Annotated in this window: 53 protein-coding genes and 1 pseudogene (2 of these 54 running past the window's edge); 30 read left to right on the top strand and 24 right to left on the bottom strand. The window is 73.8% G+C overall.

The features are described 5' to 3' along the window. The 5 genes in view from L3X23_RS07670 to L3X23_RS07650 are tightly spaced (each overlapping or abutting the next) and all read left to right on the top strand, a layout consistent with a single transcriptional unit that may run on beyond the window. Positions 1–279: the 3' portion of a hypothetical protein gene (locus tag L3X23_RS07670; protein ID WP_237191406.1), read on the top strand. It extends 39 nt beyond the left edge of the window; the window shows 279 of its 318 coding nt (coding positions 40–318); its start codon lies off the left edge, out of view; its stop codon occupies positions 277–279. Further along, a complete protein-coding gene (locus L3X23_RS07665) occupies positions 276–1,151 on the top strand; it encodes an FAD:protein FMN transferase (RefSeq protein WP_237191405.1) in 876 nt (291 codons plus the stop codon). Before L3X23_RS07670 ends, L3X23_RS07665 begins: the two co-directional genes overlap by 4 nt. Beyond that, complete coding sequence (locus L3X23_RS07660; protein ID WP_237191404.1) at positions 1,151–1,675, top strand: ferric reductase-like transmembrane domain-containing protein; 525 nt, start codon at positions 1,151–1,153, stop codon at positions 1,673–1,675. The genes L3X23_RS07665 and L3X23_RS07660 overlap by 1 nt, the downstream gene beginning before the upstream one ends. Continuing rightward, positions 1,672–2,880, top strand: a complete 1,209-nt coding sequence (locus L3X23_RS07655; protein ID WP_237191403.1) for an NADH-ubiquinone oxidoreductase-F iron-sulfur binding region domain-containing protein — start codon at positions 1,672–1,674, stop codon at positions 2,878–2,880. The genes L3X23_RS07660 and L3X23_RS07655 overlap by 4 nt, the downstream gene beginning before the upstream one ends. Continuing rightward, positions 2,877–3,134, top strand: a complete 258-nt coding sequence (locus tag L3X23_RS07650; protein WP_237191402.1) for a ferredoxin — start codon at positions 2,877–2,879, stop codon at positions 3,132–3,134. The genes L3X23_RS07655 and L3X23_RS07650 overlap by 4 nt, the downstream gene beginning before the upstream one ends. 46 nt (positions 3,135–3,180) lie before the next feature. On the opposite strand, the gene L3X23_RS07645 is transcribed toward L3X23_RS07650, so the two are convergent. The 3 genes and pseudogenes from L3X23_RS07645 to L3X23_RS07635 all read right to left on the bottom strand — a co-directional run bounded on the left by L3X23_RS07645 (position 3,181) and on the right by L3X23_RS07635 (position 6,769). Next, positions 3,181–4,224 carry an acetate/propionate family kinase gene (locus L3X23_RS07645; RefSeq protein ID WP_237191401.1) on the bottom strand — a complete coding sequence of 348 codons (1,044 nt, stop codon included), beginning with the start codon at positions 4,222–4,224 and terminating at the stop codon, positions 3,181–3,183. A 10-nt stretch (positions 4,225–4,234) separates the two neighbouring features. After that, positions 4,235–6,564, bottom strand: a pseudogene (locus L3X23_RS07640) (phosphoketolase). A gap of 4 nt (positions 6,565–6,568) precedes the next feature. Then, the gene (locus L3X23_RS07635) at positions 6,569–6,769 is read right to left on the bottom strand and encodes a hypothetical protein (RefSeq protein ID WP_237191400.1); all 201 of its coding nucleotides are present in this window, start codon (positions 6,767–6,769) and stop codon (positions 6,569–6,571) included. A 241-nt stretch (positions 6,770–7,010) separates the two neighbouring features. Here L3X23_RS07635 and L3X23_RS07630 point away from each other — a divergent pair, with 241 nt between their 5' ends. The 4 genes from L3X23_RS07630 to L3X23_RS07615 all read left to right on the top strand — a co-directional run bounded on the left by L3X23_RS07630 (position 7,011) and on the right by L3X23_RS07615 (position 11,018). Then, positions 7,011–7,964, top strand: a complete 954-nt coding sequence (locus L3X23_RS07630; protein WP_237191399.1) for a nitroreductase family protein — start codon at positions 7,011–7,013, stop codon at positions 7,962–7,964. Between the two features lie 53 nt (positions 7,965–8,017). After that, positions 8,018–9,472: an AAA family ATPase gene (locus tag L3X23_RS07625; protein ID WP_237191398.1), complete on the top strand. Its 1,455-nt coding sequence runs from the start codon at positions 8,018–8,020 to the stop codon at positions 9,470–9,472. After that, entirely contained in the window at positions 9,472–10,455 is a 984-nt protein-coding gene (locus tag L3X23_RS07620; RefSeq protein ID WP_237191397.1) for a glyceraldehyde 3-phosphate dehydrogenase NAD-binding domain-containing protein, read from the top strand. The genes L3X23_RS07625 and L3X23_RS07620 overlap by 1 nt, the downstream gene beginning before the upstream one ends. Before the next feature lie 128 nt (positions 10,456–10,583). After that, complete coding sequence (locus L3X23_RS07615) at positions 10,584–11,018, top strand: HPP family protein (RefSeq protein WP_237191396.1); 435 nt, start codon at positions 10,584–10,586, stop codon at positions 11,016–11,018. Between the two features lie 155 nt (positions 11,019–11,173). Here L3X23_RS07615 and L3X23_RS07610 read toward each other — a convergent pair whose 3' ends face one another. The 6 genes from L3X23_RS07610 to L3X23_RS07585 all read right to left on the bottom strand — a co-directional run bounded on the left by L3X23_RS07610 (position 11,174) and on the right by L3X23_RS07585 (position 17,330). Continuing rightward, positions 11,174–12,052 carry a universal stress protein gene (locus L3X23_RS07610; protein ID WP_237191395.1) on the bottom strand — a complete coding sequence of 293 codons (879 nt, stop codon included), beginning with the start codon at positions 12,050–12,052 and terminating at the stop codon, positions 11,174–11,176. Positions 12,053–12,264: 212 nt separating this feature from the next. Further along, on the bottom strand, positions 12,265–12,804 hold the full coding sequence (locus L3X23_RS07605) for a universal stress protein (protein WP_237191394.1): 540 nt from the start codon (positions 12,802–12,804) through the stop codon (positions 12,265–12,267). Between the two features lie 413 nt (positions 12,805–13,217). After that, positions 13,218–14,090 carry a universal stress protein gene (locus L3X23_RS07600; protein WP_237191393.1) on the bottom strand — a complete coding sequence of 291 codons (873 nt, stop codon included), beginning with the start codon at positions 14,088–14,090 and terminating at the stop codon, positions 13,218–13,220. 246 nt (positions 14,091–14,336) lie between these two features. After that, positions 14,337–15,734, bottom strand: a complete 1,398-nt coding sequence (locus tag L3X23_RS07595; RefSeq protein ID WP_237191392.1) for a wax ester/triacylglycerol synthase domain-containing protein — start codon at positions 15,732–15,734, stop codon at positions 14,337–14,339. Continuing rightward, positions 15,731–15,865, bottom strand: a complete 135-nt coding sequence (locus tag L3X23_RS07590) for an alcohol dehydrogenase catalytic domain-containing protein (protein WP_237191391.1) — start codon at positions 15,863–15,865, stop codon at positions 15,731–15,733. The genes L3X23_RS07595 and L3X23_RS07590 overlap by 4 nt, the downstream gene beginning before the upstream one ends. 145 nt (positions 15,866–16,010) lie before the next feature. Continuing rightward, positions 16,011–17,330 (bottom strand): FAD-dependent oxidoreductase, encoded by a 1,320-nt coding sequence (locus L3X23_RS07585; RefSeq protein ID WP_308116879.1) that lies wholly within the window; start codon positions 17,328–17,330, stop codon positions 16,011–16,013. A gap of 408 nt (positions 17,331–17,738) precedes the next feature. On the opposite strand from L3X23_RS07585, the gene L3X23_RS07580 reads away from it, so the two are divergent. The 4 genes from L3X23_RS07580 (at position 17,739) to L3X23_RS07565 (ending at position 21,874) form a co-directional block, all read left to right on the top strand. Beyond that, on the top strand, positions 17,739–18,365 hold the full coding sequence (locus tag L3X23_RS07580; protein WP_237191390.1) for a GreA/GreB family elongation factor: 627 nt from the start codon (positions 17,739–17,741) through the stop codon (positions 18,363–18,365). Positions 18,366–18,591: 226 nt separating this feature from the next. After that, positions 18,592–19,815: a CdaR family transcriptional regulator gene (locus L3X23_RS07575; RefSeq protein WP_237191389.1), complete on the top strand. Its 1,224-nt coding sequence runs from the start codon at positions 18,592–18,594 to the stop codon at positions 19,813–19,815. Positions 19,816–19,885: 70 nt separating this feature from the next. After that, a complete protein-coding gene (locus tag L3X23_RS07570; RefSeq protein ID WP_237191388.1) occupies positions 19,886–20,302 on the top strand; it encodes a hypothetical protein in 417 nt (138 codons plus the stop codon). A gap of 147 nt (positions 20,303–20,449) precedes the next feature. Next, complete coding sequence (locus L3X23_RS07565) at positions 20,450–21,874, top strand: MFS transporter (RefSeq protein WP_237191387.1); 1,425 nt, start codon at positions 20,450–20,452, stop codon at positions 21,872–21,874. Positions 21,875–22,007: 133 nt separating this feature from the next. Here L3X23_RS07565 and L3X23_RS07560 read toward each other — a convergent pair whose 3' ends face one another. Together L3X23_RS07560 and L3X23_RS07555 are read right to left on the bottom strand one after the other, a co-directional pair. Then, positions 22,008–22,388: a helix-turn-helix domain-containing protein gene (locus tag L3X23_RS07560; RefSeq protein WP_237191386.1), complete on the bottom strand. Its 381-nt coding sequence runs from the start codon at positions 22,386–22,388 to the stop codon at positions 22,008–22,010. An 81-nt stretch (positions 22,389–22,469) separates the two neighbouring features. Then, positions 22,470–23,141 carry a TetR/AcrR family transcriptional regulator gene (locus tag L3X23_RS07555; protein WP_237191385.1) on the bottom strand — a complete coding sequence of 224 codons (672 nt, stop codon included), beginning with the start codon at positions 23,139–23,141 and terminating at the stop codon, positions 22,470–22,472. A 105-nt stretch (positions 23,142–23,246) separates the two neighbouring features. On the opposite strand from L3X23_RS07555, the gene L3X23_RS36565 reads away from it, so the two are divergent. From L3X23_RS36565 to L3X23_RS07515, 7 genes are all read left to right on the top strand, one after another. After that, positions 23,247–25,523, top strand: a complete 2,277-nt coding sequence (locus tag L3X23_RS36565) for an FAD-dependent monooxygenase (RefSeq protein WP_374204824.1) — start codon at positions 23,247–23,249, stop codon at positions 25,521–25,523. A gap of 84 nt (positions 25,524–25,607) precedes the next feature. Next, on the top strand, positions 25,608–26,369 hold the full coding sequence (locus L3X23_RS07540; RefSeq protein ID WP_237191384.1) for a DUF1275 family protein: 762 nt from the start codon (positions 25,608–25,610) through the stop codon (positions 26,367–26,369). 208 nt (positions 26,370–26,577) lie between these two features. After that, positions 26,578–27,696: a sugar ABC transporter substrate-binding protein gene (locus L3X23_RS07535; protein WP_237191382.1), complete on the top strand. Its 1,119-nt coding sequence runs from the start codon at positions 26,578–26,580 to the stop codon at positions 27,694–27,696. Next, a complete protein-coding gene (locus L3X23_RS07530) occupies positions 27,693–28,697 on the top strand; it encodes an ABC transporter permease (protein ID WP_237191380.1) in 1,005 nt (334 codons plus the stop codon). Before L3X23_RS07535 ends, L3X23_RS07530 begins: the two co-directional genes overlap by 4 nt. After that, positions 28,694–30,220 carry a sugar ABC transporter ATP-binding protein gene (locus tag L3X23_RS07525; RefSeq protein WP_237191379.1) on the top strand — a complete coding sequence of 509 codons (1,527 nt, stop codon included), beginning with the start codon at positions 28,694–28,696 and terminating at the stop codon, positions 30,218–30,220. The genes L3X23_RS07530 and L3X23_RS07525 overlap by 4 nt, the downstream gene beginning before the upstream one ends. 7 nt (positions 30,221–30,227) lie before the next feature. Beyond that, entirely contained in the window at positions 30,228–31,238 is a 1,011-nt protein-coding gene (locus L3X23_RS07520) for an ABC transporter permease (protein ID WP_237191376.1), read from the top strand. Positions 31,239–31,246: 8 nt separating this feature from the next. Further along, entirely contained in the window at positions 31,247–32,365 is a 1,119-nt protein-coding gene (locus tag L3X23_RS07515; protein WP_237191375.1) for an NDMA-dependent alcohol dehydrogenase, read from the top strand. 18 nt (positions 32,366–32,383) lie between these two features. On the opposite strand, the gene L3X23_RS07510 is transcribed toward L3X23_RS07515, so the two are convergent. Further along, positions 32,384–33,445 carry a LacI family DNA-binding transcriptional regulator gene (locus L3X23_RS07510; protein ID WP_237191373.1) on the bottom strand — a complete coding sequence of 354 codons (1,062 nt, stop codon included), beginning with the start codon at positions 33,443–33,445 and terminating at the stop codon, positions 32,384–32,386. Positions 33,446–33,785: 340 nt separating this feature from the next. On the opposite strand from L3X23_RS07510, the gene L3X23_RS07505 reads away from it, so the two are divergent. Together L3X23_RS07505 and L3X23_RS07500 are read left to right on the top strand one after the other, a co-directional pair. Then, positions 33,786–34,961, top strand: a complete 1,176-nt coding sequence (locus tag L3X23_RS07505) for an acyl-CoA dehydrogenase family protein (RefSeq protein WP_237191372.1) — start codon at positions 33,786–33,788, stop codon at positions 34,959–34,961. An 18-nt stretch (positions 34,962–34,979) separates the two neighbouring features. Next, complete coding sequence (locus L3X23_RS07500; protein ID WP_237191371.1) at positions 34,980–36,335, top strand: aldehyde dehydrogenase family protein; 1,356 nt, start codon at positions 34,980–34,982, stop codon at positions 36,333–36,335. 21 nt (positions 36,336–36,356) lie between these two features. Here L3X23_RS07500 and L3X23_RS07495 read toward each other — a convergent pair whose 3' ends face one another. The 4 genes from L3X23_RS07495 to L3X23_RS07480 all read right to left on the bottom strand — a co-directional run bounded on the left by L3X23_RS07495 (position 36,357) and on the right by L3X23_RS07480 (position 40,920). After that, entirely contained in the window at positions 36,357–37,160 is an 804-nt protein-coding gene (locus L3X23_RS07495) for an aldo/keto reductase (RefSeq protein WP_237197950.1), read from the bottom strand. A gap of 65 nt (positions 37,161–37,225) precedes the next feature. Further along, the gene (locus L3X23_RS07490; protein WP_237191370.1) at positions 37,226–38,860 is read right to left on the bottom strand and encodes an acyl CoA:acetate/3-ketoacid CoA transferase; all 1,635 of its coding nucleotides are present in this window, start codon (positions 38,858–38,860) and stop codon (positions 37,226–37,228) included. Between the two features lie 51 nt (positions 38,861–38,911). Next, positions 38,912–39,757, bottom strand: coding sequence for a sugar phosphate isomerase/epimerase (locus tag L3X23_RS07485; protein WP_237191369.1), 846 nt, complete (start codon positions 39,755–39,757; stop codon positions 38,912–38,914). 2 nt (positions 39,758–39,759) lie between these two features. Further along, entirely contained in the window at positions 39,760–40,920 is a 1,161-nt protein-coding gene (locus L3X23_RS07480) for a DUF993 family protein (protein WP_237191368.1), read from the bottom strand. Between the two features lie 152 nt (positions 40,921–41,072). Between L3X23_RS07480 and L3X23_RS07475 the strand changes: the two genes are divergently transcribed. From L3X23_RS07475 to L3X23_RS07465, 3 genes are all read left to right on the top strand, one after another. After that, positions 41,073–41,825: an SDR family NAD(P)-dependent oxidoreductase gene (locus tag L3X23_RS07475; RefSeq protein WP_237191367.1), complete on the top strand. Its 753-nt coding sequence runs from the start codon at positions 41,073–41,075 to the stop codon at positions 41,823–41,825. A 163-nt stretch (positions 41,826–41,988) separates the two neighbouring features. Further along, complete coding sequence (locus tag L3X23_RS07470) at positions 41,989–43,014, top strand: LacI family DNA-binding transcriptional regulator (protein ID WP_237191366.1); 1,026 nt, start codon at positions 41,989–41,991, stop codon at positions 43,012–43,014. A 199-nt stretch (positions 43,015–43,213) separates the two neighbouring features. Next, positions 43,214–44,107: an AAA family ATPase gene (locus L3X23_RS07465; protein ID WP_237191365.1), complete on the top strand. Its 894-nt coding sequence runs from the start codon at positions 43,214–43,216 to the stop codon at positions 44,105–44,107. Position 44,108: 1 nt separating this feature from the next. On the opposite strand, the gene speD is transcribed toward L3X23_RS07465, so the two are convergent. The 3 genes from speD to L3X23_RS07445 all read right to left on the bottom strand — a co-directional run bounded on the left by speD (position 44,109) and on the right by L3X23_RS07445 (position 47,775). Then, entirely contained in the window at positions 44,109–45,332 is a 1,224-nt protein-coding gene (gene speD / locus L3X23_RS07460) for an adenosylmethionine decarboxylase (protein WP_308116878.1), read from the bottom strand. 4 nt (positions 45,333–45,336) lie between these two features. After that, positions 45,337–46,389 (bottom strand): type III PLP-dependent enzyme, encoded by a 1,053-nt coding sequence (locus L3X23_RS07450; protein ID WP_237191364.1) that lies wholly within the window; start codon positions 46,387–46,389, stop codon positions 45,337–45,339. A 99-nt stretch (positions 46,390–46,488) separates the two neighbouring features. After that, positions 46,489–47,775, bottom strand: a complete 1,287-nt coding sequence (locus L3X23_RS07445; protein WP_237191363.1) for an MFS transporter — start codon at positions 47,773–47,775, stop codon at positions 46,489–46,491. 66 nt (positions 47,776–47,841) lie between these two features. Here L3X23_RS07445 and L3X23_RS07440 point away from each other — a divergent pair, with 66 nt between their 5' ends. Next, positions 47,842–49,167: an NAD(P)/FAD-dependent oxidoreductase gene (locus L3X23_RS07440; RefSeq protein WP_237191362.1), complete on the top strand. Its 1,326-nt coding sequence runs from the start codon at positions 47,842–47,844 to the stop codon at positions 49,165–49,167. Positions 49,168–49,279: 112 nt separating this feature from the next. Then, positions 49,280–49,903, top strand: coding sequence for a TetR/AcrR family transcriptional regulator (locus tag L3X23_RS07435; RefSeq protein ID WP_237191361.1), 624 nt, complete (start codon positions 49,280–49,282; stop codon positions 49,901–49,903). Positions 49,904–49,951: 48 nt separating this feature from the next. Here L3X23_RS07435 and L3X23_RS07430 read toward each other — a convergent pair whose 3' ends face one another. Genes L3X23_RS07430 through L3X23_RS07415 form a run of 4 tightly spaced genes read right to left on the bottom strand, consistent with a single transcriptional unit; the run spans position 49,952 to position 53,421 of the window. After that, a complete protein-coding gene (locus tag L3X23_RS07430; protein ID WP_237191360.1) occupies positions 49,952–50,923 on the bottom strand; it encodes a hypothetical protein in 972 nt (323 codons plus the stop codon). Positions 50,924–50,932: 9 nt separating this feature from the next. Further along, positions 50,933–51,991, bottom strand: a complete 1,059-nt coding sequence (locus tag L3X23_RS07425) for a phosphotransferase family protein (RefSeq protein WP_237191359.1) — start codon at positions 51,989–51,991, stop codon at positions 50,933–50,935. Next, a complete protein-coding gene (locus L3X23_RS36045; RefSeq protein WP_237198201.1) occupies positions 51,973–52,248 on the bottom strand; it encodes a hypothetical protein in 276 nt (91 codons plus the stop codon). Before L3X23_RS36045 ends, L3X23_RS07425 begins: the two co-directional genes overlap by 19 nt. A gap of 3 nt (positions 52,249–52,251) precedes the next feature. Continuing rightward, positions 52,252–53,421 carry a thiolase family protein gene (locus L3X23_RS07415; RefSeq protein WP_237191358.1) on the bottom strand — a complete coding sequence of 390 codons (1,170 nt, stop codon included), beginning with the start codon at positions 53,419–53,421 and terminating at the stop codon, positions 52,252–52,254. A gap of 99 nt (positions 53,422–53,520) precedes the next feature. Between L3X23_RS07415 and L3X23_RS07410 the strand changes: the two genes are divergently transcribed. The 3 genes from L3X23_RS07410 to L3X23_RS07400 all read left to right on the top strand — a co-directional run bounded on the left by L3X23_RS07410 (position 53,521) and on the right by L3X23_RS07400 (position 55,598). After that, positions 53,521–53,976: a nuclear transport factor 2 family protein gene (locus L3X23_RS07410; RefSeq protein ID WP_237191357.1), complete on the top strand. Its 456-nt coding sequence runs from the start codon at positions 53,521–53,523 to the stop codon at positions 53,974–53,976. A gap of 138 nt (positions 53,977–54,114) precedes the next feature. Beyond that, positions 54,115–54,759 (top strand): TetR/AcrR family transcriptional regulator, encoded by a 645-nt coding sequence (locus tag L3X23_RS36040; RefSeq protein ID WP_237191356.1) that lies wholly within the window; start codon positions 54,115–54,117, stop codon positions 54,757–54,759. A 38-nt stretch (positions 54,760–54,797) separates the two neighbouring features. Continuing rightward, positions 54,798–55,598 carry an enoyl-CoA hydratase-related protein gene (locus L3X23_RS07400; RefSeq protein ID WP_237191355.1) on the top strand — a complete coding sequence of 267 codons (801 nt, stop codon included), beginning with the start codon at positions 54,798–54,800 and terminating at the stop codon, positions 55,596–55,598. Positions 55,599–55,608: 10 nt separating this feature from the next. Here the strand turns inward: L3X23_RS07400 and L3X23_RS07395 are convergent, their stop codons facing one another. After that, positions 55,609–56,120 carry the 3' portion of an enoyl-CoA hydratase/isomerase family protein gene (locus tag L3X23_RS07395; protein ID WP_237191354.1) on the bottom strand. Its footprint extends 289 nt past the window's final position, so the window shows 512 of its 801 coding nt (coding positions 290–801); the start codon falls outside the window, past its right edge — the gene reads right to left on this strand; its stop codon occupies positions 55,609–55,611.

The raw sequence follows: 56,120 nt of genomic DNA, 5'->3' as shown, positions 1-56,120 counted from the left end.
GACCGCGGGCTCCGTCGCGTCGCCCGTGCCACCGGCTGGACGGCCGCGGGCGGCGTCGCCGCCACCGCGCTGGCCGCCGTCGTGCTGTCCCAGACCCCGGCGACCGCCGCGACCACGACCTCCCCGACCCCGACGCCCACGAGCGCCACCCCCGCGCCCACCACCGCGCCCACCACCGCGCCACGGACCGGCAGCGGGGCCGGTGGGCTGACCGCGCCGACCACCGCACCGCAGGCCTCGCACGGCGCACGCTCGCACACCACCTCGGGGGCCTCGTGACCGGGACGCTCGCCGAGCCCGCGGCCTGCTCCTTCCCGGCGATCGGCACCACCGCCACCGTCCTCGTCACCGACCCGGAGGTGCTCGACGGGTCCGTGGCCCTGCTGCGCGCGGACCTCGCCGCGCTGGACCGGGCCTGCTCCCGCTTCCGCCCCGACTCGGAGATCCGCCGGGCCGAGACCGGCGCCGAGGTCGAGGTGAGCCCCCTGCTCGCCGCCCACCTCGACGCGTCCCTGCGCGCCGCCGCACTCACCGGCGGCCGCGTCGATCCCACCGTCGGGACCTGTCTGGCCGGTCTGGGCTACGACCGGGACCTCGCCGCGCTCACCGACGGGCCGGTCGACCCACGCCCCGCGCCCGGCTGGTGGCGGCTGAGCAGGTGCGGGCGCACCGTCGTGATCCCCCGCGGGATCCGGATCGACCTCGGCTCCACCGCGAAGGCCCTCGCCGCCGACCACTCCGCAGCCCGGATCGCCGCCCACACCGGAACCGGGGTCCTGGTCAACCTGGGCGGGGACCTCGCCGTCGCAGGCCCCGCACCCGCGGGCGGCTGGCTCGTCGGCCTCGAGGACGGAGGTGGCGTGGTGTCCCTGCACGACGGCGGCCTGGCCACCTCCGGCACCACCCGCCGCCGCTGGCTGCGGGACGGCCTCGTCCGCCACCACGTCGTCGACCCGCGGACCGGGCTGCCGACCGCCGGCCCGTGGCGCACGGTCACCGTGGCCGCGGCGACCTGCCTCGACGCGAACACCGCCGCCACCGCCGCGCTCGTCCGCGGCGCCGACGCGGCGGACTGGCTCGACGCGGCGGGCCTGCCGTCCCGGCTGGTCGACACCGCGGGTCGGGTCACCCGCGTGGGCGGGTGGGTCTGATGTGGACCTGGTACGCGAGTCGCGCCGCCGGGCTGGTCTCGCTGGTGCTGCTGAGCGGGAGCGTCCTGCTGGGCATCGGCGGCGTGACCCGCGCGGCCTCGGCCCGCTGGCGCCGCTTCGCCGTGCAGCGCCTGCACCGCAACCTGTCGATGCTCGCCGTCGCGTTCGTGGCGCTGCACGTGCTCACCGCGGTGCTCGACGGGTACGTCCCGATCGCCTGGCTCGACGTCCTGCTCCCCTTCACCTCCGCCTACGAGCCGTGGTGGCTCGGGCTCGGCACCGTCGCTCTCGACCTGCTGCTCGCCGTACTGGTGACCAGCCTGCTGCGCGTCCGTCTCGGCCTGCGCGCCTGGCGGGCCGTGCACCGGGCCGCCTACGTCTGCTGGCCGGTCGCCGTCCTGCACGGCATCGGCCTCGGCGGAGCCGACACCACCACGTGGTGGGTCCTCGCCCTGACCCTGGCCTGCGTCGCGGCCGTCGGCGTCGGGCTGGTCCGTCGCACGACCGTCGGAACCCGGCCGTGACCGCCCCGCCCGCGGCCGCCCCGCGCCTGCTCGCCCGGCCGCCCGCCTCGCACCGCCGAGACGCCCTGGCCGCGCACCTCGAGCGCCACGGCCCCCTCCCCTCGCCCTCCCCCCACGCGCTGGTCGCCGCCGTCGAGGCCGCCGGCCTGCGCGGACGCGGCGGAGCCGGGTTCCCGACCGCGACGAAGCTGCGGGCGGTCCGCGGCCGCAGGCGGACCGTCGTCGCCAACGGAGCCGAGGGCGAACCGGCGTCCCAGAAGGACGCCGCCCTGCTCGCGTGCTCACCCCACCTGGTCCTCGACGGCCTCGCGCTCGTCGCCGACGCGCTCGGTGCGACCGACGCGGTCCTCGCCGTCCCCGACGCGACCGGCCTGCGCCGGCACCTCGCCGGGCGGACCGACCGGGTCCCGGTGAGGGTCGTCGAGGTCCCCGACCGCTACGTCGCGAGCCAGGAGACCGCCCTGGTCCGGTTCCTGCACGGCGGGCCCGCACTGCCGCTCCCCACCCGTCGGACCGCCGCAGGCACGCTCGTCGACAACGTCGAGACCCTCGCCCACCTCGCGCTGATCGCCCGGAACGGGCCCGACTGGTTCCGGTCCGTCGGCCACCCCGAGCTGCCCGGCACCCTGCTCGTCACCGCGGGCGGGGCCGTCGCCGCACCCGGCGTCGTCGAGGTGCCCGCCGGCACCGCGGTGCGCGCGGCGCTCGACCTGGCGGGCGGGCCGACCGAGCCGGTGCAGGCGGTCCTGTCCGGGGGTTACGGCGGGGCGTGGCTGCCCGCCGCCGCCGTGGACACCCCGCTCGACCACGCCGCCCTCCGCGCCGCGGGCTCGACGCTCGGCGTCCCCGTCCTGCTAGCGCTGCCCGCCCGGGCCTGCGGGCTCACCCAGACCGCGCACCTGCTGCAGTTCCTGGCGGGACAGTCCGCGGGCCAGTGCGGGCCCTGCCGGTTCGGGCTCCGTGACGTCGCCGGCGACCTGACCCTGATCGCCGCGGCCGCGCCGGACGCCCACCCCGCCCACGACCGGGTGCGGCGACGACTCGACCTGGTCACCGGTCGCGGGGCCTGCGCGCTCCCGGACGGTGCCGCCCGCCTGGCGCACAGCGCCCTGCGCGTCTTCGGCGACGACCTGCACCGCCACCTGACCGGTCGCCCCTGCCGCGGCGCGGCGGCCGCCCCCCTGTTCCCGGGGTTGCGGCGATGAGGCTCCGCGTCGACCCCGTCGCCTGCGTGGGCCACGGCCTGTGCGCCGACCTGCTCCCCGAGCGCATCACGCTCGACGAGTGGGGCTATCCCCTGCTCGACCCCCTGCTCGACCCCCCGCTCGACGCCGAGATCCCCGCCGACCTCCTCCCCCACGCCCGGGCCGCCGTCGCCGCGTGCCCGGCCCTCGCGCTCCGCCTCGACCGCTCCGCACCCGACGATCGGCGCCGCGGTGGGTTCCGGAGGCGTCGGTGACGAGGCCGCGCCGGGCGGCTCGCCCGAACTCTCGGCGCGGTGGGCGTCAGGCCAGCGCGACCCGGGTGCCCGCGGCGATCGCGAGATCCTCCCTGGCCGGCACGACGAGGGTGCGCACGCGTGCGGTCGCGGAGGTGATCTCGCCGTCGGTCGTGTCGTTGCGGGCCGGGTCGACGGCCACCCCCAGGAACGCCAGCCGCTCCGCGGCCCGCGCCCGCACCACGGCCGAGTGCTCGCCGACCCCGCCGGTGAACGCCAGCGCCTCCATCCCGCCCGCGGCGGCGGCCATGGCCGCGATCCCGCCCGCGAGACGGTGGACGTAGACGTCCATCGCGAGCGAGTCCGCCGGGACCTCCCGCATGTCGGCGGTGCCCGCGAGCGCGAGCAGACCGGACCGGTTCTCCAGCGTCTCGGCCACCTCGTGGGGACTCAGGCCCTCGTGTTCCTCCAGCCAGAGCACGAGGCCGGGATCGACCGAGCCCGAGCGGGTGGCCATGACCAGGCCCTCCAGCGGGGTGAAACCCATCGTCGTGTCGACGCTGCGCCCGTCGACCACCGCGCACAGGGAGGCGCCTGCGCCGAGGTGCGCGGTCACGATGCGTCTGGCACCGGTCAGCTCGGCGGTGCGCGCCGAGCACCGGGCGTGGGACAGACCGTGGAAGCCGTAGCGGCGGATCGCGTAGCGCTCCCGCCACTCCCGCGGCACCGCGTAGGTCGCCGCGGCGTCGCCGATCGTGGTGTGGAAGGCGGTGTCGAAGCAGGCCACCGCCGGGACCCCGGGGAGCAGCGCGGTCACCGCGTCGACCCCCCGCAGCGACTTGGGCTGGTGCAGCGGGGCCAGCGCCGTCAGGTCCTCGAGCTCCTTCCGGACCTCCTCGTCGATCCGGACGGGCTCGACGAACCGGGTACCGCCGTGCACGATCCGATGTCCGACGGCGTCCGGCTCGGGCCACTCCCGCAGCACCGACTCGAGGTCCGCGCCCGGCTCGATGTCCGGCTCGATGTCCGCGGTGTGTTCCACCTCGTCGGTCGGTCCCAGCAGCCGCAGCTTGAGGCTCGACGAGCCCGCGTTGACGACGAGCACTCTCACCGGCCGGTCCTCACTGCCACGTCCACTGCGCGATCGCGGGATCGTCCTCGCCGTGCTCGCGGGTGTACGCCCGGGCGGCGAGCCGGGCGTCCACCATCCGCTGCCGCAGCGGCGCCGCCCGCGCCCCGAGGCTCGGGACCCGGTCGATCACGTCCATGACCAGGTGGAACCGGTCGAGGTCGTTGAGCATCACCATGTCGAAGGGCGTGGTCGTGGTGCCCTCCTCCTTGTACCCGCGTACGTGGAGGTTGTGGTGGTTGCGCCGGGAGTAGGTGAGCCGGTGGATCAGCCAGGGGTAGCCGTGGAAGGCGAAGACGACCGGCTTGTCGGGGGTGAACAGGGCGTCGAACTCGTCGTCGGACAGGCCGTGCGGGTGCTCGCGGTCCGGTTGGAGCCGCATCAGGTCCACGACGTTCACCACGCGCACCTTCAGGTCCGGGCAGTGCTCGCGCAGCAGCCTCGCCGCGGCCAGGGTCTCCAGGGTGGGGACGTCCCCGCAGCAGGCCAGCACGACGTCCGGGTCGCCGTCGGTGGTGCCCGCCCAGTCCCAGATCCCCAGCCCCCGCGAGCAGTGCGCGACCGCCTCGTCCATGGACAGGTAGGTCAGCTGCGGCTGCTTGCCCGCGACGACGACGTTGACGTAGTGCCGGGACCGCAGGCAGTGATCCATCGTGGACAGCAGGGTGTTGGTGTCGGGTGGCAGGTAGACGCGGGTGATCTCCGCCTTCTTGTTGATCACATGGTCGAGGAAGCCGGGGTCCTGGTGGGAGAAGCCGTTGTGGTCCTGGCGCCAGACGTGGCTGGACAGCAGGTAGTTCAGCGAGGCGATCGGGGCCCGCCACGGGATGGCACGGGTGGTCTTGAGCCACTTGGCGTGCTGGTTGAGCATCGAGTCGACGATGTGGATGAAGGCCTCGTAGCTGGTGAACAGCCCGTGGCGGCCGGTGAGCAGGTAGCCCTCCAGCCAGCCCTGGCACAGGTGCTCGGACAGCACCTCCAGCACCCGGCCGCCGGGGGCGAGGTGGTCGTCGCCCTCCTCCACCGCCGCGTTCCAGGCCCGGTCGGTCACGTCGAAGACCGCCTGCAGCCGGTTCGACGCGACCTCGTCCGGCCCGAACAGCCGGAACCGGTCGGCGTTGCGGGCCACGACGTCCCGCAGGAACTCGCCGAGCACGGTGGTCGCCGGGCTGCTCTCCACGCCAGGCCGGTCCACCGTGACGGCGTGCCGGCGTGCCGGCGGAAGTCCGGCATGGCGAGGTCGCGCAGGACGAGCCCGCCGTTGGTGTGCGGGTTGGCGCTCATCCGCCGCGTGCCCTCGGGCGCGAGCGCGCGCAGCTCCGGCCGCAGGCGCCCGGTCTCGTCGAAGAGCGTCTCGGGCTCGTAGCCGCGCATCCACTCCTCGAGCTGCGCGCGGTGCCCGGCATCGGTCCGGGTGCCGGCCAGCGGGACCTGGTGGGCCCGGAAGGTGCCCTCGACCCGCGTCCCGTCGACCTCCCTCGGGCCGGTCCAGCCCTTCGGGGTGCGCAACACGATCATCGGCCAGGTCGGCCGGCGCGCCGGCGGGTCCGCCTTGATCGCGGCGATCTCGTCAAGCACCTCGTCCAGGGTCAGCGCCAGCTCCTCGTGCACGGCCATCGGCTGGTCCCCGGTGACGAACCGGGGCGCGTAGCCGTAGCCGCGCAGCAGCGCGGCCAGCTCGTCGGTCGGGATCCGGGCCAGGACCGTCGGGTTGGCGATCTTGTAGCCGTTGAGGTGCAGGACCGGCAGCACCACGCCGTCCCGGCGCGGGTCGAGCCACTTGTTCGAGTGCCAGCTCGCGGCGAGCGGGCCGGTCTCGGCCTCGCCGTCACCGACGACGCACACGGCCAGCAGGTCCGGGTTGTCGAACACCGCGCCGTAGGCGTGCAGCAGGGCGTAGCCGAGCTCGCCGCCCTCGTGGATCGAGCCGGGGGTCTCCGGCGCGACGTGGCTGGGGATGCCGCCGGGGAAGGAGAACTGCCGGAACAGCGCCCGCATCCCGTCGACGTCCTCGGTGACCGAGGGATAGACCTCCGAGTACGTGCCCTCGAGGTAGGCGTTCGCGACCAGCCCGGGGCCGCCGTGCCCAGGGCCGGTCACGAACAGCGCGTTCAGGTCCCGGGCCCGGATCGCGCGGTTGAGGTGCGCGTAGAGCAGGGTGAGCCCGGGCGTGGTGCCCCAGTGCCCCAGCAGCCGCGGCTTGACGTGTTCGGCGCGCAGCGGCTCGCGGAGCAGCGGGTTGTCCAGCAGGTAGATCTGGCCGACGGACAGGTAGTTCGCCGCCCGCCAGTAGGCGTCGAGCAGCTCGAGGTTCTCGCCCACCGGGTCAGCCCGCCGCGGCCACGGTGGACGCGGCCGGGGTGTCGCTCACCAGCGCGAGGCGGCGGATCCCCCAGTGGTGGCCGACGACGAACCGGATGTGCTCGATCACGGGCCCGATGGCCTTCTCGTCGTCCTCGACCGGCAGCCGGCCCCCGACCCGCAGGCCGAAGGCCCCCTCCGGTGGCCCGACCAGCTCCTCGATCATGGCGTGCTCCCTCCGAGTCTCCCGTCCATCCTGGACCGGGTCGGCCGGGCGCGGAGGGGACCTTGGTCCCGCTCCGCCTCGTCGAGGGTCCCGGGGACCCGTGCCCCTCGGCCCTCGTGGCGCCGGGCGCACCGGGACGACGCTGGGCGGTGAACGCGATGGACGGAGGAGCCGACGATGACCAGCCCCCAGACCCCGGACGTCACCACGCGGGTACGTCCCGCGGGCCGGGCCCACTGAGATGGACCGGACCCTGCGCCAGGCCGTCGAGCTGGCGTTGCAGGCACCCTCGGTGCACAACACCCAGCCGTGGCGGTTCCGGCTGAGCACCGGCGAGGTCGAGCTCCATGCCGACCCGAGCCGCCACCTGCCCGGCACCGATCCCGACCACCGCGACCTGCTGATCAGCTGCGGGGCCGTGCTGCACCACCTGGTCGTGGCCGCGGCCGGGCTGGGGATCGCCCTCCGGGTGGACCGGCTGCCCGATCCCGAGCAACGCACTCTCCTGGCCACCGCCCGAGTCGTCGACGGTCCGCCGGACCGCGCCGCCGCCGCGCTGTTCGGGCAGCTCGGCAGGCGGCGGACCGACCGGCGCCGGTACGCGGCGGACCCGGTGCCGCCCGCCCGCCTCGCCGCGCTCGTCGAGCGGGCGGCGGAGTTCGGCGCCGGGCTCGTCCCGGCGACCGACCCGGGCGTGCTGACCCGCCTGCACGGGGTGCTCTCGGACGCGGCCGCCCGGCAGCGGCACGAACCCGGCTACCTCGCGGAGCTGCTGATCTGGACCCACCGCTACGCCGGCACCCGCGACGGCGTCCCCGCCGCGTCCGTGCCCTCCCACGCGGGCGAACCCGAGCTCACCCGGTTCCCCGCGGGCAGGCTCACCGGCCGGCAGGCCTTCGGGCCCGACGGCGGGCTCCTGCTCGTCCTGACCACCCCACGCGACGACCGCGTCGACCGGCTCGTCGCGGGCGAGGCCACCAGCGCGGTGCTGCTCGGCGCGACCCGCGTCGGTCTCGCGACCGCCACGCTCAGCCAGGCCGTCGAACAGCCCGCCATGCGGGAGCGGCTGCGCCTCGCACTGGGCGTGGCCGACCAACCGCAGCTCGTCCTCCGCGTCGGGACGCCGCCCTACGGGTCGACACCCCTGCCCGCCACGCCTCGTCGACCGCTCGACTCGGTGCTGCTCCGTCGCTGAACCGGGCCCGGAGCCGGTCCCGTCGCCACCACACCCGCTCCTCAGGAGGAACGATGACCACGCCACTGTCCACGGTGAGCGCGCTGCGGGAGACGCACGTCGGGCTGGTGGTGTTGACCGGCGACCGCGCGCTCAAGACCAAGAAGCCGGTCCGGACCGCGTTCTGCGACTTCTCCACGCCCGCCCTGCGGCGGGCGGCGATCGCGCGCGAGCACCTGCTCAACAGCAGGCTCGCCCCGGACGTCTACCTCGGGACCGCCGAGCTGACCGGCGCAGGCTGCGCCGAGCCGGTCCTGGTGATGCGCCGCATGCCGGAGGACGCCCGGCTGTCCACACTGGTCCGTCGAGGCGCCGATCTCACCGAGCCGCTCCGCGAGGTCGCGCGCCGGATGGCGGCGTTCCACACCACCGCCGAACGGGCCCCCGCCATCACCTCCGAGGGGTCGCGGGAGGCGCTGCTCGGCCGCTGGCACCGCAGCCTCGACGAGCTCGGGTCCTTCCGGGACGCCCCGCTCCCGGGCGGGGACCTCGACCGGGTCCGCGACCTCGTCGACCGCTTCCTCCGCGGCCGCGGCCCGCTGTTCGCCCGCCGCGCGGCCGAGAGCCGGATCGTCGACGGGCACGGCGACCTCCTGGCCGACGACGTGTTCTGCCTCGCGGACGGTCCGCGCCTGCTCGACTGCCTCGACTTCGACGACCGGCTCCGCTTCGTCGACGCGCTCGACGACCTGTGCTTCCTGGCCATGGACCTGGAACACCTCGGCGCCCCGGAGGCCGCCGACCTGCTCCTCGACGACTACTGCGAGTTCTCCGCCGACCCGGCTCCGACGGCACTGCGCCACCACTACGTCGCGTACCGGGCGATGGTCCGCGCCAAGGTCGACTGTCTGCGCCTCGCACAGACCGCCGACCCGGCGGACGCCGAGGCCGCGCGGGCCCACCTCGCCCTGGCCCTGGACCACCTCGGCCGCGGCGAGCCCCGGCTGGCCCTGGTCGGCGGCCTGCCGGGCACCGGGAAGTCCACGGTGGCCGGTGATCTCACCGACCTGACCGGCGCGGTGCTGCTGTCCAGCGACCGGGTGCGCAAGGAGCAGGCCGGGATGACGCCGACCGAGCCCGCGGGCGCCCCGTTCGGCTGCGGGCTCTACGACGCCGAGCACACCGCCGCCCTCTACACCGAGCTCCTGGACCGGGCCGAGCTGCTGCTGGGCCAGGGCGAGTCGGTCGTGCTCGACGCCTCGTGGACCGACGCGCACTGGCGCGAGCGGGCCGCGGAGGTGGCGGCCCGGACCTCGAGCCGGCTGCTGCAGTTCGTGTGCACCGCACCGGTCGAGCAGCTCGGTCGGCGGATACTCACGCGGCGGCACCCGGTGTCCGACGCGACCCCCGCGATCGCGCTCGCGATGGCGGAGGCGGCAGCCCCCTGGCCGGACGCCGTCGAGATCAGCACGACCGAGCTGCCGTCGGTGTGCGCCGCGCGCGCCCACCGGGTCTGGGACGCTCGCTGATGCGCGCCCGCATCGGCCTCGACGGGATGGACCGGCCCGGCAGGCAGCTCCTCCGCACGCTCGTCGACCGGGACGACCCGGATCTGCAGATCGTCGCGGTCCGGGACGACGCCCCCGCGAGCAGGCTCGCCGCGCGGCTGCGCCACGACTCGACGCACGGGGCCTGGGACCACCGGATCGAGGTCGTCGGCGACCATCTCGGCGTCGACGACGGGACGATCCGGGTGCTGCGGGCCGAGCGCCCGCACTGGCCGTCGGCGGACGTCGAGATCGTCGTCGCGACGGGTCGGGCGGTGGACGCACCCGTGCTGCTCGACGAGGGGGTCGCGTCCGTCGTCGTCCTCGGGGAGTCGGCCGACGCCGACCTCGCCCTCGTCCCCGGGCTGAACGAGGACGAGTACGACGCGACCCGCCACCGCGTCCTGTCCGTGCCCTCGGCGGCCGCGGTGTGCGCGGCGGCGGTGCTGCAACCGCTGGACCGGGCGTTCGGGGTCGTCTCGGCGAGCGTGACCGCCCTCGGCGGACGCCACTCCTCCACCGCCGACCCGGACGACCCGCGGCTGTTGCGCGACCTCGCGGTCAACCTGGTCCCCGCGGCGAGCCGGGTGGGCACGGAGGTGGGCGTCCTCCTGCCTGCGCTGGAGGGGCGGGTCACCGGGGCCGCCCTCCGGGTGCCGGTCGTCGACACGGGTCTGGTCGAGGTGACTGCACGGCTGCCCGCGCCCGCCACGGTCGGACAGCTCCGGCGGGTGCTCCGCACGGCGGCGGACGGCCCGGGCAAGGGCCTGCTGACGTCCACCGACGAGCCGACGGTGTCCCGGGACGTGCTGGGCGCGGCCGAGTCCTGCCGCGTGGACCTGGGCACGGTCCGGTCCTGCGGCGAGCTGGTCGTCGTCCAGGGCTGGCACGACCCGGAGGTCGGCCACCTGCACCGGGTCGCCGACCTGCTCGGGATGGTCGCGCGGCTGCTGCCGGGCCGCTGAGCCGGGCCCGGGCGGGTGGTCGGCCAGAGGTCGAAGGACCCGCACGTCAGGGCCGGGGCCCGGGACCGGCGACCCTGCCCGGCAGACCCACGCGGAGCCATCCTGGGGACGACGACCCGAGGAGTGCCATGATCCACGATCCGTTGCCGCGTCCGGCCCCGCCGGAGACGCTCGACGACCAGCCACCCGTCCGCGCGGTCATGTCGAGGACCGTGGTCGCGATCGACCCCGCCGCGCCCCTGGGCACGGCACTGCGCCTCATGCTCGCCGACGGGGTCCGGCACCTGCCGGTGATGGAGGACGGCCGCTGCACCGGCATGGTCACCGAGACCGACATCCTGCGCGGTCTCGCGGCCCGCCGCGGCCCCTGGGGCACCGCCGACCTCCGGGTGCTCGACGTGGTGCGCTCCGCACCCGCCGTCACCGCGACCGATCCGTTGAGCACCGCGGCCGCGGTGATGCTGCAGGAGCAGTCGGACGCCGTGCTGGTCTTGGGCCCCGACGGCGTGATCGCCGGGATCCTCACCGCGACCGACCTGGTCCACACGCTCGCCCGCCGCTGACCGCGGCGAGGCTCCACGGCGGCGGGCCCGGTACCCGAGGGGGATGCCGGGCCCGTTCGTCGCCGGTCAGCGGACCGCGCGGAGCTCCCCGACCACGGGCGGGAGGACGACGAGCCCGGTGCGGCCCCCCGACCGGGGCGGCACGACGGTGGCGTTCACCGCTGCCCCTCGGGCCGGACCACGGCCACCGGGCACGGCGCGTGGTGGAGCAGCGCCTGGCTGACCGAGCCCAGCAGCGCACCCCGCAGCGCGCCGCGCCCGCGGGTCCCGGCCACCACGAGCACCGCGCCCTGCGCCGCGCGGACCAGCGCGCCTGCGGCGTTGTCCCGCACCACGACCGGACGGACCTCGACCTCGGGGAACTTCGCCGTCCACGGCGCGAGCGCCTGCGCCACGACCGCCTCCTCGTCGGCGCGGATCGCGTCCCAGTCGAGGAACGGGACCAGGAAGGGGTCGAGCGTGGTCTCGCTCCAGGCGTGCACCGCGACCAGCGCGGCCCCGTACCGGGCCGCCTCCTCGAAGGCGAGACCCAGCGCGGCGTCGCTGTGCTGGGCGTCCACGCCCACGACGACCGGCCCCCGCGAGAGCACGTCCCCGCGCACGACCACGACCGGGCAGGCGGCGCGCGCGGCGACGTCCACGCCGACCGAACCGAGCAGCAGTCCCGCGAACCCGCCGCGGCCGCGGTTGCCGACGACCAGCAGCGCCGCGTGCTCCGACTCCTCGACCAACACGACCGCGGGGCTGCCGTCGCGTACCTGGCGGTCGACCGGCACCGTGGCGTCGACCCCGCGGGCGACGTCCGCGGCCTCGACCACGGCGTGCTCGGCGAGGCGCAGCAGGGCCTGGCGTTCGTACTCCGCGCCGAGCGGGGCCACGCCGACCGGGGTGACGCCCGTCCACCCGACCACCGCGACCAGACGCAGGCCCACGCCGCGCCGTCCTGCCTCGACCGCGGCCCAGCGCACCGCGCGCAGCGCAGGCTCCGAGCCGTCGATCCCGACGACCACCGGTCCACCGTGCAGCGTGTCCATGAGAGTCCTCCCTCGATCACGGGTGTGTGGACCCACGGTCGCCCACCCCGGGACCCCCGCGCTGCGGCTCTCCGCCCTCCCCGCGGGGGTCGAACGACCCCCCGCCACAGGGCCTCGGGGACGTCGGGAGGACCGCGCCCCGAGGGGCGGCGGCCCCCGCGGATGCGGGCCGTCCGACCCTGCAGGCCGCCCCACACCCGCCCCGTCCGCGCTCAGCCCGGCAGCGGCACCACGACGACGGGGCAGGGGGCGAACGCGACGAGCGAACGCGTCGTCGAGCCGGCCTGCACCGCGACGTCCGGCGGGGGTGCCCCCACCCGCGGTGCCACGACCACCACCTGCGCCTCCTCCGCGCGCTGCAGCAACGCCCGCAGCGGGGTGTCCTCCACCGCTGCGGTCTCGACCCGCAGCCCGGGCAGCCGCTCCGCGACGCGCCGGCGAGCCGCCTCGGTCACCTCCCGGCCGCGCTCCGCGAGAGTCTGCGGAGCCTCGGTCCGCCGGTGGGCACCCGGCGAGACATCCGTCCAGGCGTGCACGACCACGAGGTCGGCGCCGAGCGCACTCGCCAGATCGGCGGCGGTGTCGAGCGCCGCACGGCCCGGCGGACCGCCGTCGATCCCCACCACGACCGGGCCCGCGGCGGGCAGCGCGGACTCGGCTTCCGCGCCGTGCACGACGGCCACCGGGCACGGCGAGTCGGGCGGCGAGGTCCCCCGCCTGCAGACCCGGGTGGACGCTGCGCCCGTGACCACCGACGACGAGCATCGCCGCGTCACGCGCCCGGGCGCGCAGCACCTCGGCCACGGCGTCCGGATCCGCGTCCCCCGCGACGACCTCCGGCTCGGCCCCGGTGGCCGCACCGAGCCCGAGCAGCCACTCCGGCACCCGACGGTCCACCGCGACGTGCACCAGCCGGACCGTGTCCGACAGGCGGGTGGCCCAGCCCGCGGCCAACCCCGCCGACGTCGTCGGGTCGACCCCCACCACGATCGTTCCTGCAGTCGACACGGGCCCTCCGTCGCGTCCCCGGTCAGCCGATCCGGTGACCACCCCGATCGTGCCCGCCCCGGCCCACCCCCGCACCACGGTCGCGTGGCCCGCCCGCCGGGACCGGACGGGGGCCGGCCCGGCCCGAGCGTGGCGGCCGCGTCCTCGACCCGGTCCGTCACGACGGGCGTGCCACCAGGACCGGACACTGCGCGTGGTGGACGAGGGCGTGGCTCACGGAACCGAGCAACAGCCCCCGCACCCCGCCCCGCCCACGGGAGCCGACGACGACCAGCCGCGCGCTGCGCGAGAGGTCGACCAGCTCGGCGGCGGGCCGGTCGCGCACGACCCGCCTGCGGACCTCCACGTCGGGGTACTTCTCGGCCCACCCGGCGAGCCGCTCGGCCAGGAGCGCGTGCTCTTCGGCCTCGACGCCGTTCCAGTCGACGAGCGCGGCGATGCCGAGCTCCACCACGTCCTGCCAGGTGTGCAGCGCGAGCAGCGGCGCACGGTGCAGGGCGGCCTCCTCGAACGCCAGGGCCAGCGCCTCCTCGCTGACCGGGGAGCCGTCGACCCCGACGACGACCGGCCGGGTGTCGTCCGCGCCCTCCTCGGCGTCCCCCCGCACGACGACGACCGGGCTCGCACCGCGAGCGACCAGGGCGATCGCGACCGACCCGACGAGCAGCCCGGTGAAGCCGCCGAGCCCGCGGCTCCCCACCACGACCAGACCGGCCCGGTCCGACTCGGCGAGCAGCACCGGGATCGCGAACCCGGAACGCAGTTCGGACTCCATCTCCAGCCCCGGCTCGACGCTGCGGGCGAGCGCGACGGCGTCCGCCAGGACCTGCTCGGCGGCCTCGGTCATCGTCCGCTTGTACGACGTGCCCAGCCCGGGGTTGCCGAGGTGGTTCGGTTCGGGCAGGACCAGCGCGGACACCAGCCGCAACCCGACCCGCCGCCGGACCGCCTCCCGCGCCGCCCAGCAGACCGCCTCGGAGCCCGACGCCGACCCGTCCACCCCCACCACGACTGGTCCGTGTGCCTGCATGACCGCTCCCTCCGCCGTTCCCGGTGACTCGTCCCGATCCTGGCTCCCCCGCGGATCACGACGACAGCACCGCACGGCCCCCTCGGACGGGCCGGAAGTCCCCTCACGTCCGCCGCGAGGTCCCAGCCCGGTCCGGGGCCACCGGGTCGTGCACCTGCGCGGTGCCGGTCCGCCGGGCCGGACCGCGCCCCTCACGGCCAGGACGCAGCGGGTGGCGCCCGGCCGGTCGAGGTCGGTCCTGCCCCGTCAGCGCCCGGGATCCCCGGCGCGGTGGTCGGGGACCCCGGGGGCCGCGAGCAGGGCGACCAGGTCCGCGCGCAGTGCCGCGACCAGCGCGTCGAGCTCGGGGCACACGTCGGGATCGGCGACCACGGTCACGGCCAGGGTGCCCGCATAGGACAGTGCGCCGAACACGACCGGGACGTTCCCGGTGGTCGTGGTGATCGGCACGATCTCCCCGATCCGGGCCCCGAGCAGGGTCAGGGGCGCCCGCGGCCCGCGCAGGTTCGTGACGAACGTCGTGACCGACCTCTGGTGGTCCACGATGCACCGCAGGACCCCCACCGCGGCGGCGAGCCGGATCATCGGGCCGAGCACGGCTGCGGACGCGCCGCGGGCTCGCCGCCGCCCCGTCGCGGTCCGGCGGGCCACCTCGCGCAACCGGGCCGCGGGCGGCCCCGAGGTGGGCAACCCGACGGGCAGCACGCCCACCGCATTGCCGAGGAGCGTCGCGTCCGCCCGCGGCCGGGCGGTGATCGACACCGCGGCGACGACCTCGTCGACCTGGTCGCCGCGCCCGCGCAGCAGCTCCCCGAGCGCCCCACCGATCGCCGTCAGGAGGACGTCGTTGACCGTGCCGCCGTGCCGATGGGCGGCGGCGTGGACGGCGCCGAGATCGACCCGGACGACCCGCAGCGCCCGCCGGGCCCCGACGGGTCGGTTGAGCGAGGACCGCGGCGGGCGGGGCGCCTGCGTGGCGCGCAGCTCGCCCAGCGCCTCGCGGATCCGCCGCACCTCCCCGGGCAGGTCCCGCAGGGTCCGGGCGCGGGTGGCGAGAGCGTCGACGACCAGCTGCGCCACGGTGGGAGCCGGGCGCGGGAAGCCGTCGTCGTGGGCGGGCGGGTCCCCGACGGCGAGCCCGTCGTCGACCAGCGCGGCGAGGGCGGCGAGCCCGCCCATCCCGTCGGCGAGGACGTGGTGGCAGACGACGACCAGCGCGCCGCGGTCCCCCGTCGTGCCGGTGACCACGAGCGCCTCCCACGGCGACCGCTGCCACGACAGCCGGGTACCGACCGCCCGGACCGCGACGTCCCGCAGCACGTCGTCGGTCAACGGGCCCGCGCACCGCACCTCACGCACGTGCCGCTCGATCGCGAACCCGGGATCGTCCACCCAGACCGGCCGCCCGCACAGCGGCGGCGTGCGCACGAGCCTGCGCCGCAGGCGGGGCACGGCCCGGATCCGGACGGCCAGCACCCTGCGGACCTCCGCCGGGTCGAGCGGCCGGTCGAGCACGAGCAGCACCCCGAACTGCCACGGCACGCCTGCGCGGTCGACGGCCGACTCGCGCAGGTCGTCCGGACCCGCCCGCTCGGGGACCGGAGCGCGGCGCGCGGCCCACGCCGCCGCCGTGGGGACGATCACCAGAACTCGCCGACGAGCCGGGCCGGGACCCGTCCCGCGGGGATCTCCGCCCAGGCCCCGTTCACCGAGTAGCCGCTGTCGGTCTGCGTCTCGCACAGGGTCTCCCGCCCCGACACGCAGTAGCGGCACACGGATCACTCCTGTCGACGGGGACGACCCGGCTCGGTCGTCCGATCGACTCCGAGGCTCGTCGGAGCGCGCGGTCGTGTGCAGGGGCGGGAGGCCCTGCGACGGGGCCCGGTCGGCCGGGGCCGCCCGGACGGCGTCGGCCACCGGTCACCTCAGTGGACCGAAGGCGCGCAGCTCGTCGGGGACCGTTCCGGTGACGACCGCGTCGGCCAGCAGACGTCCGGTGAGTGGGCCGAGCACGATTCCCCACATGCCGTGTCCGCCGGCGGCGAAGACCCGCGGAGAGGTGGTCGGGCCGACCACCGGGAGTCCGTCCGGGGTGCACGGGCGCGACCCGACCCACTCGTCGTGCCGGTCCTCGAGGTCGACGCCGTCGAGGAAGGGGCGCGCGGCGTTCACGATGGCGTGGACCCGACGCCGGTCGAGGGGTTCGTCCGGACCGCGGAACTCCATCATCCCCGCGATGCGGAGGCGTCGCCCCATCGGTGTGCACGCGATGCGCTGCGTGGGCAGGTAGATCGGCCCCTCGGGCACCCGGTCGGCGGGCACGGTGAAGCTGTACCCACGACCGGCCTGCACGGGGATGCGGACGCCGAACGGATGGCCGAGCTCGGGCAGCCACGCGCCGGTGGCGATCACCACGGCGTCGTAGCGGTGATCGCCCTTGCGGGTGCGCACGACCACCTGCCGACCGTCGTCACGGATGCCGAGGACCGTGCTGTTCTCGGTGATGACGGCCCCTCGGGACCGCACGGCCTCGGCGAGTGCGGCGAGGTAGCGCGGCGGGTCGATGAACCTCTGATCGTGCAGCCGCACCGCCGACGTGACACGGTCGGTGAGAACGGGGGCCGACGTGCGAGCCTCGGAGCCGGTGAGGACGTCGAATCCGACCTTCTGTCCACACTGCTCGATCTCGCCCAGCTCGTCGAGCATCGCCTGTTTCTCGCGGTCGCGGGCGAAGCACACCAGGAACGGGTCCGCGGGCCGGGTCGGCGCGTCGACGCCCCCGGCTCCGAGTTCGTCGAAGGCGTCGAGGGCCTGCCGGTTGACGCTGCGGTAGGCCACCATCCCCCGCCTCCAGCGCCGGGTGGTGCAGTGGCGCGCGAAGCCGGCGAGGAACCGCCACAGGCTCGCCTCGAGGGTGATCGGCACGTACACCGGCGACGTGGGATCGAGCGCGGCCCGCATCCCGTACCGCAGCACCGACCTGTCCGGCAGGGGCGTGGTCAGGGCAGGGGTGAGCCACCCGGCGTTGCCCCACGAGGATCCGGCCGCCACCTCGCGGCGTTCGATGACCTCGACCTCGACACCGCGCTGCTGCAGGAACCAGGCGGTCGCCAACCCGACCATGCCTGCGCCGACGACCGCGACCCGCCTCCCGCCGCGCGGCGGCGGCACGGTCATCTCCTCCGACGGACACCGGAAGTCCTGCTGCGCGGGCGTGTGCCGTTCGTCGTCGTCCAGCATTCCGATCTCCTCCTCGTCTCCACTCGCAGTCACCTCTGGCGGTGACGCAGTCGATGTCGCCCTCGGCGGGCCCGTCCTCCACCCTGCCCGGCGGCGGCAGCGGCGGGCAGGGCGCGGAGCCGCAACCTCGGACGGCTCCCGGCTTCCGGGGCTCGGCAATCTCGCGATCCCGGGCAGACGCTGTGGTAGAGGTGGCACCGGCACTGCTCCACCACCCCCGTGCCGCCTCGTGCCGGGGGACGGAGAGGCAGCGTCGAGTAGCCGAGAGAGTCCCGGCACCGCCGCTGCTCCCACCGCTTCCGAGCACGGTCCCGATTCGTCGCGGCCGTGCTCGTCGTCATCCGCGCCCGCCGTTCGACGGCCCCGGCGCCGATGTCGCACCCCGACGATCCCGAGGAGACGAGACAGATGGCCGAGAAACAGGTGTGGCTGGCGCAGAGCGCCTACGAGCGGGTGCAGCGTGAGCTCGTGGAGCTGCTGCGTCGACGTTCGGCGGACACCGGCGGCTCCGCGGCCGGGATGTCCCGGGGCGACGGTGCCGACCCGAGCACCGACCAGCAGGTGTTGACGGCGAGACGCGACCGGGAGAACCGGATCCGGAAGCTGCAGGAGCTGCTGCAGAACCCCGTCGTCGGCGAGGACCCACCCGATGACGGGGTGGCCGAGCCGGGAATGGTCCTGACCGTCCGCTACGAGGACGACCAGGAGACCGAGACGTTCCTGCTCGCCCACAGCGAGGACGGGGCCTATCCGCCCGAGCTCATGATCTGCTCCCCGGACTCCCCGCTCGGGAGGGCTCTCCCCGGCCGGGAACAGGGCGCGACGGTGCGCTACACCCTTCCGAACGGCCACGCGATGGAGGTCACGCTGATCAGCGCCGCCCCCTACCGTCCTGACGACTGGTCCTCGACCGCCGCAGCCGCGAGCCGGCCGTCTCACGAGGACGCGGCAGCGCTCTCCGGACCCGACGAGGTCGTCGGGCAGGATTGCCGAGGTTCGGCAGTCGCGGCGGGGACATCTTCGCCGCACTCGTGACCTGCCGCGCGGGCGCACGGCGGGCAGGCTGAGGAATGCCGAGGACGCCACCTCGGCCGCCGAGGGCATGTGGGCCGACCGAGAGCGATCGGTGCCTGCATGCCCTTCCTCGCGTGCCTGCGGGAGGTGGGATGACCCGTGGGGGCGTCCCGAGACCTCCGGGGCCCGGCGATCGAGCAGACCGGGCCTCACGCACACTCGTGAGGCCCAGCGAGAGAGAGATGAGATGACCCGTCCGCCGGAGAAGCCGCCGACGGCCCCCGCGCCGCTCGCCGACCCCGCATGGGTGCAGCGGGTGGCCGAGGAGGCCGGGCGGGGCGCGGGCGGAGTGCCGGTGGAGCTGCTCGGCGGCTTCCTCGCCGTCCTCGTCGACGCCGCGACCACCGGTCGCCGCCCGGAGAAGGCGGAGCTCGACGCGGTCGGGCTCAACGGCCGTCGCGCCGCCGAGATGGGGGTCTCGGCGGGCAACGCGGTGCAGCTGTACCTCTCCGCCGCGTGGCGGCTGTGGCGCGAGCTGCCCACCGTCACGAGGTTCCCGGACAGCGCCACCACCGCCACCGCCGCGGAGGCCGTCATGCGCGCGGTCGACCGCGCGGTGGCCAGCCTCGCCGAGGGCTACACGGCCGCACGTCGCGACATGATGCGCAGTGAGGAGACGCTGCGCCGCGAACTCATCGAGGACCTCCTGCGCGGCGACGCGGACATCGGCGCGCTGGTCGAGCGGGCCGAGCCCTTCGGGATGGACATGGCCCAGCCCCACCAGGTCGCCCTGGCCGCACCCAGTGGGCGCCTCGCCGACGCCGAAGCGGCGTTGAGCAGCCTCGAACGCGCCGTCGTGCAGGGCATCGGCGACCGTGACGTGCTCGTCGCCACCAAGGACGGCAGCATCGTCGTCGTCGCTCCCGCCACACCCCCGACCGGCAGGCAGCGCGGCCTGGGAGAGCTGATGCACGCCGATCTCCGGCGGGCACCGCGCGGCGGGCCCTGGCGGGTCACCGTCGGCCGCCCCTACCCGGGGTCGTACGGCATCGCCCGCTCGTACGAGGAGGCCCGGGAAGCGTTGGGGATGGCGGAGCGACTGCGGCTGGAGATGCCCGTCGTGCGCGCCGAGGACCTGCTGATCTACCGGGTCCTGTTGCGGGACCAGCCGGCGATCACCGACCTGGTCCATGCGGTGGTCAGCCCGCTGAGCAGGGCCCGCGGCGGCGCAGGCCCCCTGCTGGCCACCCTGGACGCCTACTTCGCCAGCGGCTGCGTGGTGACCGAGACCGCCCGCACGCTGCACCTGTCCGTGCGCGCCGTCACCTACCGTCTCGAGCGTATCGCCGAGCTGACCGGCTACGACCCCACCGACCCCGCGCAACGGTTCACCGTGCACGCCGCGGCGCTGGGTGCCCGGCTGCTCGGCTGGCCGCAGCGCGATCTGCCCGCCCCGAGCACACCGGACTGACGGGCAGAGCCGAGCACCGGCGAACCCGGATCCACAGCGATCCGCCACCCACGTCGACAGCGATGAGGCCATGATCTCGGTACCGACTCTCGACATCGCCCCGGGCGAGGACGTCGACCCGTTCCCCCACCGGGCGGGCCCGGACCTCGAACTCGTCGCCGTGATCGTCCGGCGAGCCGGGCTCGACTGCCGCACCGACGGCGGTCCCCGCGGTCACCTGCGGGCTCGACGCACCGACCGCGGCCCCGGCTCGTGGTCGGTCATCGCAGGACGCTGTCCCGCTCCGACGCAGGGGGCGCTCGTCGGCCCCGTCGGCGGCTCGTGGACCTGGCAGCTGCGGGACACCGACGAACGTCGCCTCGCCGCACTCGTCGTCCTGCAGGCACTCCGAGACGACCCCACGGAACCGTTCACCCACGACGAGGCCACCGCGTGTGGGCTGGCCGACGGCCTCGTCCGGTCCGTGCCGGGGACTGTCGATCCGTGATCCCGGTCATGGTGCGTGTCTGCCGGACCGGGTCGACCAGGACGGTCACATCGCTGTTCCCCAGGCCACCGGCATTTCCTTCTTCTCCCGGTCGAGCAGGCCACCGAGGCTCGGGCATCACGACCCGTCTCGACGAAGGGACTCCCCGTGTCCGCCGCCCCGTCTCGCCCCGTACCCCGGCCGAGACTCACCCTGGCCCTGCTCGCCTTCGCCCAGTTCATGACCGCCATCGACTTCGACATCGTGTTCGTCGCGCTCCCCGAGATCGGCCGCGACCTCGGATTCTCCGAACAGTCGCTGCAGACCGTGGTGAGCGCCTACACCGTCGTCCTCGGCGGCTTCCTGCTGCTCGGCGGACGGGCCGCGGACCGGTTGGGGGCCCGCCGGATGTTCGTCGTCGGCCTCGCCGTCTTCGGCGTGTCCTCGCTCGCCGCCGGCCTGGCCGGGGACCCGACCGTGCTCGTGCTCGCCCGCGCGGCACAGGGCCTCGGCGCCGCGCTGCTGACCCCGTCGACCCTGAAGCTCCTCACCGCGCACTTCGCGGAGGGACCCGCGCGCACCAGGGCACTCGCGATCTGGGGCGCGGCGGGCGCGACCGGCGCCGCGGTCGGCGCCCTCGGCGGCGGGGTGCTCACCAGCCTCCTCGGCTGGGAGTGGGTCTTCTTCGTCAACGTGCCGCTGACGGCGGTCGCGCTGGCCGCTACCCCCGTGCTGCTCGGCCGCGACCAGACCATCGGCACAGGTGGGTTCGACCTCCCGGGCGCCGTACTCGCCACCGCGGGGTTCACCCTGGTCGTGCTCGGTCTGGTGTCCGGACCCGACATCGGGTGGCTCACGGCGCGCGGTCTCGGCGCCGCGGTGCTCGGCGTGGTGCTCGTGGGTGTGTTCGTGCTGGTCGAGTCCCGCACCCGGGACCCGCTCGTGCCACTGCGTCTCTTCCGCAACCGCAACGTCGTCGCCGCCACCGTGGTGATCTTCGTGTTCATGGGCACCGTCGGCACGCAGTACTACCTGTTCACCACCTACTTGCAGACGGTCCTGGGCTACACCCCGCTCGCCGCGGGATTCGCGTTCCTGCCCCTGAGCGTGTGCAGCATGCTGGCCTCGATGACGCTCGTGCCGCTGCTGCTCGACCGGCTGGGCATCCGTACCACCCTGGTGCTCGGCATGAGCGGGGTGGCGGCGTCCCTGGGCGTGCTGTCCCTCGGCATGTCCGTCGGCGGTTCGTACTGGGCGGCCCTGCCCGGGGTGCTCCTGTGGGGCGCCTCGGCAGGCCTCGCCTTCCCGCCACTGTTCGTCTCGGTGTCCACCGGGGTGGCGCCCGAGCAACAGGGCGTCGCCTCCGCGCTGGCCTCGACCTCGCAGTACCTGGGCTCGGCCGTCGGTCTGGCGGCGTTGGTCGCCGTGGCGAGTGCCGGGTCGGGGCCCGACGCGACCCCGGACGCCGTCGTCGCCGGGCTCCGGCTCGCCGGCTGGGTGGCCGCCGCCGTGACCCTCGTCGGCGTGGGCCTGGCCGCGCTCATCCTGCGTCCGGCACGGGCGGGCGCCACCCAACCAGTGCAGAGCGTGTGACCGGCCGAACTCGTGCGCGGGTCTCGAGTCCGGGGCCGCTGGGTCGATGACATCGTCCACCGACCACGCCGCACGGCCCTGCTCGACCCCGACCGGATGCTCGCGACGTTCGAGGCGACCCAGCCATGAACGGTCAGTGGGTCTCGTCGTAGCCGACGCGGGACGCCTGGACGTGCGCTTGATGCCGCTTCGCCCAGTCGGTGAGAAGCGACAGGGTCTGCGCCAACTCCTGCGCGGCCTCGGTCAACCGGTACTCCGTCCTGGGCGGGACCGTGGCGTAGACCGTGCGCGTCAACAACCCGTCCCGTTCCAGGTTCCGCAGGGTCAGGGTCAGCATCCGCCTGCTGATGCCCGGGATGCCACGCTCGAACTCGGTGAAGCGGACGACCTCCTCCGCCCCGGTCAGCGTGAGCACGCCGATGGCCCACTTCCCGCTCACCCGGTCCAGCACCTCGTTCAACGGGCAGATGTGACGGACGGCCTCGTGCGCTCCGTCCAGCCCTGCATCACTCACGCGTGTCGAGTCCGGGCCCACCCCTGAGTTACTCATCGTCACCTCTGGCATCGTACGTAACAGTGCACACGAAGCACGGCCCTACCGGGACCTGGGGAGCCCGTTGAGGATGATGTCGATGCCGGCGAGGAACTCCTCGCGGTCGTCGTGGTCCCGCAGCCGGCCTGCGACGCGCCTGACGAACGGGTGCGCCGTCGGGTCGAGGCTCTCCCAGCGGTCGGCGACGGCGTCGAGGAAGTCGTCGCGGTCGCGGTGGCCGGCGACGGCGTGTGTGTTCGTCGCGTTCTGGCTCGCGACGCCCACGATGTAGCCCACCAGCGTGGACACGGCCGTGAACAGCGACTCCTCGGGCACTCCGAGCTCGTCGAGGGGGTGTCCGAGCTGCTCCCACAGCTGGACCATCGCCGGTTGCCACGGCACGGCGAAGAGCTCCGAGCCGAGCCAGGGATGGGCGTCGATCGCGTCGAAGACACCGAGCGCGACGGTGCGGATCACGGCTCGTGGCGGCATCCCCTCCACCGGCGCGTCGAGGGCGCGCGTCACGGCGCCGACCGTGGCCGCGGTCAGGAGCTCGGCCTTGTTCGCCACATGCCACTGGATGGCGCCGTGGCCGGTCTTCAACGTGAGCGCGAGCGCGCGGAAGGTGAGCCCGCTCTCGCCGTGAGCATCGAGCAGTTCGATCGCGGCCTCGGCGATCCGGTCACGGGTCAGCGCGGCCGCGCGCGCACCGTGAGAGCGACTCGTCTTCGTCACGACCTCATCTTGACACTTCTGGTACGCCGTACCAAGCTGGACTGGTACGGCGTACCAGAACGTGCGGCGTCGATTCACGCGCACACCGAGTCGAGAGCGCTCATCATGACGACACCAGTGACGATCATCGGAGCAGGCCTGGGCGGCCTGACCCTCGCCCGAGTCCTGCACCTGAGCGGGATACCTGCGACCGTCTACGAGCGGGACCCGTCGGCCGAGGCGCGTACCCAGGGCGGTCAGCTCGACATCCACGAGGACACCGGGCAGGCGGCGCTCGACGCAGCGGGGCTGACCGCGCGGTTCCGGGCGCTCATCCATGAGGGAGCAGAGGCGACCCGGGTCCTGAACCCCCGGGGTGCGGTCCTGTTCGACGAGCCCGACAGCGGAACGGGCGGGCGCCCCGAGGTGCTGCGCGGCGACCTCCGCCGCCTCCTGCTGGACTCGCTCCCGGAGGGGACGGTGCAGTGGGGCCGCACGCTGACCAGCGTGGTCGCGCTGGGCGAGGGCCGCCACGAGCTCCGCTTCGCAGACGGATCCACCGCGACGGCCGGTCTGCTGGTCGGCGCGGACGGGGCGTGGTCGAAGGTGCGTCCGCTGATCTCCGCCGCCACGCCTGCCTACGCCGGGGCCACCATCGTCGAGACCTACCTGTACGAGGTCGACGAGCGTCACCCGGAGACGGCGGCGGCGGTGGGCGCAGGGGCGATGTACGCGCTGACGCCGGGCAAGGGCATCACCGCGCACCGCGAAGCCGGCGGGGTGATCCACACCTACGTCCAGCTCGCCCGGTCCGAGGAGTGGTTCGCCGCCATCGACTTCGCCGACCCCGCCGCTGCGACGGCGCGGATCGCCGCGGAGTTCGAGGGCTGGGCGCCCGCGCTCCTCGCCCTCATCACCGACGGGGAGCGGCCGCCGGTCGCGCGGATGATCTACGCGCTGCCCGATGACCACCGTTGGCAGCGCGTGCCCGGGATCACGCTCATCGGGGATGCCGCCCATCTGATGCCACCCTCCGGAGAGGGCGCGAACCTGGCCATGCTCGACGGCGCCGAACTCGCCCGGGCGATCGCCGCCGACCCCGACGACATCGAGGCGGCCCTGGCCGGTTTCGAGCAGCAGCTGTTCGCGCGCAGCAGCGCCGAGGCCGTGAACGCACACGTGATCCAGGAGCTGTGCCTCGGTGAACGGGCCCCGTACGAGTTCATCGAGTTCATCGGCGGGCACGGGCTGAACTGGACCCCGGCGTGGGGACAGGCCGTCTCGGACCACCGGGGTGAGAACGACGAGCCCGACTTCGAGGACGTCACCGTGCGGATGACCGTGCCCGCCGCCATCGGCGGCAGCCCGGTCCGCGTGGAGCTCAGCAACCGCTTCGCCGACCGACCCGTCCGTATCGGGCGTGCGGCCGTCGGCGTCGGCGACCGCGTCGTCGAGGCCACGTTCAACGGGGGGTCCACGATCGAGATCCCTGCGGGCGTGTCCCGGTGGACCGACCCGATCGCGCTGACGGTCCGACACGGCGACGACGTCGTCGTCGACCTCCATCTGCCGGAGGCCACCCCCTACGCGACGGCGGGCGGGTTCCGCTTCGCCCGCTCCCGGCCCGGAGACTTCACGGGAGCACGCCACTTCCCGCTCGACGAGTCGACCCCGGCAGCCGGCACAGGTCCTGACGACGGCACCGGAGATACGGTCGAGACCGACTGGTCGCTGCCGGCAGGCGGCCCCTTCCTGCGCACCGTCGAGGTCGCCGGAGCAGAGCCGCGCGCCGTCGTCGTGGCCTTCGGCGGCTCCAGCACCGCGATGGGCTGGCCGCAGTACGCCGCCGAGCTCCTCCCCGAGGATTCCCGCATCACGGTCGTCAACCGCGGCATCCCCGGCAACCGCATCCAGCGCGACGCCCCGGGCCGGAGCCCGTCCTGGGGCCCGGCCGGCCTGACCCGGTTCGACGACGACGTGCTCGGCACCGCTGCCGCCACCCACCTCGTCATCGCCTACAACAGCAACGACTGGGGCCTGCCCGGCCGCGTCACCCCGATCGAGGAGATGCCCACCCTCGTCCAGCTCATCGCCGGCTACCGCCGGCTCATCAGCCGCGCCGAGGCGGCAGGACTCACCGTGGCGCTCGCCACGATCACCCCGCTCGCCCCGGAGCTGCGGGACGACCCGCACCGCGAGGACCTCCGTCGAGGCGTGAACGAGTGGATCCGATCCTCGGATCACCCCTGCGTCGACTTCGACGCCGCGATCCGCTCGCAGACCGATCCGACCCGCCTCCACCCCGACTACGCCGCCCCCGACGACACCCACCCCAACGTCTCCGGCTCGAAGCGCCTCGCAGAGACCATGATCGACGCCCTTGCCCGGCTGCTGCCCCACTGAGGTGCACGGCGGCGACGGACACGATGACGGGCTGTTGGTCGGGCTTTAGCGTCTCCCTAAGGCACCCGCCCCGACGCTGGCCACATGATCGAGATCGATGGTGAACAGCGGGCGGTGCGTGCCTTCGCTCCGGTGCCGATCGTCCTGGCCGCTGCGGCCGGCTCGCTCGACGGAGCGGGGCTCTCCGCCTTCGGCGGCGTCGTCGCCGGCGCCATGACGGGCAACCTCGTCTCCCTCGGCGTGGGGCTGGGCGACGCCACGTGGTCGGCGCTCACTCCGGCCTGTTCCGCACTGGGCGGCTACCTGCTGGGCCTGGTGACCGGCACGGCGGCCGCCGGGCTGTCGGCGCGCCGACTGCCCTGGCCGGGTGCCATCGGCGCCGCACTCGCTCTCGAGTTGGTGGCCCTCTCCGTCTTCAGCATCGTCTGGGTGCTCGGCGGGCCCGCGCACACGGTCGCGGCGGAGCCGGTCATCGCCCTCGCGGCGGGGGCGATGGGCATCCAGGCGGCGACGCTCCGCCGGGTCGGGAAGGCGGGCACTCCGACGAACTACTTCACCGGCGTCGTCACGAACTGGGTGTGCGGCATGGTCGATCCCGCGGGCAGGCAGTGGAACCTCGGCGCGGGCGCTCGCCTCCTGTCGTTCGTCCTCGCCGCGGCCGCGGCGGTCGTGGTGCACAGGGCGGCCCCGGTCCTGGTGATCGCCATCCCGGTGTCCCTGGTCGCCTCGGCGACGGTGATCAGTGCTGTCGCGGCCCGTTCGCGGCGGCCCGCAGCCGTTCGCCCCACCCGTCAGCTCGCCACCGCGCGGGCAGGCCTCCCCCAGCCCGGTGGACGAGCGGTATGAGCGGCGGTGGTCGGTGGAGCTGAAGGTCGGTGAGCCCCTCGCCGTCGCTCGCCCGTGGCACTGACCCGTCAAGTCCAGTAATCGTGTTCCCCCGTAGATCCGACTGCGCACGTCTGGCCAGGATGGCCTTGACATGCTCGGTCGACGCCGACTAGAAAACGTTTTCTAACGGAGTGCGCAGCAGCACGACGAGAGACGGGTGGAACCAATGAAGGCTCTACGGCGGATCGCCACGGTCCGCGGTCCGCGACTGCTCGGAGCAGTCGTCGCGGTGCTGGCCCTGAGCGTGACGGCGTGCTCGACGACGTCAGCGGGCGGCAGCACGGCCTCCGGCCCGGTGGCCGACTCGGACATGATCATGGTGTCGGAGGTCCGCTCCCTCACCAACCCCTACGAGGCCGCCTGGGTCGCGGGGAGTCAGGCCTACGCCGACTCGCTCGGCATCGAGCTGAAGACCATCGTCTACAACGGCGACTCCCAGCAGGCCCTGTCCCAGCTCCAGTCGGTCCTCGCCGGCGGGAAGAAGGTCCTGCTCAACATCAACCCGAACACCACCGCCGACACCCCGGCGATCGTCGAGGCGGTCAAGAACGCGGGCGGTTTCGTCGTCACCCAGTGGAGCAAGCCCGACGACCTCAACCCCTGGGACGTCGGAGACAACTGGGTGGCCTATGTCAGCTACGACGGACTCCAGCAGGGGCGCGAGACGGGTGCGGCACTCGCGCAGTCGCTCAACGGCCGAGGGGGCGTCATCGCGCTCCAGGGACTGCTGGCCAACGACATCAGCAAGTCGCGCTTCGCGGGGTTCCAGGAGGGCCTCTCGGCCACGCCCGGGGTCACCGTGCTCGATCAGCAGCCCGCCGACTTCGACCGGAACAAGGCGTACTCGACGACGAAGACCCTTCTCAACAAGTACGGCGACGAGGTCAAGGGCGTCTGGGCCGCGACCGACTCGATGGCACTCGGGGCGCTGCAGGCCGTGACCGAGGCGGGGAAGGCAGGCCAGATCAAGATCGCGAGCTCCGCCGACTCGACTCCCGAGGGACTCCAGGCCATCCAGCGGGGAGACATGGTGGCGACGTACTCGACCGATCCCTACTACAACGGCGCCATGGGACTCGCGCTCGCCTACCAGGCGGCGACCGGCAAGGTGCAGGTCGGCACCCTGCCGCACTCCGACCGGTCCTTCTACGTGCAGCAGTTCCTCGTGACCAAGGAGAACGTCGACCGGTTCGCCACGGTGCCGAGCGCCCAGCAGATCGTGGACTCCGTCGCCGACCCGTTGGGCCGCAACGCCGGCCCGATCACGCAAGGCTCCTCTCGATGAGCCTCACCCTCGAGAGGACCGCGGTGGCGGCCCGGTCCGGCCCCGCCCGCCGGAGGCTGCTGTTCGCCGTCGGACCGGCCGTCGCGTTGGCCCTGCTCTGTGCGGTCTTCGCCGTTCTCACCCCCTCGTTCGCGACGGGCGGCAATGTCGTCGCCATCCTGGAGCAAGCCGCGATCCCGCTGGTGTCGGCCATGGGAGCCACGATGGTGGTGCTCGTCGGCGGCATCGACCTGTCCATCGAGGGCGTCATGGCCGCCAGTGGCCTGACGTTCGTCCTCCTGGCCCACAACTCGGTCAACGGCACTGACCTGGGCTGGGGCGCCCTGATCGCCGGGCTCGCCGTCGGAGCTGCGTTCGGGCTGGTCAACGGCCTGGTGCACGCCAAGGTTCGGGTGCCGTCGTTCATGGTCACGCTCGGCACCTGGTTCGTGGGTCTGGGCATCGCGACGGTGCTGTTCGGCACGACCACCCCGCAGCTCCTCGACGAGGGTTTCCGTTCCTGGGCCGGCGGACGCTGGGCCGGGTTGCCCATCGTCGTCCTGATCGCGCTCGCCGCCGTGGCCGTCACCGTTCTGCTGTGTCGGTCCACTCGCCTCGGCCGCTACGCCTACGCGATCGGGGGCGACGAGCAGATCGCCCGGCTCGCCGGCATCCGCGTGGCGCGCTTCCGGATCGCGGTGTTCGTGCTGGCCGGGCTGGCCTCCGGCCTGGGCGGTGTCCTCGCCACGATCCGACTCGGCGTCGGCGACGTCGGGGTCGGTACCGGGAACCTCTTCCTCACCCTGTCGGCCGTCGTGCTGGGCGGCACCCTGCTCTCCGGTGGACGCGGCGGGCCCGTGCACACGGTCGTCGGTGTCCTGCTGCTGACGGTGCTCGGCAACGGCTTGTTGCTCTCGGGCGCGAGCCCCTACCTGCAGCAGGCGGCGCAGGGCGTGATCCTCGTCGTCGCGGTGATCGCCACCGCGTGGCCGGCCCGCGACCGGTTGCGGGTGGTCAAATGAGCACACCGCTGCTGCAGCTGCGCCACGTGACCAAGCGGTTCGGCGGGCACGCCGCCTTGAAGGACGTGTCGCTGACCGTGCATCACCACGAGGTCGTCGGTCTCATCGGCGAGAACGGCGCCGGCAAGTCGACCCTGCTCAAGCTGCTCGCCGGCAACCACGGGCCGGACGAGGGCGAGATCCTGCTGGCGGGCGAGCCCGTCCGGCTGACCGACCCCACGGTCGCCGCCCGGCACGGAATCGGCGTGGTGCACCAGGAGCAGTCGCTGGTGCCCAACCTGCGGGTGGCCGAGAACCTGCTGCTCGGCCGGGAAGGCGATGCGGTGCGCGGCGGTCTGGTCCGCCGCCGCCGGCTCGAGGAACGCGCCGCGGCGGCGCTGCGGACGGTGGCCTCCCAGGTCGACCCGGCCGCCGTGACCTCGGACCTCACGTTCGCCGAGCGGCAGATGGTCGAGATCGCCCGCGCCGTGGCGACCGGGCACGGGGACCGCCCACCGCTGGTCGTCCTCGACGAGCCGACCTCGGTCCTCGAGCAGGAGGACGTCGGGATCCTGCACGAGCGGATCACCGCGCTGCGCGCACTCGGCTCGGTGATCTTCGTGTCGCACCGACTGGACGAGGTTCTGCGCTTCTCCGACCGGGTCTACGTGCTGCGCGACGGCGAGATCGTCGGCGAGCGGGTGGCCGCGGCGGCCACCGAGGACGAGCTGTACCGGCTGATGATCGGCCGGGAGAGCGCGGGCGGGTTCTACGACGCGGACCGCGCAGGCGTCGTCGACCGCTCCGGCACGCCGGTACTCGAGCTGGCCGACCTGCACGTGCGCGGTGCCGTGCACGGTGTGTCGTTGACGGTGCACCCGGGCGAGATCCTGGGGCTGGTCGGGGTGGCGGGCTCGGGCCGCGAGGAGCTGGCCCGAGCGGTGTTCGGGGCGGTGCCGGTCCGGTCCGGTGAGATCCGGCTCGGCGGCGCCGCCGTGCGGCCGCGCTCCCCGGCCGCCGCGGTGCGTTCGGGCGTGGCGTACGTGCCCGCCGAGCGGCGGACCGAGGGCATGATCGCCGGGGCGAGCGTCGCCGAGAACATCACCCTGGTCCACCCGCGCAGCGCGACCAGCACCGGGATCAGCACAGCGGCGAGGCGGGCCGCCATCGCCCGCCGCTGGATCGAACGGCTCGCCATCCGGCCCCCGGATCCGGACACCGACATCGCCCGGCTCTCGGGCGGGAACCAGCAGAAGGCGGCGATCGCCCGGTGGCTGCAGGCGGGCGCGCCGCGGCTCCTGGTTCTCGACCACCCCACGCGCGGCCTGGACATCGGCGCGAAGGAGGACTTGTACCGGTTGTTCCGCGAACTCTGCGCCGAGGGCACCGCGATCCTGCTGCTCGCCGACACCCTCGACGAGGCGATCGGGCTCAGCCACCGGATCGTCTCCTTGCGTGACGGGTCCGTCACCGGCGAGTTCGGGGACGGGGCGGAGCACCCCGGCACGCCCACCCCGCTGCAGCTGCTCGAGACGATGATGTGAGGACGCGATGAATCGATCGAGCACGACGCTTTCGGCTCCCGCCCCGCGGCGGCTGCCTCGTGAGCCACGGACCAGGCCCGTCGTCGGGCCGCTGGTGCGCACGCTCGGCCCGTTCGCCGTGCTGGTGCTCCTGGTCGCCCTGGTGACGATCGCGGAGCCCGCCTTCGTCTCCGGACACAGCATGCTGGTCGTTGCCAACCAGGCGGTACCGATCCTGCTGCTCGGCCTCGGTCAGATGTTCGTGGTGCTGACCGGCGGGATCGACCTCTCCTCGGCGGCACTGGCCTCCCTCGGAACGGTCCTGGTCGCCCTTCTGCTGCCCGGCCTCGGGCCGCTCGCGGTGATCGTGACGCTCGGGGCGCTGACCGCGGCGGGCATGCTGAGTGGCATCCTCGCCGCCTACGGACAGGTGCCGTCGTTCGTCGTGACGCTGGGCGCGCTGGGCTTCTGGGGAGCGGTCGCGCTCGTCCTGTCCGGCGCGTCGACGATCTACGTCGACGAGAACTTCTCGGCGCTGTCCTGGCTCACCGACCTCGGAGTCGGCGCCGTCTCCTCGTCCGTGGTGCTGTCCGTGGCCCTGGTCGCGGAGATCGGGCTGGCGCTGCGCTACCTGCCTCGCGGTCGGGTCTTCCATCAGGTCGGCCTCGGCGAGCGGGCGGCGCTCATGGCAGGCGTCCGAGCGCGCCGGGTGCGGGTCGGAGCCTTCGCGTTGTCCGGCCTGTTCGCCGGGCTCGCCGGCCTGGTGCTCACCGCACAGCAGCAGAGCGCCGCGGCACAGCTGGGCGACTCACTGCTGTTGCCCGCGATCGCCGCCGCCGTCGTCGGCGGATGTGCGATCACCGGCGGCATCGGCGGGCCCTGGCGGGTGTTGGTCGGCGCCCTGATCGTCACCGTCCTGCGCGTCGGCGGCGCCGTCGCCGGCATCGACCCCGACTACCAGCAGATCGTCTACGGCGTTGTCGTGATCGTCGCGGTCGCGGCGACACTCGACCGCAGCAGACTGACCGTCGTCAAGTAAGGAGAGTCATGTCCGTCGAGGTGAACGGCGCGATCATCCGAGAGGTGGGCGCCAAGTGGTCGGTCGAGCGGATGACGCTACGGGACCCGGGGCCCACGGAGGTCCGGATCAAGGTGATGGCGTCGGGGCTGTGCCACTCCGACGACCATCTCGTCACCGGCGACATCCCCAATGCGCTGCCGCTCGTCGGCGGCCACGAGGGTGCCGGGATCGTGGAGGCCGTCGGCAGCGCGGTGCAGCGGTTGAAGGTCGGTGACCACGTGGCCACCGCCTACCTCCCGGCGTGCGGAATCTGCACCTGGTGCGCACAGGGGATGCAGTACATCTGTGACACCGGCGCCGGCATGGAGACCGGCATGGCGCTCGACGGCTCGGCCCGGTTCACCACCACGGACGGCCAGGGCATCGGCGCGATGCAGCGGCTCGGCACGTTCGCCGACCGTCTCGTCACGGACGAGGCGCAGGCGGTCAAGATCGACGACGACCTTCCGTTCGACGTCGCCTGCCTCGTCTCCTGCGGTGTGGGGACGGGATGGGGTGGGGCGGTGAACGCCGCGGGGGTGCGGCCGCGGGACACCGCGCTGGTCGTGGGCGTCGGCGGGGTCGGCATCAACGCCGTCCAGGGCGCAGCACACGCGGGCGCCGCGTACGTCGTGGCCGTCGACCCGGTGGCGTTCAAGCGAGAGCAGGCGCTGACCCTGGGCGCGACCCACGCCTTCGCGTCGGTGGCCGAGGCCATGCCGTTCGTGCGGTCGGTGACGAACGGGCAGGGTGCGGACGCCGCAGTCGTCACCGTCGGGGTCGTCACCGGCGAGCTCATCGCGGAGGTGTTCGGCGCGGTCCGCAAGCGCGGCACCGTGGCCGTCGCCTCCATCGGGCAGAACGCGCCCGGCATCCCGATCAGTCCGCTCGAGCTCGTCGTCTACGCGAAGACGGTGCGTGGGCTGCTGTTCGGCAACTGCAACCCCACGCACGACATCCCCGCGCTGCTCGGCTACTACCGCAGCGGCCGACTCAAGCTCGACGAGCTCATCACCCGCCGGTACCGGCTGGACGAGATCAACCAGGCCTACGAGGACATGCACGCCGGGATCAACCTGCGCGGTGTGCTGGTGCACGAGCACTGAGTCGCGAGCATCGACCGCTCAGCCCCGGGCCGGTCCCGTCGAGCCACGCACGACGAGGACCGGTTCGGGCAGCTCGGCGGCGGCGGGGGGCTCCCCGTGCATCGCCGCCTGCAGCGAGGCCCACGTCGCGTCGGCCAGCTCTGCGCGCGGCGCCGCCGTGGTGGTCAGCCCCGGCCGGACGCACTCCGCGAACGGGATGTCGTCCGCGCCGGTGACCGACACCCGACCCGGGACGTCCACCCCCAGCTCGGTGAGCCGGTGCAGGGCTCCGATCGCCACCAGGTCGTTGAAGCCGAGCAGCGCCGTCGCGCCCGTCGCCAGGGCCTGCTCGGCGACCCGGTGCCCGTCCGCGATCGCGGAGCCCGCGGGCACGGTGTGGGCGACGAGCCCGAAGGCCGCGGCCTGCCGCAGCGCCCGCCACCGCTCCCGCTCCTGCCAGGCGGCTGGCGGCCCCGCGAGGTAGACGACCTCCCGGTGTCCCAGCTCCAGCAGGTGCCCGCACATGGTGAGCATGGCGCCGAACGCGTCCACGGACACCGCGGCGAGCGCGATGCCGGGGGTCTGCCGGTTGACCAGCACCGTGTTCGGCGCGACCTCCGAGAGCGTGCGCAGGTCGGTGTCGGACATCCGCGGCGACACCACCACCAGCCCGTCGGACTGCTGCAGGAGCCCGCGGCACAGCGCCAGCTCCTGGTCGGGCACGTCGTTGGCGTCGGCGACCACCGTGCGGTAGCCGTTGCCCGCGGCGCTCAGCGTGATCCGCTTCAGCACCCCGCCGAAGTAGGGGTTCTCCAGGTCCGGCACGACCACGCCGATGGTCTGGTAGGCGCCCGAGGCGATCGCCTGGGCCGCCCGGTTCGGCTGGTAGCCCAGCTCGCGGGCCGCGGCGAGAGCGCGCTCGGCCAGGTCCTGGCGGACCGGCCTGCCCGCGATCGCCCGGGAGACCGTCGCGATGGACACGCCCGCGGCCGCGGCCACCTGGTCGATCGTCACCCGGCCGCTGCGCGGTGTCCTGCGCCGCGGCCCGTCCTTGCCCGCCACCCCGCTGTCCCCTCTCGGCCCGGCCAGGCCGCGGGTCACCGGACCCGCTCCGCCGTGAGCCTAGCGTCGGTGGCGCCGGCCGGCCGTCGGCGAGGGGGTGCCTGCCCGCGGCGAAGGCGGCGGCATCTCCTCGGTCGCGAGGTCCCCCGACCGACCACGACACCACGCATGTCCGCACCTCCCCGATGAGCAACCGATTTCTGAGGCGGAGACTAGCACCGAGCTGTTGATTGACGGGAGCGGGACGGTCGAGTAGAAAGCGTTTTCTAGAGCGAGAGCGAGGACCGTGCCGACCGCACCGACGCCGGGCGCGGAGCCCGAGGATCCGACCCACGCCGTCGCCACCCGCGACCGATCCACCACCCGAGGAGGACCACCCATGCCCACACTGGACCTGCGCCGCAGCGTCGTCCCGTCCGACCTGCTCGGTGCGGACGAGCGCACCGTCGTCCAGGAGTTCGTCGACGAGCAGATCCGACCGATCGCCGCCGAGCTCGACGAGACCGAGCGCTTCCCCCGCGAGGTCTACGCGGAGCTGGCCAAGATCGGCATCTTCGGCATGACCGTGCCGGAGGCGCTCGGCGGCACCGGCGCGAGCCCGCTGGACTACCTGTTCGTGATGGAGGCGCTGTCCTACGGCTACGCCTCGGTGGCCGACCAGTGCGGGCTCGTCGAGCTCGTCGGGTCGCTGCTGGCCGCGTTCGGGACCGACGAGCAGCACGAGCGCTACCTGCGCCCGCTGCTCGCCTACGACCGCACCTGCGCCTATGCGCTCACCGAGGCGGGGTCCGGCTCCGACCTCGGCAGCATCGCCACCCGCGCGGTCCGCGACGGCGACGACTGGCTGCTGTCCGGCGAGAAGATCTACATCCACAACGCCCCGGTCGCCGACTTCGCGCTGGTGCTGGCGGTGACCGACCCGGAGAAGGGCAAGCGCGGCGGGATCTCGGTCTTCGTCGTGGACCTCGACCAGGCCGGGGTGACCCGCGCCTACCACGAGCACAAGATGGGCCAGCGGGCCAGCCAGGTCGGCGGGCTGGTGTTCGACGAGGTCCGCCTGCCCGCCGACGCCCTGCTGGGCGAGGAGGGAAAGGCGTTCGGCTACATGATGGAGGTGCTGGCCAAGGGGCGGCTCGGCATCGCCGGGCTGGCGCTGGGCATCAGCCGGGCCGCCCTCGCGGCCGCCGTGACCCAGGCCGGGGACCGCAGCCAGTTCGGCGCCCCGATCGGGGTCAACCAGGCGATCTCCTTCCCGCTCGCGACGGTCGCCACCGAGCTGCGCGCCGCCACCGCCCTGTGCGCCGAGGCCGCCCGCGCGCTCGCCGCGGGCGCGCCCGACGCCGGGGTGCTGTGCTCGATGGCCAAGCTCACCGCGTCCGAGGGTGCGGTCCGCCACGCCGACACCGCCGTGCAGACCTTCGGCGGGTCCGGCTTCATCCGCGGCTACGAGGTCGAGCGCCTCTACCGCGACGCCCGCATCACCCGCATCTACGAGGGCACCAGCGAGATGCAGCGGCTGATCATCAGCCGCGCGCTGCTCCCCCGTCCCGCCTGACCAGTCCCGAGGAGCGAGATGACCCTGTCCGTACCCGCCGACACCACCGCCGCCGACGCCACCGTCGCCGAGGTCGACGCGGCGGTCGCCGCCGCCCGCACCGCCCAGCGGGAGTGGGCGGCGGTCCCCGCACCCGAGCGCCGTGCAGTGCTGCGCCGGGCCGCGGCCGCGCTGGAGGACCGGCGCGGCGAGCTCGTCGAGCTGGTGATGACCGAGACCGGCAGCGTCCGCGGCAAGGCCGAGGCCGAGGTGGCGGAGAGCATCGAGGAGCTGCACTCCGCCGGCGCGCTGGCCATGGCCGCCGAGGCGGAGCTGTTCCCCTCGGCGGTGGTCGGCCGCACCAACCTGGTCGAGCGGATCCCGGTGGGCGTCGTCGGCCTGATCACCGGCTGGAACTTCCCGATGCACCTGGGCCTGCGGATCACGGCCCCGGCCCTCGCGCTGGGCAACGCCGTACTGGTCAAGCCGGCCCCGGAGACCCCGCGCTCGGGCGGTCTGGCCTGGGCGGACGCCCTGGTCGACGCGGGTCTGCCCGCCGGGCTGGTCGCCGTACTGCCCGGCCACGAGCCGGGCCCGGCGCTCGTCGCGCACCCAGACGTCGACATGATCCACTTCACCGGCTCGAGCGCGGTCGGACACGAGGTGGCCCGGGTGGCCGCGGCCACGCTCAAGAAGACGGCGCTGGAGCTGGGCGGCAACAACCCGGCCCTCGTGCTCGCGGACGCCGACCTCGACGAGGCCGTTGCGCTCGCGGCGGGCGGCACGTTCGTCCACCAGGGTCAGGTCTGCATCGCGACGGGCCGCCACATCGTGGTCCGGGAGGTTGCGGACGTCTACGTCGAGCGGCTGCTCGCGCACGCGGGCGGGCTGCGGGTCGGCGACCCCACGACCGAGGACGTCGACCTCGGCCCGCTGATCAGCGAGCGGCAGGCCGCGCGGGCGGAGCAGCTGGTCGCCGACACCGTCGCCGCGGGTGCCGTCCTGCGCCTGGGCGGCACCCGGGAGGGGCGCTACCTGCCGCCGACCGTGGTGACCGGCGTGCGGCCGGGCATGCCGCTGTTCGACGAGGAGACCTTCGCCCCGGTCGCCGCAGTGACCGTCGCGGCCGACGAGGAGGACGCCGTCCGGCTGGCGAACCGGACCGAGTACGGCCTGTCCGCCTCCGTGTTCACCCGGGACGTGGATCGCGGCTGGGCGGTCGCCCGCCTGCTGCGCGCCGGGATGGTCCACGTGAACGACATGACCGCGCTCAACGAGACGCACCTGCCCTTCGGCGGGCTCGGCGCCTCGGGCGCGGGCGAGCGGTTCGGTGGACAGGCCAACCTGCGCCTGTTCACCGAGACCCGCTGGATCAGCCTGCGCCGACCGGCCTGACCCGCCTCGACCCGACCCGGCCTACTCGTGGGTGGCCGGGTCGGGGCCGTTGCGGCCCGCGCCGTCGAGCGCGGCGATCTCCGCCATCTCCGCCTCGGACAGGCTGAAGTCGAAGAGATCGAGGTTCGCCCGGATCCGGGCCGGGGTGGCGGACTTGGGGATCACCGCGTTGCCCAGCTGCAGGTGCCAGCGCAGCACGACCTGCGCCACGCTGCGCCCGCGCCGCCGCGCCAGCTCGGTCAGCGCCGGGTGCTCCAGCAGCGCGCCGCGGGCCAGCGGGCTCCAGGCCTCGGTCACGATCCCGTGCGCCGCGTGGTAGGCCCGCAGCGGCGCCTGCTGGAACCCCGGGTGCAGCTCGATCTGGTTGACCGCCGGGACGACCCCCTCCGCCGCCCGCAGCGCGTCGAGGTGCTCGGGCTCGAAGTTCGACACGCCGATCGCTCGCGCCCGGCCGCTCGCGCGGATCTCCTCGAGGGCCTGCCAGGTCTCCACGTAGCGGCCCTGCGCCGGGATCGGCCAGTGGATCATGTACAGGTCCACGTGGTCGAGGCCGAGCAGGTCGAGACTGCGGTCCACCGCGGCGAGGGCGCCCGCCCGACCCTGGTCGGGATTGGCGAGCTTGGTGGTCACGAACAGCTCGTCGCGGGGGATCCCGGAGCCTGTGACGGCGGCGCCGACGCCGGCCTCGTTGCCGTAGAACGCCGCGGTGTCCACCCGCCGGTACCCCGCGGCGAGAGCCTCCCCGAGCAGGTCCGCGGTCTCGGCGTCACCGATCCGATAGACGCCGAACCCGACGAGCGGCATCTCCACCCCGTTGTTCAGCATGACCGTGGACCGCGCGCTCACTGTCGACGACTCCTCGGCGAGCGGCGCGGGCCGGGCAGGCTCGGTCATTCGGCGGCCGCCGGGGTGGTCAGGGCGGCGATGCGCGGGTGCGGCGCCGCGGGGGCGAGGGTCAGCCCGGTCCGCTCGGGCCGGAACAGCTCCGCGGACATGGTGCGGACGTCCTCGCTGACCTGCAACGGGAACTCCGAGCGGGCCAGGACGTCCTGCTCGAGGTCGACACCGGGCGCGAGCTCGACCACGGTGAGTCCCTCGGGACGAAGCTCCAGCACGGCCCGCTCGGTGACGTAGGTGACCTTCTGGCCGTTGGCCAGCGCGCGCCGTCCGGAGAACGTCGGCGAGGACACCGACTTGACGAACTTGGTGTGCGCGCCGTCCTCGCGGATGTCCAGGCCCTCGGGCGTGATGGCGATGTCGCGGTGTCCCGCGGTGAACGACCCGATGAAGACGATCTCGGGCGCGGAGGAGACGATGTCGGCGAAGCCGCCGACGCCCGCCGTGACGTGCCTGCGCGTGGGCAGGTGGTGCACGTTCACCGAGCCGTGCTCGTCGATCTCCAGGAAGGAGAGCATGGCGCGGTGGAAGCCGCCGCCCTGCAGCAGGGTGAACTGGTCGATGCTGGGCATGATCGCGTCGGGGTTCTGGGCGACGCCGAACACGAAGTCCAGCAGCGGGACGCCGCCGACGGCGCCCTGCTCGATCACCCAGCTGACCGATCCGGCCAGCCCCTCCTCGACGAGCACGTGCGGGACCAGCGCGGACACGCCGAACCCGAGGTTCACGATCTCGCCGGAGTGCAGCTCCTGGGCCGCGCGGCGGGCCGTGACCTTCTCCAGCGAGAACGGCACGGGGTCCAGCGTGGACAGCGGACGGCGCAGCTGCCCGGAGATCGCGGGTTCGTAGCGGGTCTGGGTGGTCTGCATCTGGTCCGGCGCCACGACGAGCGCGTCGACGAGGATGCCGGGGACCCGGACGGCCTGCGGGGACAGGCTGCCGGCCTCGGCGATCCGCTTGACCTGCGCGATCACGATCCCGCCGTTGTTGTGGGCGGCGTAGGCGAGGTCCAGGGCGCCCAGCGGCGAGGCCTCGTCCTCGAAGGTGAGGTTGCCGTGTTCGTCCGCGGTCGTCCCGCGGATGATCGCGACGTTCGGGACGATCGCCTGGAAGTACAGCCACTCCTCGCCGTCGAGCATGGTGTGGCGGACGTAGGCCTCCGGCGTGGCGTCGTTCATCCGCCCGGCGGTCTCGCGCGGGTCCACGAAGGACTCCAGACCGACCTTGGTGAACACGCCCGGCTGGCGGGCGGCCGCGGCCCGGTGCATCTGGTAGACCACGCCGGAGGGGAAGTTGTAGGCCTCCACCTCGCCGTTCTCGATCATCTGCCAGACCAGCGGCGGCTCGGCCCGCGACGGGCCGGAGGGGTAGGAGCCCGCGACGATCCGCGACAGCAGCCCCGGCCTGGCGATGTGGTCGATGCCCTTGATGCCGGACATGTCGCCCGCCGCGATCGGATGCAGCGTGGTGAGCCCGCGCGGGGACGCGGTCTCGGCGAACCGCTCGCCGATGCCGGCGAGGACGGCGTCCGGACAGCCCAGGCCGGACGACGAGCTGACAGTGACGACGTCCCCGTCGGCGATCAGGTCGGCCGCACGACGGGCCGTGAGGATCTCAGGGGTGTGCATGACGTGTTCTCCTTCGAGGGACGTCGAGTGGGCTGTCGCCCGGGGTGGTGGTCAGTGCAGGAGGGCGGCGCTGTCCGGGACGGCGCTGTCCGGGACGGCGCTCAACGCGGCGGCCGCGGCGCGGGCCCCGTCGGCGGGAGCCACGCCCCACCAGCGCTCGCTCAGCACCTCGACCTCGACGAGACCGGCGTATCCCGCCCGGCGCGTGGCCGCCACGAACGCCTCGAGGTCGATACAGCCCTCCCCCGGCATACCGCGGCTGCTGAGCAGGCCGCGGATGGGGAGGACCCAGTCCGAGAGCTGCACGGAGAGCATGCGGCCTGCTGCGCGGGCCAGCTCGGCGGCGAGCGCGGCGTCCCACCAGAGGTGGTAGCTGTCCAGGGCCAGCCCGAGCCACGGGCTCGCGAGGCGCTCGACGAGGTCGTTGGCCTCTGCGAGCGAAGTGATCGCGGACCGGTCCGCGATCATCATGGGGTGCATGGGCTCGACGGCGAGGGGCACTCCGGCCGCCCCGGCGTGCGGGAGGAGCTCGGCGATCCCGTCTTCGATCTGCGCGCGGGCAGCGGCGAGGTCGCGCCCGGTCGCCGCGCCACACACCAGGACGAGGCAGTCGCCCCCGAGCTCGCGGGTCTCGTCGACGGCGCGGCGGTTGTCGTCGTGCGCGGCGCGCCGACCCGCCTCGTCGCGCTGCGGGAACATCCCGCCGCGACAGACGCTGGTCACCCGCAGCCCCGCCGCCCGCACCCGGCGAGCCGCGGCCTCGACGCCGACGTCGGCGAAGCTGTCCCGCCAGAGCCCGACCCCGCCGAAGCCGTGCCGCTCGGCGAGCATGACGAGCTCGTCGAAGGACGCCGCCCTGACGGTGACCGAGTTGAGGCTGCAACGAGCGAGGTCCATCGTCAGCCGATCCCGTGGGCCGCGAAGTAGGCGGCGGCGCGCGCGGCGGTCCGCTCCGGGTCGGTGAACAGGCCGATCGCCGCGGCCTCCCGGACGAGCTCGCCGAGGTGCCCGAGGCTGCGCCCGGTCTCGAAGCCGCCGATCATCCGGAAGTGGTCCTGCGCGCCGTCGAGGTACGCCAGCCAGGCCACGCCGACCTTGTAGTACCGGGTGGGCGCCTGGAAGACCAGGCGGGAGAGCGGCTCGGTGGGTCCCAGGACGTCCCGGAAGCCCGCGACGTCGCCCTCGTCGAGCAGGCCGAACGCGGCGGACGCGAACGGCGCGATCACGGCGAAGGCGCCGAGCAGCGCGTCGCTGTGGTGGGAGCCGTCGCCGGCGATCAGGTCGGTGTAGTGGAAGTCGTCCCCGGTGAACAGGTGCACGCCCGCGGGCAGCCTGCCCCGCAGCTCCAGCTCGAGGTCCGCGTCGAGCAGCGACATCTTGATCCCGCGCACGGAGTCGGCGTGGGCGGCGATCAGGTCCGCCACCACGGTCACCGCCTTCTCCGGCTCGGAGTGGCCCCAGTAGCCGGCCAGCGCGGGATCGAAGACCTCGCCCAGCCAGTGCAGGACGACCGGGCGGCGGGCCGCGGACAGGACCGCGTCGTAGACCGTGAGGTAGTCCTCGACCGAGCGGGCGGCGCGCACGAGGTGCCTGCTGGCCATCATGACGACCTCGCCGCCCGCCTCCTCGATCTCCGCCAGCTGCTCGAGGTACGCGTCCCGGACCGCAGCGAGCTCGACGTCCTGCCCGGCGGGCAGCTGGTCGGTCGCGATGCCGACGACGACCGCGGCACCCCGCGGGGCGGCCTCGGCCACGCAACGGCGCGCGAGCTCGCGGGCGCTCGGCCAGTCGAGGCCCATGCCCCGTTGCGAGGTGTCCATGACCTCGGCGACGCCGAGGCCCAGATCCCAGAGCCGGTGGCGCAACCGCAGGGTCGCGTCCCAGTCGATCTGGTCGGGGCCGCCTGCGGCGCAGGCGCGCAGCGGGTTCGCCACGACGTGGGCGGCCGCGTAGGCGACGCGACTGACGGGCGGGGTGCTCCGGACGGCCAGCTCCGCGGGTCGCCCGAACTCGAGCGTGGAGAGGGTCCCGTCGGAGGCGGGGACGACGATCGCCGACATTGGCACGCTCCTGAGTAACCGATTACTTGCTCACGTCTGGACGAGGGTATAGCTTGCGTTTGCAGCATGACAAGGGCGCCCTCGCGGCCTGGTACGCGGTTACTGAGCGCGGCTCCCGACGCCCCCGATGCACACCGAGGAAGGCAGAGACGATGAGGTCGAGCGACACCGCGACAGCACCGCAGACCGGCCGCACCGCAGTGGTCACCGGAGGATCCGGGGGCATCGGCTCCGCGATCGCCGGGGTGCTCGCCCGCCAAGGCGCGACGGTCGTCGTGGTGGACGCGAGCGACCGGGCGGAGGCCGTGGCCGAGGAGATCGGTGGCATCGCCGTCGTCGAAGACCTGACCGACCCGGAATCACCCACCCGGATCGTCGACCGGGCCGTCGCCGCGGCCGGTTCGGTGGACATTCTGGTCAACGCCGCGGGCATCCAGGTCCGCACCGCCGCGGTCGACATCGACCCGGAGGACTGGGAGCGCCTCGTCGCGGTCAACCTCACGGCGGCCTACCGGCTGACGCAGGCGGCGACCAAAGCACTCGCCGCGGCACGCGGGGCGATCGTGAACATCGTGTCGCTGTCCGCCGACCGCGCCGTCGCCGGCATCGTGCCCTACGGCGCGACCAAGGCGGGCCTCGTGCAGCTGACCAAGGGCCTCGCCGTGGAGCTGGGTCCGCTCGGCATCCGGGTCAACGCGGTGGCGCCGGGCTACGTCCGGACCCCGATGACCGAGGTGATGCTGGACCAGCCGGAGTTCCGGGACAGGGTCCTCCAACGGATCCCGCTCGGCAGGTTGGCGGACGGAGAGGACATCGCCGACGTCGTGGCCTTCCTGGCCTCGGACGCCGCGCGTTACATGACGGGCACCGTGCTCCCCGTCGACGGCGGGTACGCGATCACGTGAGCAGACCCCGGACCCCGGGGGCCTGATCGCTCCTGACGCGTCCGGGGTCGGCCGCGCGCTCGGGGTCGCTGCGAGCGGGACGGGCGCAGGGATGACCCCCGTGAACGACACCACCTACGATGTCGGATCGGCACAGCGGACGGGCGACGGGCGGAGGCGGTCGGTGGCGAACGGAGACCTCGGCTCGCGCCGGGCGACCATCCGGACGGTCGCAGAGGCGGCCGGCGTCTCCACCGCGACCGTGTCCCGGGTCATGAGCGGGGTCGCCACGGTGAACCCCGACTTGGCCGCCAAGGTGCGCCAGGTCGCCGAGCAGCTCTCCTATCGTCCGAGTGAGGCGGCGCGCGGCCTCGCCCTCGGAACGTTGCGCAACATCGGTGTCCTCATGCCGGACGTGGGGAACTCCTACTTCCAGGACATCGTGAAGAGCCTCCACGCGGAGTCGGCGCTCGAGGGATTCCGCAGCCTCGTCGCCGATCATGACGGCAGCCCGCAGAACGAGTTCGCCACCGCGTGGGACCTGATGGGGCACGTCGACGGTCTGGTCCTCCTCTCGTCCCGGATCGCACCGGCCGAACTGCGCGAACTGTCGCGGCAGCCGACGCCGGTCGTCCTCGTCAACCGCATCGAGCTCGGCCTCGACCTGCCGATGGTCGGCGTCGACAGCTTCACGGCGACCCTCGAGCTCTGCGCCCACCTGAGCCGACTCGGCCACCGCCGGATCGTCTACCTCTCCGGTTCCAGCCTCGCGTGGCAGGACCGTGAACGCTGGAGGGGTGTCGAGACCAGTCGCCGGGTTCTCGATCTCGAGGTCGTTCGAGTCGAGTCGGACGGCACGATCGAGACCAGCTACGAGGCGTCCGACGAGGCACTGAGCCACGAGCCCACCGCCATCGTGTGCTTCAACGACCTGAGCGCCATCGGCGCGGTGTCGAAGCTGCGCGTCCGCGGCGTGAGCGTGCCGGACGACATCTCGGTCACCGGCTTCGACGACATCGTCATCGGCCGCCACGTCCACCCGAGCCTGACCACCGCGACCAGCCCGCGGGGCGAGCTGGGCAGGCGCGCATGGGGCATGCTCCGAGACGCACTGGACCAGCGGCGAGCCCTGGTGGACGCCACCCTGCTGCCCGCACCGCTCGTCATCCGGGACTCCACGGGCCCTGCGCCCGGCCAGTCCACCTCATGACGGAGACGAGGACCGGCCCTTCTTCAGGGGCGCGGCGCACACCTCGGGACGGGACAGCTCGTGAACGCTCAGCCGAGGTCGAACGGGCCCGCCACCAGCCGCTTCGGACGGCTCCTCGAGCGCCACGGCAACGCCGGTCTCCCCTGCTGCACCAGCGCACCGGTCGGGGTCTCCACCCGATCCACATGACCGTCGACCTGTGAGAGGTACCGTGCTGGAACTGTCGGTGAGCCCGGCCGCCCGGACCGTGCTGGACGCCCTCGCCTCGGCATCCGCCCCCGTCCGGGCCGGTGATCTGGTTCGCGAGATCGCGGCGACGCCACCCGGCCCGGGCTCGGATCTCCTCGCCGAGCTCGGTCCGGTCGCGCAGGCCGAGACCGCAGTCGACATCGCGCTACTGCGCGCCGCGGCCAACCAGGAGGCGCTGCGGGCCGGCGCCTCCCGGATCGGCTGCGAGCACCTGGTGGCGGGCTTCGCGCTCGCGTCGGCCGGCTCGGACTTCCCGGACATCACGTCGGTCCGCGCGCAGGTGCAGGCGAGGATCGGCGACGTCGCAGCACGGGCCTACGAGAAGGTCGAGTCGCGCCGCGAGCCGGATGGCGACACACCGTTCGCCCTCGTGGTGACCGGGTTGCCGGGCTCCGGCAAGAGCACGCTCGCCGAGGCACTGACGACGCGGCTCGGTGCCGCGGGCTGCTCGCTCGACTGGCAGCTGGGTGCGCTGACGCCGTTCGGGCTCGTCCGCTCCGACAACGCGGTTCCACTCGCCTACCACCTGCAGACGGCGGCGCTGACCGAGCAGCTGCGCCTCGGCGTGAGCGTCGTGCTCGATGCGGATGGCCATCTCCGTGTGGCCGGACACGGTCTCCTGGGAGCACGTGCTCCGCATGCGCGAGCGCTGGGAGCCCTGGGACGAACCGCACGTCGTGGTGGATACGGTCGATCCCCTCGAGCGCTGCCTCGACGTGATCACGGGTGCCGTGCGGGACGCGGTGTAGCTCACCGGTGGAGGCTGCGCCGCAGCTGCTGTCCCGATCTCTCGGTCGCCGGGTCCGCTCGTGCCTCGAGGATCACCACCGAGCGTGGAGAGTAGGTCAGCACGCCGTCGACGAGCTCCGAGGAGAACGCAGGGTCGAGGGCGCGACGGTGCGGGCGCGCAGGTCGTCCGCGTCCAGGGTGGCCGGTGTGTACGGGAGCTCGGCCAGCCGCGTCGCGGCCACGCCGCCGGGGTCGGCGATCGGCCGCGTGAGTCCACACAGGAACGCCCACTCGTGCTCCGGACACCCCGCGTACACCGTCTGCGCGAACACCGCGGAGAACCGCGCCCAGGCCGCGCGCAGGGTCCCGTCCCGCCAGACCGCCGGGCTGCCCGCCTGCGCCACGACCACCCCACCAGGACGCAGCCGACGCGCGCAGTCCGTCAGGAAGTCCTCGGAGTACAACCGGTTGAGCTGGGCCGACGGATCGTCGGGCCGCTCGTCCGGCAGGTCGACGACGATCACGTCCCACTGCTCGGTCGCCTCCGCCACGAACGCCAGCCCGTCCGCGAAGTGCATCCGGACCGGACCGCTCCCCCGCTCCGCGGCGGCCAGCTCCGCGGGCGAGTAGCCGTACGGGAGGTGCTCGGCGCAGAGTCGCACGCACTCCTCGTCCAGGTCGACGTGGTCCACCGCGCGGGCACCGCACGCCACCGCGAGCTCGCTCACCACCCCCTCGCTGGAGCCGACCACCAGGACCCGCTCGCGACGGTCGGCCAGCAGCGCGGCAGGCACGAACAGTGCCTCGTGATAGGTGAGCTGGGTGTGCTCGGCGCTCTGCCGCTCGTCGTCGCAGAAGAGGGTGACGCCCTGCGCGGTGTCCGCGATCAGCACCTCCTGCCAGGCGGTCCGCACCCGCGCCCGGACGCCCGCGACGGCCCAGGTGCGGGTCACGCCTGCCGACAGCGCCTCGACGACCTCGGTGCCGCCGCGGGAGACCACCCGCGAGACCAGACCGGGTGCGCCCAGGGTGCGGGCGAGCGTGCGCACGGCGAGTTCCGGGTCTGCGGCGTCGCCGCAGGTGAACACGTCCACCAGTGCGGTGCCGTGCTCCGGCCAGCTGTGCAGCGAGGCGTGCGACTCGGCGAGCAGCGCGACCACCGTGACCCCCTGCGGGGTGAACGCCTCGACCGCCATCTGCCGGACGTCCGCGCCGGCACCCAGCAGCGAGGTGCGCAGGGCGTGGACGAGGCCCGCGGCGTCGTCGAGCAGCGCGGGGTCGACGCCGCGCAGCTCGGCGAGCACGTGGCGTCCGGAGGGTTCTGGCGGGGAGGTGCGCATCGCGCTACTCAACAACATGCACGGCAAGCGGTCCGAACCCGTTGAACCCGATGCTCGAGTAGCTGGCGGTGTAGGCCCCCGCGTGCAGCAGGTCGACCACGTCCCCGGCGGCGAGATCCAGCGGGAGCGCGACGGGGGTGCGGCGGTAGAGCACGTCGTCACCGTCGCAGGTCGGGCCCGCGAGCACGACCGGGCCACACGGGCCCGACCGCCCGGGTACCCGCACGGGGTACGCGATCGCCTCCCCCTCGGTCTCCGCGAGACCCTGGTAGCGGCCGCAGTCGAGGTAGACCCAGCGGCGGTGGTCGATCCCCGGGCGTCGGGAGACGCGCAGCACCCGGGTGCGCAGGGTCCCGGCCTCGGCCACCAGCGCGCGGCCGGGCTCGACGACGACCCGCGCCCCGCCCGCGGCCTCGTGCACGGCCTCCGCGAACTCGGACAGCGGCGGAACCGGTGAGCGGTACGCCACGGGCAACCCCCCGCCGACGTCGATGATCGGGTCCGCGATCCCGGCCCGCTCAGCGACCTCCAGCGCGACCCGCACCCCCGCCGCGAAGGTCTCGGGGCGGACCTGCTGCGAGCCCACGTGGAGGGCGATCCCGGCCGCCCCGCGCGCCAGCCGCGCCGCCTCCGCGGGGGCGGCGCCGAACTTCCCGAGGAAGGGGGTCGCGGAGCCGGTGTCGGCCACCAGCACCCGGACCAGCACCTCGACGTCCATCGGGAGTAGCGCGAGCAGCGCACGGTCCTCGGCGCTGTCGGTCACGAACCGGCGCACGCCCCGCTCGGCGGCCCACACCGCCTCGTCGGGCCCGCGGACGGGGTTGCCGTGGCTGATCGTCGCCGGGTCGGCGCCCACGGCCAGGCACAGCTCGACCTCGGCGCTGGAGGCGACATCGAACCCGCACCCCGACTCGACGAGCATGCGGAGCACCGCGGGCTCGGGGCACGCCTTGACCGCATACCGCACCTCGCCGAACAGCGCGGACAGCTCGGTGTACCGGCGCGCGACGACCGCGAGGTCCAGCAGGAGGTGCGGCGTCGGGTGATCCAGGGGCACCGGCTGATCCTCCACCGTCCGGGCCCGACGACGCACGCGAGCTGGGCCCGACCCCCGTCCCCGAGTGGGCGTGGCCCGACCGATCCAGGCGTTGAGGCCTCAGCCTGTGCGTTCGGTGGCGGTCTCGAGCGACATCCCGTTCGTCGACGGGCCGATCGTCAGCACCGTGACGCAGACGAGGGCCGCCAGCAGCGCCGAGCCCGCCAGGACGCCCACCGCACCGAATGCGCTCAGCAGCGCGAGGCCCGCGAACGGCAGCGCAGTGACGGCGCCGCGTCCGACCGCGTAGCAGAAGGCGACGCCGGTCGCTCGGATCGCGGTCGGGAACACCTCGCCGATGTACATCATCGCCGCCGACGCGTGGATGTTGCTGATGATCGCCATCACGAAACCGCTGATCAGGATGATGATCTCCGACGTCGCGAAGCCGAACACCAGACCGGCGACAGCGATCCCGACGGCGGAGAACACGACGAGCATCTTCCGCTCGATGCGCTCTGCGAAGGACAGCGCGATGATCGCACCCAATGGGTACCCCACCGCGATCAGCGCCGTGTACAGAAGCGACTGCGTGACCGTGTAGCCCTTGGCGACCAGCAGGACGGGAGCGAGGGTCGCGAAGCCGTAGTAGGAGACCACGCCGAGCGAGAAGAGCACGCTCATGGTGATGGTGCGCCGGGCGAGCGCGCCGGTGAACAGGTCGCGACGACGGGGCGCGGCGGCCGCCACCGGGGCCGCGGCGGGAACGGGCGCCGTCTCGATCTCGGCGACCACCCCGTACCGCCGCTCGACGTCCGCCACGATGGCCTCAGCCTCCGCGACCCGTCCCTTGCTCTCGAGCCAACGCGGCGACTCGGGCAGCTTCCGGATCAGGACCGGGATCAGCAGTACACCGGAACCCGCCGCGATCAGTAGCCAACGCCATCCCTCGAAGAGGAACTGCGACTGGACCAGGGGCGCGCCCAGCAGCGCGACGATCGGGTAGGCGGAGAAGCCGAACAGCATGGCGATCCCGATGAACCGGCCCCGAACTCGGCCGGGGACGAGCTCGCCGACATAGATCGGGACGAGCACGGTCATCGCGCCTGCGCCGATTCCGGCGCAGAACCGCAGCAGCACCAGGACGGTGAGGTTCGGCGACAGCGCGGCCAGCAGTGCGAAGACCAGGTAGATCGAGACCGTGAGGAGGAAGACCCGCTTGCGGCCGACACGATCGGAGAGCGGCGCGAGGAGTGCGGCACCCACCATCATCCCGGCGAACACCGACGCGGGGACCAGCGCGGCCTGGAAGGTGGTCAGCTCCCACGCAGGTCGCAGCACACTCAGCAGCACCCCGCTGGCGAAGATCTCGAAGAACTCGTAGAAGACCCCGATGCCGATCAGCACGGTGACGGTGCCGTGGCCGAGGCCGACGTGGTGTCGGCGACGCCGATGTGATCGAAGGAGATTGTCGTGACAGCACAGCCGGAGAAGCGGTTCGACGCCCTCGTGGTCGGCGCGGGATCCGGTGGCCTGTTCGCCGCCGCCCGGCTGGCCCACGCCGGCTACCGGACCCTGGTCGTCGAGCGGCTCGACAAGGTGGGCGGCCGGGCCTCGACCACCGACATCGACGGGTTCAAGGTCAACGACGGCGCGATCGTGATCGAGAAGGGCACGATCACCGAGGAGACGTTCGCCGAGGTCGGCGCGGAGTTCGTCGTCCGGGCCCCCGCGGTCCCCGTGCTCTACCGCGTCGGCTCCAAGAACCTCGACGTGACCCGCGGCGGCTGGGGCATGCTGCTGTCGACGCTGACCCGCCAGGGCGCCAAGATGGTCAGCGGGATCGGCGCCGCCCGACACGACGACGACGCCCTGCCCGGCAGCGAGCTCTCGACCGCGGACTGGGTGCGCAAGTACACCCGGAGCGAGGCGGCGCAGGGCGTCTTCCGCAACATGTGCGCCTCGATCTTCGCGGTGAGCTCCGACGAGTTGCCCGCCCGGGTCTTCCTGACCTACTTCACGCGCAAGTCGGCGTTCAAGAAGTTCGGGTTCTGCCCCGACGGCACCATCGGCGTCTGGGAGGCGCTGGCCGCCACCGTGACCGCCCGCGGCGGCGAGATCTGGCTGTCGAGCGAGGTCCAGGACCTCCACGTCGTCGACGGCCGGGTCACCGGGGCCACGGTGGGGACGCCGGAGGGCCCGGTCGAGGTCGGGTGCGCCGTGGCCGTCAGCGACGTGGGCCCCGCCGCCACGGTGGGGCTCGTCGGGGCCGACACCCTGCCGGAGGACTACCGCGAGGAGGTCCGGCTGAAGGACCGCCCCTGCTCCATGCTGGCGCTGAACTTCGCCAGCCGGGAGCCGCTGGTGGACGTGCCGGGGATGCTGATCTTCTCGGTGACGAGGCGGCTCTGCTACATCGCGAACTTCACCGAGACCTGCCCCGAGATGGCCCCGCCCGGATGGCACCTCTACGTGGCCGCGTCGGTCCCGAAGCCCGCCGTCGGGCCGTTCGACGACGAGGCGGAGATCGAGCTGCTGAAGGAGGACCTGCGTGAGCACGTCCCGGGCTTCGAGGAGAAGGCTCGCATCCTCTCCGTCAACGTGATGAAGGACGGCTGGCCGCCGCAGCGCGCCGTCGCAGGCTACGACCTGACGCCCGAGACGCCGATCCCCAACCTCTGGAACGTCGGCGACGGGGTCAAGGAGTACGCCAACGGCGGCACCACCGCGTGCGCGGAGACCGCGAAGCTCGTCGTCGAGCGGATCAAGGCCGACTTCCCGCTCACCGCGGCCGTCTGAGCCCGCGCCCACACGCTCCCGCCGTCGTCCGGTCCCCGATCGGGCGGCGGCGGTGTCGTCCGCGCACGGCGACGGCGCGGTCGGAGATCATCGAAACCGTATTCTGAAACGCGTGCCACGAAAGACGACAGCGCCCGACGCCGAGTCCGCCGACTCGAAGTCGGCACGGACGCGGGCGCGGCTGCTGGACGCCGCCGCCCACGTCCTCGGCCGCAAGGGCTTCGCCGGGACGCGGCTGGTCGACATCGCCGAGCAGGCGCAGGTCCAGGCGCCCGCGATCTACTACTACTTCCCGTCCCGCGAGGATCTGGTCGAGGCCGTCGTCTTCGCAGGCGCGGCGGCGATGCGCGCGCACCTCGAGGACGCGCTCGCCGCGTTGCCACCGGACACCCCGGCCGCGGACCGGATCGCGGCGGCGGTGGCGGCACACCTGCGCCACGAGCTCGAGCTCTCCGACTACGCCCGAGCGGTGGTCCGCAACGCCAACCAGCTGCCGGAGCCACTCGCCCGGCGGGCACTGGTCGAGATCACGGCGTACTACGAGATCTGGCGCGGTCTGGTCGAGGAGCTGCGCCGGACGGGGCAGCTCAGGCCGGACATCAGCCCGTCGATCGGCAGGCACGTGGTCCTGGGCGCGCTGAACTGGAGCGTCGAGTGGTGGAACCCCGACCGCGGCCCCCTCGACGAGGTCATCGCGGTGGCGCAGTCGATGGTGCTGCACGCCCTGCGCCCCTGACCGTGGCTCCCCCATCCCGCGGTCGGGCACGCCGATCAGGTTCCGTGCTCAGACCTCGAGTCCGACCGGGCGGCCGTCGCGCATCTGGTCGAGGTACTCGGCCATGCCGAGCAGGCGGCGTCCGTCCTCGGTCGTCCAGGACATCAGACTCTCGGCGATGCGGGTGACGCCGAGGACCCCGTCCTCCCCCACCCGCCGGTTGCGCAGCGGCACTGTCGACCGGGCCTGCCCCCGCACCGTCCATTCGCGGCCGCCGGAGCGCAGGACCGCGCCGATCCTGGTCTGCTCGTCCCGCCCGTCCCGCTCGGTCGTGATCTCCACGGCGTCGACCTCGTGGGAGGCCTGGCCGTCCCACACCACCCCGCCACTGACGGCGCCGCCGCCGGGGGACCCGAAGTAGGCCCCCATGAACCCGAATCCGTCACCGCAGCCGTGGATCCATCGGTAGAACCACGGGGTCTGCCACAAGCGCGGTCCCCACGAGTGGTCGCGCAGGCCGAAGCCGTGCAGCTCCGTCTCCCGCCCGTCGAGGGTGAGCACGCCGTGCGCGGTCACGAACTGCTCGTAGTGGTTCGGCGCGAAGGAGCCCTCGTCGGTGTCGAAGGTGTGGGCGTACTCGGGGGCCTGGGCGCGGACGTCGAGCCGGAGAGCGGACTCCACGGTGGGCGCCGCGGTCAGCGCGGCCTTCGGATCGTCCATCCTGGACGGGTCGGCGACGAGGGCGATCGGACCGGCGTAGGAGACGGCGAGGTGCTGCATCGGGACCCGGACCTCGAACGTCATGCCCGCGGAGTCGAAACGCTCGTTCGAGGTCACCTCGGGCCGGGCGTAGCGGAACGCGAGGCTGCCGTCGGGGAGGTAGAGGCAGAGCGTGACCTCGCCGCGGCCCTCGTTCGGCCGGTTCGCCATCCGCGCGAACCCGCCGAGTCCGGCGGTCGGATCGTGGAAGTGGACGTACATCGACTCGTTGAAGTGGGTCTCCGGCCCGACCGGGTGGGTGTAGTCGTCTTCGGGGCGCACGTGGGCCTCCTAGTCGGCCCCGGCGAGGACGAGCGCCTCGTGGAGCAGGTGGTCGACGGTCTGCTCGACCGCCGCGAGGTCGAGCGCGCCGTGCTCGCCGAGTCCGCCCGCGCGGCGTCGGCACAGGACGCCCTGCAGCAGGGTCGCGGCTTTCCAGTGCGTGAAGACGCGGTAGATGCCCAGGTCACCGACGTCCAGACCGGTGCGCTCGGCGTAGTCGGCGATGATCTCCGCGCGGGGGCGGAAGCCGCCCGCCCGGGTCGGACTGGGCATCACGATCGCCGGGTCCGACGGGTCGCGCCAGTCGTCGACGAGCCAGGCGAGGTCGGCGAGCGGGTCGCCCACGGTGCAGAGCTCCCAGTCGAGGACCGCGGTGATCTCCGCTCCGCGGGTGAGCACATTGGCGAGCCGGAAGTCACCGTGGGCGAGCGTGGTGCGCTGCCCGCGGGGCACCCGGGCGGCGAGGATGCGGTGCCCGGCGCGCCAGACCGCGTCCGACGCCGAGTCCGCTCCCCACGCCGCCCAGTTGCGTTCGGTGCGGTGGATCTGGCGCTCCAGGTAGCCGGTGGCCGGGCCGAGCCCGCCGAGTCCGACCGACACCGGGTCGACGGAGTGCAACGCGGCGAGCACCCGTACCGTCTCGTCACTCAGCGCGCGGCGCTGCGCGGGCGCGAGTGCGCTCGCGTCCGTCTCGTCCACCAGCGCGGCGCCGGGCGCCCGGTGCATCACGTAGAAGGGCCCGGTCAGCCCCGCCTCGTCGCGCCCCTCGGCGACCACGGCCGGGACCGGCACCGGTGACGCCGCCAGGGCCCTGAGCACCAGGGCCTCCCGCGCCATGTCGTGGGCCCCGGGCCGAGCGCCCGCGGGCGGGCGGCGCAGGACCCACTGCCGTCCGTCCGCGTCGGCGACCAGCGCGGTGATGTTGGACTGGCCCGCCCCGATCCGCGTCACGGAGATCGGCGGTGCCGGGTCGACGTGCCGGGCCCACCACTGCGCGAGCTCGGGAGTGACCGCGTCCGCAGGTGCCGGGTCCACCGTCGGGCCGCTCTTCACCACGGGTCGTCGCACGCGGAGTCCCTGCCGACCTCGGCCGCACGCACGGCCCCGTCGAAGACGGGCAGGTCCAGCACTGCGGCGATCCCGGGACGGCCGCCGCGACGTGCTCCGTCTCCCAGGGCGAGGGCCGCGGTAGCGCCGGGCCGGTCCACGCGGAGGTCGTCGGCTCCCCTGTCGGCCACCACCATCCCCGCGTACGGCCCGGGGCCGATGCCCGCGAGCTCGATCACGGTGCGGCCCGCGAGCGGGCCGCGCTCGGAGTCCGCCACGGCTCAGAGCCGCTCGATGATCGTGGCGTTGGCCATGCCGCCCGCCTCGCACATCGTCTGCAGTCCGTAGCGGCCGCCCGTGGCCTCGAGGTGGTGGAGCAGGGTGACCAGCAGCCGGGTGCCCGACGACCCGAGGGCGTGGCCCAGCGCGATCGCGCCACCCCGTGGGTTGAGCCGCGCCAGGTCGGCGCCGAACTCGCGCGCCCAGGCGAGTGGGACGGGAGCGAAGGCCTCGTTCACCTCGTAGGCGTCGATCTCGTCGATGTCCAGCCCGCTGCGGGCGAGGATCTTGTGGGTGGCCGGGATGGGGCCGGTCAGCATGAACAGCGGGTCGTCTCCGACGACGGAGAAGGAGTGGAACCGGGCGCGGGGACGCAGCCCGAGCTCGTTCGCCTTCCGCTCGCTCATGACGAGCACGGCCGACGCACCGTCGGTCAGCGGCGAGGAGTTCCCCGGCGTGATCTTCCAGTCGATGTCCGGGAACCGCGCCGCCATCTCGTCCGATCGGAAGGACGGCTTCAGGCCGGCGAGCCCCTCGGCCGTGGTCCCCGCCCGCACGGTCTCGTCGGAGACGAGCCCCGGCGCCTCGGGGACGGCCACGACCTCGGCGGCGAACCCGCCGTTCGCCCACGTCTCGGCGGCCCGCCGGTGGGACTCGGCCGAGTAGGCGTCGAGCTCCTCGCGGTCGAGCTTCCACCGCTGCGCGACGAGCTCGGCGGACACGCCCTGGTTGACGAGCCCCTCGGGATAGCGCGCGTCCGCGCGGGCGCCCATGCTCGACGGCCGCGAGCTCCCGATCGGCACCACGCTCATCGACTCGATCCCCGCGGCGATCAGCACGTCGTGCACACCCGCCATGATCGCCTGCGCCGCGAACGTCGCCGCCTGCTGGCTGGACCCGCACTGCCGGTTCAGGGTGGTGCTCGGGACCGACTCCGGGAAGCCCGCCCCGAGCACGGCGTTGCGCCCGATGTTCCCGGCCTGCTCCCCCACCTGCTGGGCGCAGCCGGTGATCACGTCCTCGACCAGGCTCGGATCGAGGTCGTTGCGCTCCACCAGGGCGGCGAGCTGGCCCGCGAGCAGGTCGGCGGGATGGACCCCGGAGAGCGCTCCGCCCTTCTTCCCCCTCCCGACCGGCGTGCGGACGGCGTCGACGATGACCGCGTGCTCCATGGCGAACTCCCACTGCTCGACTTTTTCTAAACTAGAGTAGACCGGAAGACCCGCGGTCGGGCAACGTGAGGACCGCCCCGTCGTCGAAGAGGAGATCCCGTGGCACCCGTCCACCCCACCGATCGCACGTTTCCCGCGGCCTACTCGCTCGCCTGGACCAGTGATCCGGCAGGCCTCCTCGAGTTCTTCGCCCCCGAGGGGACCTACACCGACGTGGCACTCGGCGCCACCTACACGGGCCGGGCGCAGGTGGGGCGGTTCCACCGGTTCATGGTGGCGTTCGCACCGGACTCGGAGATCGTCTTCACCGAGACGTCGGCCGGGGCCGGTCGACTGACGTCCGAGTGGGTGTGGAGCGGCTCCTGTACCGGGCCGCTGCGACTGCGTGACGGGAGCCTGGTCGACGCGGGCGGCGCGCGGTTCAGCGTCCCCGGGGTCGCGGTCTGCACCTACGACGAGTCGGGACTCCTCACCTCACACAGGGACTACTGGGACCTCACGACCGTGCTGCTCCAGGCCGGAGTCCCCATCGGCTCACCGGTCGAGGCCCCCTGACCGGGCCCGCACCGGGTTACGCTCAGGCGGCCGGGCGAGGCCGGCAGGCATCCACGGCGACAGGGCCCGCCGCCCCCGGCGACGCGCCGTCCCCCCGCCGTCGAACAGGGAGCAGGGCGCCGGCCGTACCATCGACCCGTGGCCAGGAAGACCGCGACCAGCAGCGATCGCGCAGCACCGCTCGACGACGACACGGCCGGGAGCAAGTCCGCCCGGACGCGACAGCGACTCCTCGACTCCGCGGCGACCGTGCTGGCGCGCCGCGGCTACGCGGGCACGCGGCTGCAGGACATCGCCGAGGAGGCCCACATCCAGGCGCCCGCGATCTACTACTACTACCCGTCGCGGGAGGACCTCATCGAGGAGGTCATGGTCGCGGGGGCGTCGGCCATGCGGGCACACATGGAGAAGACCCAGGCGGAGCTGCCTGCGGACGCGCATCCCGCCGCACGGATCGAGGCCGGGGTCGAGTCCCATCTCCGTCTCGAACTGGAGATCTCCGACTACGCGAAGGCCATCACGCGCAACGCCAACCAGCTCCCCGAGCACATGACCGAGCGGGTCATGGCGGAGGTGCAGGCCTACTACGAGATCTGGCGCGGCCTGATCGACGACCTGGCAGCCGCCCACCAGCTCCGCGCCGACGTGAACCCGTCCGTCGCCCGCATGCTCGTCCTCGGCGCGTTGAACTGGACCGCGGAGTGGTGGCACCCCGAGCGGGGCCCCATCGAGGAGGTCATCGCGACGACGAAGTCCATGGTGTTGTACGCGCTCCGCCCCTGAGCCTTTCGAATTTCGATTCGAAGAAGTAGGTTCGGGCTGTGACCGTCACGACCTACGCGGACATCCGGTACCAGGTGAGCGACGGCGTCGCGCATCTCGAGCTGCACCGCCCGGACGCACTCAACGCCTGGACCCCCGACATGGGCCGCGAGCTCCTCGACGCGGTGCGACGGGCCGGAGCGGACCCGGAGGTCCGCGCCGTCCTGGTGACCGGGGCCGGGCGCTCCTTCTGTGCGGGTGCGGACGTGAAGAGTCCTCGGGAGGTGACGCCCGAGGGGCACCCGGACCTGTCCACACGGCTGCGGGAGATCTACAACCCGATCGTCGAGACCATCCGGGCCACCCCCAAGCCGTTCGTCGCCGCCGTGCACGGGGCGTGCGCGGGCCTGGGTGTCTCGCTGGCCCTGGCGTGCGATCTGCTCGTCGCCGCCGACGACGCCTACCTGCTGCTCGCCTTCGTGCGGATCGGCGTGATGCCGGACGGCGGCGTCACCGCCTTCCTCGCCGAACGCGTGGGGCTCGCGCGCGCCGCCCAGCTCTGCATGCTCGGCGACAAGCTCCCCGCGGCCCAGGCCCTCGACTGGGGACTCGTGAACGCCGTCCACCCGGTCGACGAGGTCCGCGACCGGGCCCGGGAGCTCGCCCTCCGCCTCGCGGCCGCCCCGACCGTCGCGATCGGGAGCATGAAACGGGCCCTGTCCGCCGCGGCGCAGCAGGGGCTGCGTGCCCAGCTGGAGCTGGAGGCCGAGCTGCAGCAGCGGCACGGCGCCACCGCCGACTACGCCGAGGGCCGCGCCGCCTTCGTCGAGAAGCGCCCGGCCCGGTTCGTCGGGGCCTGAGCCGCGCGGCTCACCGCCCGTCGAACCGGGGCGCGCGGCGCTCGGCGAAGGCCGTGATCCCCTCGCGGACGTCCGCGCGGCCCGCGCCCGCGAGCATCACCCGGTACTCGTCCGTCAGCTGTTCGGGATACGTGCGCCGCCCACTGTCCGCGAGCAGCCGTTTGATGCCGGCGTAGGCCCACGTCGGACCGGTGGCCAGCTCCGCGGCCTGAGCCGCGGCGACCTCCGCCAGGTCCCCGCGCCGCACCACGTCGGTGACGAGCCCGAGGTCCAGCGCCTCGCGCGCCGACACGGCGGTGCTGCGCAGCGCCAGCGCCTGTGCCCTGCGCAGGCCCACGAGCCGCGGCAGGTACCAGCTGCTGCCCCCGTCACCGGTCATCCCGAGCCGGGTGAACCCGGTCGCCAGCTTCAGGTCGTCCGCGGCGATCAGGATGTCCGCGATCCAGAGCAGCCCGAGCCCGCCGCCACCGACGCCGCCCTGGGCGGCGACGACCACCGGGACGTCGAGCGCGGCGAGCCGCG

Source organism: Pseudonocardia sp. WMMC193 (assembly GCF_021728735.1).
Taxonomy (GTDB): Bacteria; Actinomycetota; Actinomycetes; order Mycobacteriales; family Pseudonocardiaceae; genus Pseudonocardia; species Pseudonocardia oroxyli.
Note: the sequence above shows the minus strand (reverse complement) of the source record. Positions and strands in the feature narration are given on the sequence as shown.

Excerpts from the sequence above, each read along its gene's own strand:
- L3X23_RS07530 (WP_237191380.1), top strand. The coding sequence starts at position 27,693 with ATGAGCCTCACCCTCGAGAGGACCGCGGTGGCGGCCCGGTCCGGCCCC.
- L3X23_RS07600 (WP_237191393.1), bottom strand. The coding sequence starts at position 14,090 with ATGCAGGCACACGGACCAGTCGTGGTGGGGGTGGACGGGTCGGCGTCG.
- L3X23_RS07580 (WP_237191390.1), top strand. The coding sequence starts at position 17,739 with ATGGCCGAGAAACAGGTGTGGCTGGCGCAGAGCGCCTACGAGCGGGTG.
- L3X23_RS07515 (WP_237191375.1), top strand. The coding sequence starts at position 31,247 with ATGTCCGTCGAGGTGAACGGCGCGATCATCCGAGAGGTGGGCGCCAAG.
- L3X23_RS36565 (WP_374204824.1), top strand. The coding sequence starts at position 23,247 with ATGACGACACCAGTGACGATCATCGGAGCAGGCCTGGGCGGCCTGACC.
- L3X23_RS07585 (WP_308116879.1), bottom strand. The coding sequence starts at position 17,330 with ATGCTGGACGACGACGAACGGCACACGCCCGCGCAGCAGGACTTCCGG.
- L3X23_RS07525 (WP_237191379.1), top strand. The coding sequence starts at position 28,694 with ATGAGCACACCGCTGCTGCAGCTGCGCCACGTGACCAAGCGGTTCGGC.
- speD (WP_308116878.1), bottom strand. The coding sequence starts at position 45,332 with ATGCGCACCTCCCCGCCAGAACCCTCCGGACGCCACGTGCTCGCCGAG.
- L3X23_RS07660 (WP_237191404.1), top strand. The coding sequence starts at position 1,151 with ATGTGGACCTGGTACGCGAGTCGCGCCGCCGGGCTGGTCTCGCTGGTG.
- L3X23_RS07625 (WP_237191398.1), top strand. The coding sequence starts at position 8,018 with ATGACCACGCCACTGTCCACGGTGAGCGCGCTGCGGGAGACGCACGTC.
- L3X23_RS07570 (WP_237191388.1), top strand. The coding sequence starts at position 19,886 with ATGATCTCGGTACCGACTCTCGACATCGCCCCGGGCGAGGACGTCGAC.
- L3X23_RS07490 (WP_237191370.1), bottom strand. The coding sequence starts at position 38,860 with ATGCACACCCCTGAGATCCTCACGGCCCGTCGTGCGGCCGACCTGATC.
- L3X23_RS07535 (WP_237191382.1), top strand. The coding sequence starts at position 26,578 with ATGAAGGCTCTACGGCGGATCGCCACGGTCCGCGGTCCGCGACTGCTC.
- L3X23_RS07475 (WP_237191367.1), top strand. The coding sequence starts at position 41,073 with ATGAGGTCGAGCGACACCGCGACAGCACCGCAGACCGGCCGCACCGCA.
- L3X23_RS07485 (WP_237191369.1), bottom strand. The coding sequence starts at position 39,757 with ATGGACCTCGCTCGTTGCAGCCTCAACTCGGTCACCGTCAGGGCGGCG.
- L3X23_RS07520 (WP_237191376.1), top strand. The coding sequence starts at position 30,228 with ATGAATCGATCGAGCACGACGCTTTCGGCTCCCGCCCCGCGGCGGCTG.
- L3X23_RS07615 (WP_237191396.1), top strand. The coding sequence starts at position 10,584 with ATGATCCACGATCCGTTGCCGCGTCCGGCCCCGCCGGAGACGCTCGAC.
- L3X23_RS07620 (WP_237191397.1), top strand. The coding sequence starts at position 9,472 with ATGCGCGCCCGCATCGGCCTCGACGGGATGGACCGGCCCGGCAGGCAG.
- L3X23_RS07480 (WP_237191368.1), bottom strand. The coding sequence starts at position 40,920 with ATGTCGGCGATCGTCGTCCCCGCCTCCGACGGGACCCTCTCCACGCTC.
- L3X23_RS07505 (WP_237191372.1), top strand. The coding sequence starts at position 33,786 with ATGCCCACACTGGACCTGCGCCGCAGCGTCGTCCCGTCCGACCTGCTC.
- L3X23_RS07495 (WP_237197950.1), bottom strand. The coding sequence starts at position 37,160 with ATGCTGAACAACGGGGTGGAGATGCCGCTCGTCGGGTTCGGCGTCTAT.
- L3X23_RS07635 (WP_237191400.1), bottom strand. The coding sequence starts at position 6,769 with ATGATCGAGGAGCTGGTCGGGCCACCGGAGGGGGCCTTCGGCCTGCGG.
- L3X23_RS07575 (WP_237191389.1), top strand. The coding sequence starts at position 18,592 with ATGACCCGTCCGCCGGAGAAGCCGCCGACGGCCCCCGCGCCGCTCGCC.
- L3X23_RS07500 (WP_237191371.1), top strand. The coding sequence starts at position 34,980 with ATGACCCTGTCCGTACCCGCCGACACCACCGCCGCCGACGCCACCGTC.
- L3X23_RS07540 (WP_237191384.1), top strand. The coding sequence starts at position 25,608 with ATGATCGAGATCGATGGTGAACAGCGGGCGGTGCGTGCCTTCGCTCCG.
- L3X23_RS07415 (WP_237191358.1), bottom strand. The coding sequence starts at position 53,421 with ATGGAGCACGCGGTCATCGTCGACGCCGTCCGCACGCCGGTCGGGAGG.
- L3X23_RS07630 (WP_237191399.1), top strand. The coding sequence starts at position 7,011 with ATGGACCGGACCCTGCGCCAGGCCGTCGAGCTGGCGTTGCAGGCACCC.
- L3X23_RS07610 (WP_237191395.1), bottom strand. The coding sequence starts at position 12,052 with ATGGACACGCTGCACGGTGGACCGGTGGTCGTCGGGATCGACGGCTCG.
- L3X23_RS07650 (WP_237191402.1), top strand. The coding sequence starts at position 2,877 with ATGAGGCTCCGCGTCGACCCCGTCGCCTGCGTGGGCCACGGCCTGTGC.